The organism is Allobosea sp. FBZP-16, from assembly GCF_002831785.1.
GTDB lineage: Bacteria > Pseudomonadota > Alphaproteobacteria > Rhizobiales > Beijerinckiaceae > Allobosea > Allobosea lupini.
The window spans coordinates 55,581-110,851 of the sequence record NZ_LNCQ01000045.1 but is presented as its reverse complement, the minus strand read 5'-3'; the positions used below and the strand labels follow the sequence as shown (position 1 = coordinate 110,851).

Here is a 55,271-nt window from a genome sequence, read left to right as displayed (position 1 = left end):
CACGGTCTATGCGCTGCTCGATTCGCCGTCCGTCGCCGGAGCCTATCGCTTCCACATCTATCCGGACGGCGACAGCGTGGTCGATGTCGGCGCGGCGCTGTTCCCGCGCAAGCCGATCGAGAAGCTTGGCCTGGCGCCGCTGACCTCGATGTTCTTCACCGGCGAGAACGACCGGCGCTTCCACGACGATTTCCGCAGCGAGCTGCACGATTCGGATGGACTCCTGATCCATTCCAGCACTGGCGAGTGGATCTGGCGCCCCCTGCGCAACGCCCGCGTTCCGGCCACCTCCTCCTTCGTCGAGCGCAACGTCCGCGGCTTCGGCCTGATGCAGCGCGACCGGGTGTTCGAGCATTATCAAGACCTCGACCTCAATTATGAGCTCAGGCCGTCCTACTGGATCGAGCCGCAAGGCGACTGGGGCGAGGGCGTGGTCGAGCTGATCGAACTGCCGACGACCGACGAGACCAACGACAATATCGTCGCGCTCTGGGCGCCGAAGCTGGCGCTGGAGCCGGGGCGCGAATTCCGCTTCGGCTACAAGCTCACCGCGATGCTGGATTCCAGCGATCTGCATCCGGGCGGGCGGGCGATCAACACCTACCAGGCCAAGCCGAAGGCGCTCGGCTCGGGCGAGGCCGTGACCGAGAACACCCGCCGCTTCATCGTCGATTTCGCCGGCGGCGATCTCGGCTATTATCTGAAGCAGCCGGAGAAGGTCGAGATCGTGCCCTCGATCGCCTATGGCCGGATCAACCGGGCCTTCCTGGTGCCGAACCCGAAGACGGAGGGCTTCCGCGCCTTCATCGACATCGTAGTGGAGCCGGGCCAGCTCGCCGAGATGCGCGCCTTCCTGAAGAGCGGCAGCAAGACCCTGACCGAGACCTGGAGCTTCCCCTGGCGCGCGCCCGACGCGAGCTGATCGTCGCGCGGGGCCTGCGCCCGATCACTCGGGTCGTGCCGGGCGACCGGAGGGAGACCCGGGACCCATTCCGGAACGTCTTTCGGCAAGGCTCAGGAACGGATCCGGATCGGCGCCGCTTCGCGGCTTGTCCGGGATGACCTTGCAGGGTGTCGGATCAGAATTTCGGCGCTGTGACCGTGCGCGCCGGCTTGCGCCGCCTTTCGGGCGCGGCCGCGACGACCTCGATCTCGACCTTGAATTCCGGCAGGGTGAAGCCGGAGACGATCATCAGGGTCGAGGCCGGCGGCGGGGTGCCGACATGGGCATCGCGCGACTCCATATAGCCTTTCATATGGGCCCGGTCGGTGACGTAGGCGTTGATGCGGACGATGTCCTTCAGCGTCATCCCGGCCTCGCCCAGGATCGCGGCGATGTTGGAAAAGCAGAGATCGGCCTGCTCCCTGGCTCCTTGGGGGATCGTACCGTCGGCGGCGATGCCGAGCTGGCCGGAGCAGAAGGCGAGCCGCTGGCCGGAAGGCAGTTCGACGCCGTGGCTGTAGCGCGCGAAGGGCGCGCGGATCGAAGAGGGGCTAAGCGGCTTCATCTGATGGTCCGGATGGCGGGAGCATCGTTCTGCCATGCCATAAGCGTGCTGCAAAACCATGTTGAGACTTGACCGATGCGCGTTTTGCAGCCTTGAACCACGCGCACGCCAGATATTTCATGCCGCATTCAGGCAGCATGGGCACAATGCTGCGGACGGGCGACTGGTCGAGATGGTGGGAATGAGCTTCAGGACTTCTGTGCTGCTGCGGGCCGCGAGCCTGCTGCCTCTCGTGCTGCTGACCGCCTGCGCAGGATCGCAGCGTTTCGGTGGCTATGGTTCGGGTTCCGGCCAGGCCGTCGCGCGCGCACCGGTCTATAGCGAGCCGGTCCAGTCGGCGCCGCCGATCCAGTCGGCTCCGATCACCTCCGAGCCCTTGCCGCCACCGGGCGGCTATCCGAGTGGGCCGTCGCCGCAGGCCGGTGGTTATCCCCCTGGCGGTTCCGCGCCGGGCGCGGGCGGCATGCCGCCCCAGAACGATCCGTTCTTCGATCCGCAGGCGGCGCAGCCGGGGCAACAGCCGCCGGTGCAGCAGCAGCGCCCGGTCGAGCCGGCGCCGCCGAGCAACCAGGTCGCCAACGCCAATCCAGGCGCAACGCCGGGCGGCGGCTCGACACGCGGCGGCGCGGTTTCGAGCCGCGACGGCGTCATTGGCAACTGGACGGCACAGGAGGCGACCGGCGGCTCCTGCCGGGTGCAGCTCTCGAGCTCGCCTTCGCTCGACCTCTACCGCGCCAACGCCACGGGCTGCAGCAATCGCGACCTGCAGCAGGTCAACGCCTGGGACTACCGCGACGGCGAGGTCTATCTCTATCAACGGGGGGGAGCGGTGGTGGCGCGCCTGCGCGTCGGCAGCGGCGGTGCCATGAACGGCGCGATCACCAAATCGGGCGCCGGGCTCTCGATGAATCGATAAGCACGGCGCCCGTCGTTCTTGCGAGGCCGTGTCAGTGCCGCGAGGCGCTCCGGCTGAACAAGCCCTGCGGCCAGAACTTGCGCTGCAGCGAGAGCGACAAGGTCGCGAAGCTGCGGGCGTTGTCGAGGGCTTCGTCGAGCAGGGTGAACGGCGTCGGCGCGCCGGTGGCGATCCGACCCTCGACATCGGCGTAGCCGCCGACCATCTCGGCCTCGAACTTGCGCGCGAGATTCCGCATCGCCGCGTTCTCCGGCAGGCAGGTCATGTAGAGCGTGCGGATATTGCGGTTGCGTGCGGCCGTGATCAGACGGCTGAACAGCTCCCCGCCGATGCCGCGCCGGCGCCAGTCGCGTTCGACGCTGAAGGCGGCTTCGCCCGTCTGGACGATAATCTCCTCCAGCCCGCGCAATTCGGCGGCGCCGCGAATCTCGCCGGCCTCGACATAGGCGTATACGAGCCCGCCGACACCGAATGTGGTATCGGCGTAAGCGCGGAGAAAATCATCGTTGACCGCCGTCCCGAACCGCTCGCGCCGCGTGGCGGTGTCGAGACGAAGCAGATGGGCGGTGAAGAGGTCGCGCTCGGCAGGCCAGAGACGCCTGACCTCGCCGTGTCTGGCCTTGGCGCCAGACTTGATCGAACGGTTCAATTGCAACTCCTGTGAAAGCGCGGATGGCGCTGCCCAAAGGAGGCGTGTCTTCCCTAACTCGGATGCCAAGATGAGCTTCTGATCTGGGAATGCAAGAGGCGCAATTGCGGCAATTTACGGCTAGATGCCTGTAAGACTGGCCGGAATGGTCAAGATTGTGCGCTATCGCCACATGGTGGCGATCGAGGCGGCCAATGCCAGCGCAAGCGCGATGTTGAGGGCGCGCCATTGCCAGGCCTGCGTGAGTAGCCGCGCCAGAAGCAGTCCGGCGACGCACCAGAGCATCAGCGACAGCAGCGCGAGCACTCCGAAGACTGTGCCGAGCAGGGCGGCGAGTTCTCCCGCACCGCGGGCGAGCTCTCCGAAGGAGGCGGCGGCGCCGAGCGTCATCGCCCAGCCCTTGGGATTCTGGAGCTGGATCCAGAGCGCGCCGGCAAAGCTCGTTGGCCTGGCGATACTCCTGTCGAGATGCGGCGGGCCGCTGCGGCCGATCCTGATTGCGAGCCATAGCAGATAAGCCGAGCCGGCGAGCTTCATCGCGAATTCGAGCGAGGGCATAGCCAGGAGCAGACCGGCGAGCCCGGCCGCAGCCGCGACTGCCATTCCGGCCAATCCGATAGCGACGCCGACCATAAAGGGCAGGGAGCGACGGAAGCCGAAATGGGCGCCGGAGGCGGTGGCGAGGGTCGTGGTGGCGCCCGGTGTCACCGTCGAGATGGCGGCGAAGGCGATCAGCGGCAGGACCGATTCCGGGGACATGAGGCGGCTCCAAAATGGAGCCGAGGACATAGGTCTCCTGGCGGGATCATGAAAACGAATGTTGAAGGGATTCGGCATTACGATCCATAATGCCCGCCATGCGCAATCTCGACCTCGAACTGATCCGGGCTTTCGTCGCCGTGGCCGACCATGGCAGCATGACCGTGGCTGGCAATGCGCTGCATCTGACGCAGAGCGCCGTCAGCCAGCAGATCATGCGGCTTGAGCGGCGGCTCGGGCAGGCCCTGTTCCTGCGCGAGCGGCGCGGATTGAAGCTGACGGCCTCGGGCGATCGATTGCTCGCCAAGGCGCGCCGGCTGCTCGGTCTCAATGACGAGATCTGGGCTGAGATGACGACAAGCTGCGCCGGTACGGTGCGGCTTGGCGTGCCCTATGACCTCGTCGGCACCGCGCTCGCGCCGATCCTGAAGGGTTTTGCCGAGGCGAGCCCGCTGGTCGAGATCTCGCTGGTCTGCGCGTCCTCGCCGCAATTGCTAGAGGCGCTCGGCAAGGGCGAGGTCGATCTTGCTTTGGTCGAGGAGCCGCTTTCGGCCGCCGGCGGGGAATGCCTCGGAATCGAACGGCTGGTCTGGGTCGGCGCCAGGGCCGGCACCGCTCATCTGAAACAGCCACTGCCCTTGTCGCTGGTGGCCGATAGTTGCGCCTTCCGGCCGGCCGTGACCGAAGCGCTCGACGGGCAGGGGCGGGCGTGGCGCAGCGTGTTCGAGAACGGCAACATCGATGCGACCACGGCGACGGTTCGGACCGACCTTGCCGTAACCGCCTGGCTCGCCTGCACCGTGCCGTCCGATCTCGACATTCTCGGGTCGGCAGAAGGGTTGCCCGAGCTGCCGCCCTTCGCGATCACGCTGCATCTGTCGCGCTCGCAGCCCTCGGAGTCGGCGCGCGAGCTCGCCCGCCATCTGCGCGCCGGCTGGGTGCGCCCGCGCCAGGCCGCATAGCGCGCCGGCCTCGCCGAGGGTTGCGGGGCGGGCCGCCCTGCCGTAACCCGGAAGGCGACGTCTCTCCCTGCTGTCCCGCCTCCAGGCCATGTCCGCCACGCTCCCCGAACGCTATGACACCCTGGTCGCCTCGGGCGCGATCGAGCGCGATCCGGCACAGATCGCCGTCGTCAGGCGGCTGCAGGCGCTGTCCGAAACCCTCGCGAGCCGCAAGCTGGCGAAGAAGAGCAGCGCGCTCGGCTGGCTGTTCGGGCGCAAGCAGCCGGCTGCGGATGCAGTCAAGGGCCTCTACATCTGGGGCTCGGTCGGCCGCGGCAAGACCATGCTGATGGACCTTTTCTACGAGACGGTCCCGGTTGCGGCGCGCCGGCGCGTGCACTTCCACGCCTTCATGGCCGATGTGCATGAGCGCATCCATGCCTATCGCCAGGCGCTCAAGGCCGGCACGGTCAAGGAGCCGGACCCGATCGGGCCGGTGGCGGCGGAGCTGGCTGAGGAGGCGAGCCTGCTCTGCTTCGACGAGTTCACCGTCACCGACATCGCCGATGCGATGATCCTCGGGCGATTGTTCACCAAGCTCTTCGCCGACGGCGTCACCGTGGTCGCGACCTCGAATGTCGAGCCGTCGCGGCTGTATGAGGGTGGTCTCAACCGCGCGCTCTTCCTGCCCTTCATCGACTTGCTCGCCAGCAAGGTCGACGTGATCAAGCTGGAGGCGCGCACCGATTTCCGGCTGGAAAAGCTCGGCGGCGCGCCGACCTATCACGTGCCCGCCGACGACAAGGCGAAGGCTGCGCTCGACAAGGCCTTCAGCCAGCTCACCGGCTTGGCGCAGGGGGCGCCAACGACGATCGCGATCAAGGGCCATGAGCTCAAGCTGCCGCAGGCGGCGGGCGGCGTGGCGCGGGCGAGCTTCAAGGACCTCTGCGCCCAGGCCTATGGCGCCTCCGACTATCTCGCGCTCGCGCAGCACTTCCACACGCTGATCCTCGACGACATCCCGATCATGGACATCGAGCGGCGCAACGAGGCCAAGCGCTTCATCATCCTGATCGACACGCTCTATGAGAGCCATGTGAAGCTCGTCGCCTCGGCGGCGGCAGAGCCGACCGGGCTCTATGTCGCGCAGAACGGCCGCGAGGCCTTCGAGTTCGACCGGACGGTGTCGCGCCTGATCGAGATGCGTTCGGAGGAATACCTCGCCTTGCCGCACGGCCGGGCCGACTCGGCGGCTAGCGGCGACGCGACCGGGCTGGTGGAGACCTGAGCGTGGCTGCGCCGCGCGAACCGAGCGAGATGCGCATTCTCTCGGTCGCCGGCGAGCATCTGCGCCGGCACGGCCTGCGTCGCTTCACCGTGGTCGCGGTGGCGGAAGAGGCGGGCATGACCCATGCCAATGTCTATCGCTACTTCCCCTCGCGCACGGCGCTGATCGATGCTGTCGTCGATGTCTGGCTGAAGGCGGCCGAGCGTTCGCTCGCCGACATCGCCGACGGGCCTGACCCTGCCGAGGACAAGCTCGAGCGCCTGATCCTGGCGCTCGCCAAGGCGAACCGCACCCTGCTGCACGAGGAGCCGCATCTGTTCGCGGCGCTGTCGCAGGCCGTGGCAAAGCGCCATGCGATCAGCCGGCGCAACAGAACGCGCGTGCGCGCCCTGTTCGAGCGCGTCATCGACGACGGCATCGCCACGGGCGCCTTCGAGCCGCGCGACCGCGACCGCGCTATCGCCTTCGTGATCGATGCCACCCACCGCTTCATCCATCCTGCCTCGCTGGAACTGGAGGCGGATGTGCCGCAGGCCTCGGTCGATGCCAGGCTCGCCACGCTGATCCGGGTGGCGCTGCGCACGCTTGCGACCGGTGTCATCTGAAAAAAATGACAGTTTTTGTAAATTGTAACTGCCCCATTGCGAGGCAGCCTGACGGGTCGTCGCGGTTGGTTAGCGCCTAACGGTTTGTTATTCCACGATATTCGCCGCCAGCTATGTCTCAACGACCAATTCGGGCTATTCCAATGTGCCTTCGTGCGCGGGGTTGAGCCCGGAAGCGGCTTGCGTCAAAGAACCGTCGGCTTTTCGGCTTCAACTGCTCTCGCATCCAACAACAAGGATTCGGCAATGGCCCGCAAGAAGATCGCCCTCATCGGCGCCGGACAGATCGGCGGCACGCTCGCGCACCTCGCGGGCCTCAAGGAGCTGGGCGACGTCGTCCTGTTCGATATCGCCGAGGGCATTCCCCAGGGCAAAGGCCTCGATATCGCCGAGTCCGCCCCGGTCGACGGCTTCGACGCCGGCTACAAGGGCACGCAGTCCTATGAGGACATCAAGGGCGCCGACGTGATCATCGTCACCGCCGGCGTGCCGCGCAAGCCCGGCATGAGCCGCGACGACCTGATCGGCATCAACCTCAAGGTGATGAAGTCGGTGGGCGAGGGCATCAAGCAGTATGCTCCCAAGGCCTTCGTGATCTGCATCACCAACCCGCTCGACGCGATGGTCTGGGCGCTGCAGAAGTTCTCGGGCCTGAAGCCCAACATGATCTGCGGCATGGCCGGCGTGCTCGACTCCGCCCGCTTCCGCCACTTCCTCGCCGACGAGTTCAAGGTCTCGGTCAAGGACGTCTCGGCCTTCGTGCTCGGCGGCCATGGCGACGACATGGTGCCGCTGGTCCGTTACTCCGGCGTCGCCGGCATCCCGCTGCCCGACCTCGTCAAGATGAAGTGGACGACGCAGGAGCGTCTCGACGCCATCGTCGAGCGCACCCGCAAGGGCGGCGGCGAGATCGTCAACCTGCTCAAGACCGGCTCGGCCTTCTACGCCCCGGCCGCTTCGGCGATCGCCATGGCCGAGAGCTATCTCAAGGACCAGAAGCGCGTGCTGCCCGCGGCGGCCGCGCTCAAGGGCCAGTACGGCGTCAAAGACATGTTCGTCGGCGTGCCGGTGGTGATCGGCGCCAAGGGTGTCGAGCGGGTCGTCAAGATCCGCCTCAACGGCGCCGAGAAGGAGATGCTGGCCAAGTCGGTCGCCTCGGTCCAGGGTCTGATCGACGCCTGCAAGAGCATCGACGCGTCATTGGCGTGAGACAGACGGATGGCGTGATGGCCGGCGGCAACGTCTTGCGCCATCACGCCGTCGCCTCTCCCTTTACCGGCACAGGACATCAGGCATGAACATCCACGAATATCAGGGCAAGGCGGTTCTCAAGGAGTACGGTGCGCCCGTCTCCGCCGGCTTCCCGGCGCTATCGGTGGCGGAGGCCGTCGAGGCGGCGAAGAAGCTGCCCGGACCGCTCTATGTGGTGAAGAGCCAGATCCATGCCGGCGGGCGCGGCAAGGGCAAGTTCAAGGAGCTGCCGGCCGATGCCAAGGGCGGCGTGCGGCTCGCCAAGTCGATCGAAGAGGTCGAGAGCCACGCCAAGGAAATGCTCGGCAACACGCTGGTGACGGCGCAGACCGGCCCGGCCGGCAAGCAGGTCAACCGCCTCTATATCGAGGATGGCTCGGACATCGCCAAGGAGTTCTACCTTTCAGCGCTGGTCGATCGCGAGACCTCGCGCGTCGCCTTCGTGGTCTCGACCGAGGGCGGCATGGACATCGAGAAGGTGGCCCATGACACGCCCGAGAAGATCCTGACCTTCTCGGTCGATCCGGCGACCGGGATCATGCCGCATCACGGCCGCACCGTCGCCAAGGCTCTGGGCCTCAGCGGCGACCAGGCCAAGCAGGCGGCGAGCGTGCTCGGGCAGATCTATGCCGCCTTCGTCGGCAAGGACATGGCGATGCTCGAGATCAACCCGCTGATCGTGACGACGCAGGGCCAGGTCAAGTGCCTCGACGCCAAGGTCTCGTTCGACTCCAACTCGCTCTACCGCCATCCCGAGCTGATGGAACTGCGTGACGAGACCGAGGAGGACGCGAAGGAGATCGAGGCCTCGAAATACGACCTCGCTTATATCGCCCTCGACGGCACCATCGGCTGCATGGTCAACGGCGCGGGCCTCGCCATGGCGACGCTCGACATCATCCAGCTCTACGGCGAAAGCCCGGCGAACTTCCTCGATGTCGGCGGCGGCGCCTCGGAGGAAAAGGTCACGGCGGCCTTCAAGATCATCACCGCCGACCCGAAGGTGAAGGGCATCCTGGTCAACATCTTCGGCGGCATCATGAAGTGCGACGTCATCGCCCGCGGCGTGATCGCGGCGGTGAAGACGGTCGGGCTCGAAGTCCCGCTGGTCGTCCGTCTTGAAGGCACCAATGTCGAGGAAGGCAAGGCGATCATCCGCGATTCCGGCCTCAACGTCATCCCGGCCGATGACCTCGACGACGCCGCGCAGAAGATCGTTGCTGCGATCAAGAAGGCTTGAGGTAAACCGATGTCCATCCTGATCGACAAGAACACCAAGGTCATCTGCCAGGGCTTCACCGGCAAGAACGGCACCTTCCATTCCGAGCAGGCGATCGCCTATGGCACGCAGATGGTCGGCGGCACCTCCCCGGGTAAGGGCGGCTCGCTCCATCTCGGCCTGCCCGTCTTCGATACCGTCGCCGAGGCGCGCGACAAGACCGGCGCGACGGCTTCAGTGGTCTACGTGCCGCCGCCGGGCGCCGCCGACGCGATCTGCGAGGCGATCGACGCCGAGATCCCGCTGGTGATCTGCATCACCGAGGGCATCCCGGTGCTCGACATGGTCCGGGTAAAGCGCTCGCTCTCGGGCTCCAAGACCCGCCTGATCGGGCCGAACTGCCCGGGCGTCGTCACCGCCGGCGAGAGCAAGATCGGCATCATGCCGGCCAACATCTTCAAGCCCGGCTCGGTCGGCATCGTCTCGCGCTCCGGCACGCTGACCTATGAGGCGGTGTTCCAGACCACCAACGAAGGCCTCGGTCAGACCACTGCGGTCGGCATCGGCGGCGACCCGGTCAAGGGCACCGAGTTCATCGACATGCTCGAGATGTTCCTCGCCGACGAGAAGACGACGTCGATCGTGATGATCGGCGAGATCGGCGGCTCGGCCGAGGAAGAGGCGGCGCAGTTCATCAAGGACGAGGCCAAGCGCGGGCGCAAGAAGCCGATGGTCGGCTTCATCGCCGGCCGCACGGCTCCTCCCGGCCGCCGCATGGGTCATGCCGGCGCGATCATCTCCGGCGGCAAGGGCGGGGCCGAGGACAAGATCGCGGCGATGGAAGCGGCGGGTATCCGGGTCTCGCCGTCGCCGGCGCGCCTTGGAAAGACCTTGGTCGAAGTATTGAAGGGCTGAGGAACGGGGCATTCCGGGACGCGCCGCAGACGCGGCCCCGGAACCCATGAACACAGGTCGCGATAGCAAGGGTGCTGTCGCGGTTATGGATCCCGGGTTGGCCGCGCCGGCCCCGGGATGACGGAGAGGAAGGCAGGACGATCATGGCTCGCCAGGACATCAACGAGGCTCTCGCGCAGACGGGTTTCCTCTATGGCGGCAACGCGGCCTATATCGAGGACCTCTACGCCCGCTATCAGGCCGACCCCAAGTCGGTCGATCCGGAGTGGCAGGGCTTCTTCTCCGCGCTGAACGACGACAAGCAGGCGATCGTCGACAACGCCAAGGGCGCGTCCTGGAAGAAGCCGAACTGGCCGATCCCGGCCGGCGGCGAGCTGGTCTCGGCGCTCGACGGCAACTGGGCCGCGGTCGAGAAGGCTGTCGGCGAGAAGCTCGGCGCCAAGGCCAAGGCTGCCGGCGCGACCCTCTCCGCCGCCGACGTCCAGCAGGCGACGCGCGACTCGGTCCGCGCGATCATGCTGATCCGCGCCTATCGCATGCGCGGCCACCTCCACGCCCAGCTCGATCCGCTGGGGATCGAGAGCCAGAAGGATCCGGAGGAGCTGTCGCCGGCTGCGTTCGGCTTCACCGAGGCCGATCTCGACCGCAAGATCTTCATCGACAACGTGCTCGGCCTGGAGTTCGCCACCATCCGCGAGATGACGGCGATCCTGCAGCGAACCTATTGCCAGACCATCGGCATCGAGTTCATGCACATCTCCGATCCCGAGCAGAAGGCTTGGCTGCAGGAGCGGATCGAGGGGCCGGACAAGGAGATCGCCTTCACCCGCGAGGGCAAGAAGGCGATTCTGAACAAGCTCGTCGAGGCCGAAGGCTTCGAGAAGTTCCTCGACCTCAAGTTCACCGGTACCAAGCGCTTCGGCCTCGATGGCGGCGAGTCGCTGATCCCGGCGCTGGAGCAGATCATCAAGCGCGGCGGCTCGCTCGGCGTGCGCGACATCGTCTTCGGCATGGCCCATCGCGGCCGCCTCAACGTGCTGACCCAGGTCCTGGGCAAGCCGCATCGCGCCCTGTTCCACGAATTCAAGGGCGGCTCCTTCGCGCCCGACGACGTCGAGGGCTCGGGCGACGTCAAGTACCATCTCGGCGCCTCCAGCGATCGCGAGTTCGACGGCAACAATGTCCACGTCTCGCTGACGGCCAACCCCTCGCATCTCGAGATCGTCGACCCCGTGGTGCTCGGCAAGGTCCGCGCCAAGCAGGACCAGTTCGGCGATATCGTCGAGCGCTCCAAGGTGCTGCCGCTGCTGATCCACGGCGATGCCGCCTTCGCCGGCCAGGGCGTCGTGGCCGAATGTCTCGGTCTCTCCGGGCTGAAGGGCCACCGCACCGGCGGCTCGCTGCACTTCATCATCAACAACCAGATCGGCTTCACCACCTATCCGCGCTATTCGCGCTCCTCGCCCTATCCGTCCGACGTGGCGAAGATGGTCGAGGCTCCGGTCTTCCATGTGAACGGCGACGATCCGGAAGCGGTCGTCTTCGCCGCCAAGATCGCGATCGAGTTCCGGCAGAAGTTCCACAAGCCGGTCGTGATCGACATGTTCTGCTATCGCCGCTTCGGCCATAACGAGGGCGACGAGCCGGGTTTCACCCAGCCGCTGATGTACCGCAAGATCCGCGGCCACAAGTCGACGCTGGAGCTCTACAGCACCAAGCTCGAAGCCGAGGGCGTGATCCAGCCGGGCGAGCTCGACCAGATGCGCGCAGCCTGGAAGGAGAAGCTCGAGGTCGAGTTCGACGCCGGCCAGGCCTTCAAGCCGAACAAGGCCGACTGGCTCGACGGCCGCTGGGCCGGCATGAAGGCGATCCGCGCCGACGAGGACGATCCGCGCCGCGGCGCCACCGGCGTGCCGGAAGCGACGCTCAAGGAGATCACGCAGAAGATCACCGAGGTCCCGGAAGGCTTCAACGTCCACAAGACGATCCAGCGCTTCCTCGACAACCGCCGCAAGGCGGTCGAGAGCGGGCAGGGCATCGACTGGGCGACGGCGGAAGCGCTGGCCTTCGGCTCGCTGCTGCTCGACGGCAACCCGGTGCGCCTCTCCGGCCAGGATTGCGAGCGCGGCACCTTCTCGCAGCGCCATTCTGTGCTGATCGACCAGGAGACCGAAGCCCGCCACACCTCGCTGAACCATATCCGCGAGGGCCAGTCGCGCTACGAGGTCATCAACTCGATGCTCTCGGAAGAGGCTGTGCTGGGCTTCGAATACGGCTACACCTTGTCTGAGCCGAACGCGCTGACGATGTGGGAGGCGCAGTTCGGCGACTTCGCCAATGGCGCGCAGGTCGTGTTCGACCAGTTCATCTCCTCGGGTGAGCGCAAGTGGCTGCGCATGTCCGGCCTCGTCTGCCTGCTGCCGCACGGCTATGAGGGCCAGGGTCCGGAACACTCCTCGGCCCGCCTCGAGCGCTTCCTGCAGATGTGCGCCGAGGACAACATGCAGGTGGCGAACTGCTCGACCCCGGCGAGCTATTTCCACATCCTGCGCCGCCAGCTGAAGCGCGACTTCCGCAAGCCGCTGATCCTGATGACGCCGAAGTCGCTGCTGCGCCATAAGCGCTGCGTCTCGGACCTCAGCGAGCTGGCCGAGGGCTCGACCTTCCATCGCGTGCTGCACGACGATGCCGAGCGCGGCAAGTCGACCACCAAGCTGGTCAAGGATTCCAAGATCCGCCGCGTCGTGCTCTGCTCGGGCAAGGTCTATTTCGACCTGCTGGAGGAACGCGAGAAGCGCGGGATCGACGATGTCTACCTGATGCGCGTCGAGCAGCTCTATCCGTTCCCGCTGAAGTCGCTGGCCCACGAGCTGGGGCGCTTCAAGGGCGCCGACGTCGTCTGGTGCCAGGAGGAGCCGAAGAACCAAGGCGCCTGGACCTTCGTCGAGCCCTATCTGGAATGGGTGCTGGGCCATGCCGGCTCGAAGTCGAAGCGGCCGCGCTATGTCGGCCGCCCGGCCTCGGCCGCGACTGCGACCGGCCTGATGTCGAAGCACGTCGCCCAGCTCAACGCCTTCCTGGACGAGGCTTTTGCCGCTTAAACACTGCGTCATCCCGGACAAGCCGCGTCAGCGGCTCCGATCCGGGATCCATGCCTGAACCGTTCCGGAATGGATCCCGGCTCTGCGCTTCGCTCCGCCCGGGATGACATCCACGAGATCCGAATAAGAAGAGGCCTGACATGGCGACCGAAATCCGCGTTCCGACCCTCGGCGAATCCGTCTCCGAGGCCACCATCGGCAAGTGGTTCAAGAAGCCCGGCGACACGGTGAAGGCGGACGAGCCTTTGGTCGAGCTCGAGACCGACAAGGTGACGCTGGAGGTCAACGCTCCGGCCGCTGGCGTGCTCGGCGAGATCGTCGCCAAGGAAGGCGAGACGGTCGGCGTCAGCGCGTTGCTCGGCACCATCGCGGCCGGCGACGGCAAGGCCGCTGCACCGACCAAGGACGAGAAGAAGGCGGACACTGCCGTGGCGCAGGCCGCCGGCAAGGCCGGGGCCGAGACCTCCGCCGATGCGCAGAAGAAGGCCGGCGAAGTCGCCGGCGACACGCAGATCAAGCCGGCGACCAAGGCCGCCGATTCCGGCCCGGCCGTCTCGCGCCTTGCGGCGGAGAGCGGCGTCGATCCCTCCAAGGTCGCAGCGTCCGGCAAGGATGGCCGCGTCACCAAGGGTGATATGCTCGCTGCGATCGCGACCGGCCCGGCCGTCGTCGCTGCCGCGCCTGCCGCTCCGGTTCAGGTCCGGGCGCCGTCGGCTCCGGACGATGCGTCGCGCGAAGAGCGCGTCAAGATGACCAAGCTGCGCCAGACCATCGCGCGCCGCCTCAAGGAAGCCCAGACCAACGCCGCGATGCTGACCACCTTCAACGAGGTGGACATGACCAACGTCATGGCGCTGCGCAACCAGTACAAGGACGTCTTCGAGAAGAAGCACGGCGTGAAGCTCGGCTTCATGGGCTTCTTCGTGAAGGCCGCCGTGCAGGCGCTGAAGGAGATCCCGGCCGTCAACGCCGAGATCGACGGCACCGACATCGTCTACAAGAACTATTACCACATCGGCGTAGCCGTCGGCACCGACAAGGGCCTGGTCGTGCCGGTGGTGCGCGATGCGGACGAGCTCTCCATCGCCGGCGTCGAGAAGAAGATCGGCGAGTTCGGCAAGAAGGCCCGTGACGGCGCCCTCAAGATCGAGGAGATGCAGGGCGGCACCTTCACGATCTCGAATGGCGGCGTCTACGGCTCGCTGATGTCGACGCCGATCCTGAACGCGCCGCAGTCGGCGATCCTGGGCATGCACAAGATCCAGGAGCGCCCGATGGTGGTCGGCGGCAAGATCGAGATCCGCCCGATGATGTATCTCGCGGTCAGCTACGACCACCGCATCATCGACGGCAAGGAAGCGGTGACCTTCCTCGTCCGGATCAAGGAAGGCCTGGAAGACCCGGCGCGCCTCGTCCTCGACCTCTGAGGCGAACCCATGCTCTCGCTGATCGTCGCGAGCGTCGCCCTGCTCTTCGTCCATATCGGAGCGCAGGCGATCGCGGCGACCAGCGAGCTGGGCTCGGCCTGGAATGCCGGGCCGCGCGATGACGATGTGAGGCCGCAAGGCGTCTTCGCCGGGCGGGCCGAGCGGGCGCTGCGCAACTATCTGGAGACCTACCCGGCTTTTGCAGTGCTGGCCGTGGCGTTGGTCGCGAGCGGTCGTATTGATGGCATCGGCTTCATCGGCGGCGCGGTCTGGCTCATCGCCCGCATCGTCTACATCCCGCTCTACCTCGCCGGCATCCCCTATTGGCGTACCCTGGTCTGGTTGGCCGGCGCAGTCGGCCTGGCGTTAATGGCAATCCGGCTGTTGGCCTGAGGAAGGCGGAGCATCGCTTCGGACCCAACGCGCCATTGGCGCAACAGCAATCGTAAAGTCTGAACGGAAGAGAGACCATGTCCTACGATCTCGTCGTCATCGGAACCGGCCCCGGCGGCTATGTCTGCGCCATCCGCGCTGCCCAGCTCGGCCTCAAGGTCGCGGTGGTCGAGAAGCGCAAGACCCACGGCGGCACCTGCCTCAACGTCGGCTGCATCCCCTCCAAGGCGCTGCTGCATGCGTCCGAGATGTTCGAGGAGGCCAGCCATACGTTCCCGAGCCTCGGCATCACCGTCGGCAAGCCCAAGCTCGACCTAAAGCAGATGCTGGTCCACAAGCAGGAGACCATCGACGCCAACGTCAACGGCGTCGCCTTCCTGCTGAAGAAGAACAAGATCGATCCGTTCCACGGCACAGCCTCGATCCCGGCGGCCGGCAAGGTCGTCGTCACCGCCGAGGACGGCAAGACGCAGGAGCTCGCGACTAGGAACATCGTCATCGCCACCGGCTCGGAATCGGCGGCGCTGCCGGGCGTCACCACCGACGAGAAGACGGTGGTGACCTCCACGGGCGCGCTGGAGCTTGCGTCCGTGCCGAAGGAGCTGCTGGTTGTCGGTGCCGGCGTAATCGGCCTGGAGATCGGCTCGGTCTGGGCCCGGCTCGGCGCCAAGGTCACGGTGGTCGAATATCTCGACCGCATCCTGCCCGGCATGGATGACGAGATCGCCAAGCAGTTCCAGCGCATCCTGCAGAAGCAGGGCTTCACCTTTCATCTCGGCTCGAAGGTCACCAAGGTCGACGTGGCCAAGAAGGGTGGCGCCACCGTCACGGTCGAACCGGCCGCCGACGGCGAGGCCAAGACGCTGAATGCCGACATCGTGCTGGTCGCGATCGGCCGGCGCCCGAACACGGATGGTCTGACCCTCGACAAGGCCGGCGTCGCAACCGAGCGCGGCCGCGTCGTCATCGACGACCACTTCAAGACCAATGTCGACGGCATCTACGCTATCGGCGATGTGGTGCGCGGGCCGATGCTGGCGCATAAGGCCGAGGATGAGGGCGTCGCCGTCGCCGAGATCCTTGCCGGCAAGCATGGCCATGTGAACTACGACGCGATTCCGGGCATCGTCTACACCGCCCCCGAGGTCGCCGCGATCGGCAAGACCGAGGAAGAGCTGAAGGCTGCGGGTGTCGCCTACAAGGTCGGCAAATTCCCGTTCACGGCCAATGGCCGGGCGCGCGCGATGCGGCACACCGACGGTTTCGTCAAGTTCCTCGCCGATGCCACGACCGATCGCGTGCTCGGCTGCCACATCATCGGCCCGCATGCCGGCGACCTGATCGCCGAGGTGACGGTGCTGATGGAGTTCGGCGGCTCGGCCGAAGACCTCGCCCGCACCTGCCACGCCCATCCGACGCTGGCCGAGGCGGTCAAGGAAGCGGCGCTCGCCGTCGACAAGCGCCCGATCCACATGTGAGGCGAGGTCGCTGCCCGCGCGACGACGCTTTCAATTGCGGGGCCGGCGCGTCAGTGAGACGTGCCGGCTTTTTTGCAGACGAGGTTCAGGAGCCCGTCGCGGCTGGTATCGTCGCCCGCTGCGAGCGGGCGGCCATCCTCGCCGAAGCGGGCCAGGATCTCGAATCCGGCCGCCTCGAGCTGGCGTTCCTGCGTCGCCAGGTCGATGAAATAGAACAGCCCGCTCCAGCGATGGGCAGGGTCGACATGGATGGCGTAGTCTGCCTCCTCACGCGCGAAGGGCCGCAGGCGCAGATAGTTGATCCAACTCTGCGGATGGACCGAATTCACGATCTCGCGCGGGTGCCAGGAGCGGGCATGCAGCGGCATGCCGCCGGCGCGGCTCCAGGCGCGATTGTGGAAGGAGAAGGCGAAGACGCCACCCGGCGCCAGCACCTCACGGATCGACGCGATGACAGCCAGCCGCTCGGCATGATCGAAGGCGCTGAGAATGGCGAGGGCGCCGAGCACGAAATCGAAGCGGCCGGGGCCGAACTCGCTGATCGCGCGGACATCCATGTCGAGGAAGGTCGCGCCCGGGAAGCGGCGCCTGGCGACGGCCAGCATGGCCTCGGCCTTGTCGATCCCGACATAGTCGGCAACGTCAGGCAGCAGCGCGCCAGTCGTGCGGCCGGAGCCGACGCCGAGATCGAGCAGGCGCTTGCCGGCATAGGCGTGCTGGAAGCGTTCGAGGATCACCGCTTCGGAGGCAAAGAGACTCTGTTCGCCGTACCACTCGGCGATCTCGGCCCGGTCGAACAGATCGGCATTGTGCCGGGCGATGTCGATGGCCGAGCCTTGCATGGCGCGCCTCCACGTCGTTCGAGAGCCCGACCATGCTCCCGCCCGCGGCGCCGCACAAATTCTTGGTTAATCTATAGTTAACGCCGGCGCCCGCGTCCGACCTATCCGCGCCGGGCGCGATAGGCGGTCAGCGTGTTGCGCAGCAGGCAGGCGATGGTCATCGGGCCGACGCCGCCGGGGACCGGCGTGATCGCGCCGGCGACTTCAGCCGCCTGCGCATAATCGACGTCGCCGGCGAGCTTGCCGTCGGGCATGCGGTTGATGCCGACATCGATCACGGTCGCGCCCGGCTTGATCCAGTCGCCCTTGACCATGCGCGGCCGGCCGACTGCGGCGACGACGATATCGGCGCGCTTCACAACGGCCGGCAGGTCACGCGTGCGCGAATGGGCGATGGTGACGGTGCAATCGGCCTGGAGCAGCAATTGCGCCACCGGCCGGCCGACCAGTTCGGAGCGGCCGATGACGACCGCTTCCAGCCCCGATAGCGCGGGCAGCGCCTGCTTCAGCAACAGCATGCAGCCGAGCGGCGTGCAGGGCACGAGGCCGTTCTTGCCGCCGGCGAGCAGGCCGGCATTGATCGGGTGGAGGCCATCGACATCCTTGGCCGGGTCGATCGCATCGATGATGCGGCCGGTGTCGATATGCTTGGGCAGCGGCAGCTGGACGAGGATGCCGTCGACGCCGTCATCGGCGTTGAGCTCGGCGATCTTGGCGAGCAGCGTCGCTTCCGTGGTCTCGGCCGAGAGGCGATGGGCGACGGAGTTCATCCCGATCTCGGCCGCGAGCTTCTCCTTGGAGGCGACATAGACCTTGCTGGCCGGGTCTTCGCCGACGAGCACGACATGCAGGCCGGGCACGGGCTTGCCGGCTGCCTTGAGCGCCGCAACCTCGCGACCGATTTCGGCCCTGAGTTCCGCCGCCGCTGCCTTGCCGTCGATGATGCGTGCCGCCATGACCAGCTCCTTGGTGAGGCATCGGATCGAAAAGCGGATTCCAGTTTCCGGTTTGATGCCCTGCGCCGCTCTCTTGCTGCATTGCGACAGAACGGACAAGGGCCGCTTTGCGTTGAATCTCCGGCGGGTGGGGATGCCGCTCGCGCCGCTTGATCGGGACGCGGCGAGCCAGCATGGTCGGCAGCTGATTCAGAAGGCGGCGTGCAGGCCGGAGACGATCGACGTGACCACCGGCTTTGCAGCAATCCCGGCTTCCGGCAGCTATGTGCTGCGCAATGTCAGGACGCCTGCCTGCCTGGTCGAGGCCGGCAGCCTGGCTGGTGACCGCGACGGCGTCGCGCTGCTCGACATCGCCGTCGAGGACGGTGTCATCGCTTCCCTTCTGCCGGCCGGCACGCCCGCGCTCGAAGCCCAGCCGGCAGTCGATCTCGACGGCGGTATTGCGCTGCCGCGGCTGGTCGATGTCCACACCCATCTCGACAAGGGCCATATCTGGCCGCGCCGGCCCAATCCGGATGGCAGCTTCATGGGCGCGCTGAGCGCGGTCGCGGCCGATCGCGAGGCGAACTGGTCGGCCCGCGACGTGCGGGTGCGCATGGAATTCGGCCTGCGCTGCGCCTATGCCCATGGCACGGCGGCGATCCGCACCCATCTCGACTCGCTCGGCAAGCAGATCGGCATTTCCTGGCCGGTCTATGCCGAGTTGCGCGCGGAATGGGCCGGTCGGATCGCCCTGCAAGCCTCGCCCTTGTTCGGGATCGATGCCGTCGCCGATCCCGCCCATATGCGGGCGATCGTGAAGGCCGTGACCGATCATGGCGACAGGCTGCTCGGCGCCGTCACCTATATGGTGCCTGAACTCGACGCCGCCCTCGACACGCTGTTCCTGACGGCGATCGAACACGGCTTCGATCTCGACTTCCATGTCGATGAGACCAACGATCCGGCGGCGCGTTCGCTCGAGCACATCGCCGATGCGGCGCTGCGCCATCGCTTCACCGGCAAGATCCTGGCCGGGCATTGCTGCTCGCTCTCGCTGCAGCAGCCGCACGACGAGGCGCGCATTATCGGGAAGGTGCGCGAGGCGGGGATCGCCGTGGTCTCGCTGCCGATGTGCAACATGTATCTGCAGGATCGCCAGCGCGGACGCACGCCACGCTGGCGCGGCGTCACCGCGCTGCACGAGCTGAAGGCCGCTGGCGTGCTGGTGATGGTCGCCTCCGACAACACCCGCGACCCGTTCTACGCCTATGGCGACCTCGATCTCGTCGAGACGCTGCGCGAGGGCACCCGCATCCTTCAGCTCGACCATTCCGACCGTGACTGGGCAAGGGCGGTCGCTGCGACGCCGGCCGAGGTCATGGGACTGGCCAGCGCCGGCCGGCTGGCTGTCGGTGGCCCTGCCGACCTGATCCTGACCCGCGCCCGCGACTGGACCGAATTCTTCGCCAGGCCGCAGGCCGACCGGACTATTCTGGTCAACGGCCGCGCCATCGACCGTGCCTTGCCCGATTATCGCGAACTCGATTCCCTGATGAGCCGCCCCGCATGACCGCACGCTACGACATCGACGCCCTGAAGCGCCGCCTCGCCGGCATCCGCACCGAGGACAACCCGGCGCTGGTCAAGCAGAAGAGCCGCGACTTCTTCTGGTATTCGCCGACGCTGAAGCGCCAGCTCGACCATGTCGTCGCCGACATCATCGTTTCGCCGGTGAGCGAAGCTCAGGTGTTGGAGACACTCTCGGCGGCGCATGCGCTCGGCATCCCGGTGACGCCGCGTGGCACCGGCACCGGCAATTACGGCCAGGCGATGCCACTCTCAGGGGGGATCGTGCTCGACCTTTCCGGCTTCAACAAGGTGACCAGCATCGAGGCCGGGCGCTATGTCGCCGAGCCCGGCGCCGTGCTGGCGAAGATCGACCAGGAGACGCGCGCCCATTCGCGCCAGGAGATCAGGCTGCACCCCTCGACCTATCACACCGCCTCGATCGGCGGCTTCATCGCCGGCGGCTCCGGCGGCGTCGGCTCGATCAAATGGGGCGGCCTGCGCGACTGGGGCAATATCATCTCGCTGCGCGTCGCGACGATGGAGGGCACGCCGCGCATCCTCGAGCTCCAGGGCGAAGACCTGCACAAGGTCGCCCATGCCTATGGCACCAACGGCATCATCACCCAGGTCGAGATGCCGCTCGGCCCGGCCTATGCCTGGGTCGACGTCATTCTCGGCTTCGGCGAATTGCGCGCTGCGGCCGAGTTCGCCAATGCGCTGGGCGAGCAGGACGGGCTGGCGTTGAAGAACCTCGCGGTCGTCGCCGCGCCCGCTCCGCACGATTATTTCCTGCGCCACAGGAAGTTCCTGCCGCGCGACAGCCATTGCGTCATGGTCATGGTCGCCGATTTCGCCGTCGAATCGATGCTGGCCTTCGCCCGCCGCTTCGGCGGCTCGCAAATGCTGATGCGCTCCGACACGCTGACGGCGGAGGAGGCGAAGGGATTGCCGCCGACCTTCGAGCTCGGCTGGAACCACACCACCTTGCGGGCGCTGCGTGTCGATCCCTCGATCACCTATCTGCAGGTGCTCTATCCCTTCCCGAACCAGGTCGATCTCGTCGACAAGATCCATGCCCGCTTCGGCGACGAGGTCACCTGCCATCTCGAATTCGTCCGCTTCGACGGCAAGATCACCTGCTTCGGCCTGCCATTGGTGCGCTTCACCAGCGAGGAGCGTCTGGAGGAGATCATGGCGATCCATGAGGAGATGGGCGCGCCGATCTTCAATCCGCACCGCTACACGCTGGAGGAGGGCGGAATGAAGCAGACCGACGAGGTCCAGCTCGCCTTCAAGCGCGAGGCCGATCCGCAGGGGCTGCTCAATCCCGGCAAGATGATCGCCTGGGAGGACCCGGACTACGACTACCGCTCGGGCAAGACCTTCTTGTTCAAGGCGCTCGGCGAAGCCGGCGTCGGCGCCTGAGCCGATCGATGCGCGCGCTCGTCCTCTATGCCCACCCCGATCCCGCAAGCTTCGGGGCGGCGGTGCATGAGACTGTTGTCTCCGGCCTGCGCCGCGCCGGGCATGAGGTCGACGATTGCGACCTCTATGCCGAGGGGTTCGATCCCGTGCTGAGCTGCGAGGAGCGCGTCGGCTATCATGATCTCGGCACTAACCAGAACAATGTAGCCGGCTATGTCGAGCGGCTGTTGCGGGTCGACGCACTGTATCTGTGCTTCCCGGTCTGGAACTACGGCTATCCCGCGATCTTGAAGGGCTATTTCGATCGCGTCTTTCTGCCGGGCGTCTCGTTCAAGCTGGTCGATGGCTCGATTCGCCCGAATCTCTGGAACATTCGCCGGCTGACGACGGTGACAAGTTATGGCGGCTCGCGGTGGCGCACATTTCTGATGGGCGACCCACCGCGCCGGCAGATCAAGCGCGGCTTGCGGGCGGTATGCCACCCGGCGGCGCGGGTCTCCTATCTCGCGCATTACGACATGAATCGGTCGACGCCGCAGAGCCGCGCGGCTTTTCTCGCCAGGGTCGAGCAGGAAATCGCGCGGATTTAAGAGCCTGTCTGACAATTGTCATCGGCCTGTCATGAAGGCGGGCGATTGCACAGCCGGCGAAAAGTATCCGCAACCTTTTCCAAGGGCCGGCTCATGACCAAGTCCCTCGAAAAAAGCGTCGGCCGTGCCTTGCTGGTGACGGCCCGGCTCCACAGGGCAAGGATGGGCGAGCGTCTCAACGCGCTCGGGCTCTTCCCGGGCCAGGAACAGGCGCTGAAATCCCTGCAGGGCGCACCGATGACGATGGGCGAGCTTGCGACGCTGTTGCGGGTCAAGCCGCCGACCGTGTCCAAGACGATCGGCCGGCTTTCGCTGCAGGGGCTGGTGACGCGCGAGGGCGGTGGGCGCGATGGCCGTCTGGTGCAGGTGGCGCTGACCGAGAACGGCCAGAAGACCGCGGCGGCACTCGATGCGGTCTGGAATCAGGTCGAGGAAGAGCTGCTCGAAAAGCTCGACGCCAAGGAGCGCAAGCAGTTGCGCAAATTGCTGCGCAAGGCGTCGAAGGGCCTGTCCAAGGCCGGTGCCGATGTCGAGGATGCCGAGGACGAGGCTGAGGACGCCGCCTGACGCCGGGCGCGTCGGCGGCATGACTCGCATGCGCTGGCGGGCTGGTTTCAAGCCTTAAATCGGTTCATTGATGTCTCGTCATTCCTCCAGAGCATGACGAGACGCTCAGCCTTTGTCGGCCGCTCCCGCTCCGCTTCCGGATACGCGCCGGACACGCTTGACCGCCATCGCCCTGATGAGCGGGGCGATCGTCTGCTTTTCCCTGCTCGATACATGCGCCAAATGGCTTGGCGGGACGATGCAGCCGATGCAGGTGGTCCTGGCGCGCTATGTGATCAGCGTCGCCCTGGTCTCGCTCCTGCTCAATCCCTGGAGCCATCCGGGCATCACTCGGACGAGGCGTCCCTGGCTGCAGGGCTTCCGCTCGCTGCTGCTGCTCGGCTCGACCGCGCTCAACTTCGTCGCCCTGCAATATCTGCAGCTGGCCGAGACGGTCTCGATCATGTTCGCAACGCCACTGCTGGTGGCGCTGCTGGCCGGGCCGCTGCTCGGGGAATGGGCCGGGCCGCGCCGGCTGATCGCGATCGGCGTCGGCTTCCTCGGTGTCCTCGTGGTGACGCGGCCGGGACTGGGGGGCTTGCATCCGGCGGCCCTGCTCAGCGTCTGCGGCTGCCTCTGCTACGCCTTCTACAGCCTGTCGACGCGGATGCTGGCCGCGAGCGACTCGCCGCAGACGACGATGTTCTACTCCGGCATCGGCGGGGTGGTGATCATGTTGCCGCTGCTGCCGCTGTACTGGTCCTGGCCAGCGAACTGGCAAAGCTGGCTGTTGATGTGCGGGACCGGCTTCTTCGGTGCAGTCGGCCATTGGCTGCTGATCCTGGCGCATCAGCGGGCGCCGGCGACGATCCTGGCGCCGTTCATCTATTCCCAGATCATCTGGATGATCCTGCTCGGCTGGTTCGTCTTCGGCCAGATTCCCGACCGCTTCACCTTCATCGGCGCGACGATCGTCATCGCGTCGGGGCTCTACCTGCTCTACCGCGAGCGCATCCGGCACGTGCCCGAAGGCTCGGCCCGCCTGGACTGATGCCGGCACGCATCTTGAAGCCTCCACCCGTGGATGGAGGCCATGATGACGGTTTGGCACCGCAACTGGCTACCGGCGACCGCGTTCGGCACAGATGTGCTCCGGGCGCGTCCCGCCATGGCACAGCCGGACTCAGCCGAGCGAAACCTTGCTCTGCGCAGAGACGAAGTCCGAGAGCATCGGCACATAGTCCTCGCCCTTGCCGCTGGCGACGGCTGCCGCATAGACGTTCTTGACGGCACCGCCCACCGGGTTGGGAACGCCGGCGGCATTGGCGAGGCTCTCCAGATAGCGGACATCCTTCAGCGCGTTGGAGAGCGTGAACTTGTGTGCATCCCGATCGCGCTCCAGCACATATTGCATGAAGGTCCGGTAGAAGCCGCACTCCATCCGGCCGCCGGTGATGACGCTGTCAAAGGTCTGCGGGGTGATGCCGACCTTCTGGGCCAGCGTCAGAGCCTCCGCATAGATGGCGCCGTAACCGAGGGAGAGGAAGTTGTTGAGCAGCTTCATCTTGTGGCCGTCGCCGACCGGGCCGAGATGGACGATCTTCTGGGCCCAGGCTTCGCAGACCGGGCGGATGCGCTCGAAAACCGCACTGTCGGCTCCAATCATCGTGGAGAGTTGACCGAGCTTCGCCTGGGCGGGTGTTCCGCCCAGCGGAGCGTCACAGAGGTGCAGGCCGATGGCAGCGAGCCGTTCAGCCAGAGCGACCGTCGAGACGGGATCGGAGGTCGAACAGTCGACGATGACCGTTCCGGGCTGGGCGCCGGCAGCGATGCCGTCAGGCCCGTTGACGACCTGCTCCACCTGCGGCGAGCCGGTGACGCAAAGGAAGATGATGCTCGCCTTGCCGGCGAGCTCCTTCGGCGTGGCTGCCTCGGCGGCGCCGGCCGCCTTCAATTCCTCGACGGGCTTGCGATTGCGATGGCCCATGACGGTCAGGCGAAAGCCTTTGGCGAGAATGCAACTCGCCATGCCCTGACCCATGTAACCGACACCGATGAAGCCGATCGATTCTTTAGTCGTGCTCATCTTCAGTTTCTCCCAATTCTATGAGATGGAACAATGCAATGCGGAACGATTTGGCCAAGAACTGGTTGAATGCATCGGCTTACCGGCTTCAGGAGAAGCGTTCGATGGCGAATGACGGACACTCGCGCGACCCTTCGGGGGCGGGGAAGGCGGGTGTAAAGCCCGGTGGCCGGGGTCGCGTTACCTTGCAGATCATCGCCGATCGGCTGGAGGTCTCGACCGCGACAGTTTCTCTTGCTCTGCGCGAAAGTCCGCTGGTCGCCGACGGCACCCGCCTTCGGGTGCAGCAGATCGCGCGCGAGATGGGATATAGCTACAACCGCAGCGCGGCCTCGCTGCGGACCGACCGGACCAATATCCTGGGCGTCGGCTTCCACGACATCACCAATCCCTATTTCGCCGAGCTGCTCGCGGCGATCGAGGAGACGGCAGCGGCGCATGGCCGCTCGATCCTGCTCGGCACCTATGCCGAGAACCTCCAGCGGCAGGACCGCGTCCTGACCACGCTCAAGGAATATCGCCCCGACGGCATGATCATCTGCCCGGCCGGCGGCACCACGGCGGAGACGCTGCAGCATCTGATGGCGGCGCAAGTGCCACTGGTCCAGCTCTCGCGCGAGATTCCCGGCATCGGGCTGGACTTCGTCGGCTCGGACGACCGGCACGGCACGGTGCTGGCCGTCGAGCATCTCATCGGCCTCGGCCACACCCGCATCGCCTTTCTCGGCGAAAGCCCGCTGATCTCGACCGGGCGCAACCGCTATCGCGGCTATTGCGAGACCCTGGCCAAGCATGGGCTGCCGCTCGACCCCACGATCGTCTACTCGGCCTATGGCACGCGCGAGAATGGGCTGAAGGGCGTCCAGAAGGTGCTCGACGCCGCGAACCCGCCGACGGCCGCGATCTGCTTCAACGATCTTACCGCCTTCGGCGCCATGCTCGGCCTGCGCCATCGCGGCTTGGAAGCTGGTGCGGACTTCTCGATCATCGGCTGCGACGATGTTCAGGAAGCCTCGCAATGGTATCCCGCCTTGACCACGGTCAAGAACTTCCAGGACGAGATGGGCCGCAAGACCGCGGAGATGCTGCTCCGCCGCATCGCCGATCCAGCGGCACCGCCGCAGCGCGCCGTGCTGACCCCGGAGCTGGTGGTGCGCGGGACCACGGCGCCGCCGAAGGCGGCGCGCTGAAGCTGGCGTATCTTCGAGTTTCTCAGAAACGCGGACATACGCCAGGTCTTTGGTTTGACGCATTTTCGTTACGCGAACCGGTGCCCAGTTCGCTTGAAAATGCCTTAGCTCACGCATCGTTGTCCGGCTTGCGGTTCAGCGCCCGATAGGCGCGCACCACATGCGAGTCGTCGCGCCCGCCATGGCCAAGGCCGGAGGCGGCGAGGAACATCTGGTGCGCGGCTGCTGCCAGCGGCAAGGCTGCCTTGGCGGCGCGGCCGGCGTCGAGGACGATGCCGAGGTCCTTGACGAAGATGTCGACGGCGCTGGCGACCGGCGGCTCGTCTTCGAGCATGCGTGGGCCGCGGTCTTTCAGCATCCAGGACGAGGCGGCCGAGCCGCCCATGATCTCGAACAGCAGGGCGCCGTCGATGCCGGCCTTCTGCGCCAGCGACAGCGCCTCCGCCGCGACCGCGATATGAACGCCGCAGAGCAACTGGTTGACGGTTTTCACCGTCGCGCCCTGGCCCGGCTTCCGCCCGACATGGAAGACCTTGTCGCCCATCGCGTCGAGCACGGGCTTGGCCTTGGCGAAGCTGTCGGCGGGGGCGCCGACCATGATGGTCAGCGTGCCGCCCTGCGCGCCCTTGACGCCGCCCGAGACCGGCGCATCGACGAAATGCCGGCCGGTCTTGGTCACGGCCTCGGCGATGGTCTCGACCTCGCCGGGCGGGCAGGTCGCCATCAGGATGACGGTGGCGCCCGGAGCCAGCGCATCGAGCGCGCCGGCGTCGAACAGGACCGAGCGGGCCTGTGCAGCGTTGACCACCATCAGGACGAGCGCCTCGGCTCCTTCAGCCGCGGCGGCAGCACTGTCGGCGGCCTGGCCGCCGGCTGCGACGAGCGCGGTCCGGGCGCTCTCCCGCATGTCGAAGCCGGTGACGCGGAACTGGCGCTTGACGAGATTCTCGGCCATCGGCGCGCCCATGGCGCCGAGCCCGACGAAGGCGATTGAGGTCACGACGATTTGCCTTGGTTGGAAGGCGGGCGGCCTAGCCGCCCGCCGGAAGCTACTCCTTCACCGCACCCGTCATCGAGGCGACGTAGTAGTCGACGAAGAACGAATAAAGGATCGCGACGGGGATCGAGCCGAGCAGCGCGCCGGCCATCAGCGAGCCCCAATGATAGACGTCGCCCTCGACGAGCTGGGTCAGCACCGCGACCGGCACGGTCTTCTTCTCGGCCGACTGGATGAAGGCGAGCGCGTAGATGAATTCGTTCCAGGACAGGGTGAAGGCGAAGATGCCGGCCGAGATCAGTCCCGGAAGCGCCAGCGGCAGGGTGATCTTCCAGAGTGTCTGCAGTCTCGTCGCGCCGTCGATCATGGCGCATTCCTCGAGCTCGTAGGGGATCGACTTGAAGTAGCCGATCAGGAGCCAGGTGCAGAACGGGATCAGGAAGGTCGGATATGTCAGGATCAGCGCGAGCTGCGAGTCGTACAGGCCGAACTGGAAGATCAGCGTCGCCAGCGGGATGAACAGGATCGAGGGCGGCACCAGATAGGCCAGGTAGATGGCAAGGCCGACATAGTTCGAGCCCTTGAACTTCAGGCGCTGGATGGCATAGGCGGCGAGCACGCTGGCGAAGAGCGAGAGCGCGGTCGCGACCGTCGCCACCGTCATCGTCGTCAGCAGCCATTGCGGGTAGTCGGTCTGGAAGAGCAGCTTGTTGATATTGTCCAGCGTCGGCGACTTTACCCAGAACGGGTTGTTGTTCTTGTAGTCGAGCAATTCGCCGTTCGGTTTGATCGCCGTGATCGCCATCCAGTAGAACGGGAACAGCAGCACGATCACGAAGATCGAGAGCGGCAGATAGAGCGTGATGAAGCGACGCGGTCCCGAGGACCAGTCGATCACGCCCGTCCGCTCCTTGTCGACAAGCTGCGGGCGCGCGGCAGGGGAGGCCTGGTCAGTCATTGTCTTCTCCCTGCTGCCATTTGCGGCGGGCAAGCGCGTAGTAGCTGAACAGCGTCGCCATCACGAGGAAGGGGATCATCGCCACCGCGATCGCCGCGCCCTCGCCCAGCTGGCCGCCGGGGATGCCGCGCTGGAAGGCGAGGGTGGCCATCAGATGGGTCGAGTTGATCGGCCCGCCGCGGGTGATGGCGTAGACCAGCTGGAAGTCGGTGAAGGTGAACAGCACCGAGAAGGTCAGCACGATCGCCAGGATCGGCATCAGCATCGGCAGGGTGACATGCCGGAAGCGCTGCCAGGCATTGGCGCCGTCGAGCATCGCCGCCTCGTAAAGCGCCGGCGAGATCGTCTGCAGGCCGGCGAGCAGCGAGATCGCGACGAAGGGGATGCCGCGCCAGACATTGGCGGCAATCAGCGACCAGCGGGCCGGCCAGGGCGAGCCGAGGAAGTCGATATAGGTGTCGCGCCAGCCGAGCACGTCGACCAGCACATAGGAGATGATCGAGAACTGCGGATCGTAGATCCACCAGAAGGCGATGGCCGAGAGCACGGTCGGCACGATCCACGGCACCAGGATCAGCGCGCGCAGCAGCGACTTGAACGGCAGGTTGTTGTTGAGCAGCAGTGCCAGCCAGAGGCCGAGCCCGAATTTCCCGACGGTGGCGACGCCGGTATAGAGCAGCGTGTTCCAGACCGAGGTGATGAAGACCGGGTCGTGCCAGAGCGACTCGAAGTTCTCGAAGCCGATGAAGACGCCGCTGCGGCCGATGCGCGTATCGGTGAAGGCGAGCCAGACCCCGAGGCCGAGCGGATAGCTCAGGAAGACCAATAGCAGGCCGAGCGCCGGTAGCAGGCAGATGAAGATCAGGAATGGCTTGTAGTCGAACAGCCTGACCAGCCAGCTTTGCTCGGGCTGGGTGGCCGGCCGGGCTTCGGCCGCAATCGTCATGGCGCTTTATCCCGTGATGGAGCCGCGCCGCCGGCTATCCAGCGGCGCGGTGTCGACGGATCAGGTGCGATAGTAGCGCTTGGCGCGGCGCTCGGCTTCGGCGGCCGCCTGCTCGGGCGTCGCCTGGCCGGCGCAGACGGACGCGACCATCTGGACCATGACGTATTCGGCGTTGACGGTGCCGGCAGCCTCGGTGATCGCGCCCTTGTAGCCGCTCCACAGAGCCCGCTCCCAGGTGTCGCGATAGACCAGGATCTTGGGATCGCTCTCCCAGACCTTGCTTTGCGCATAGCCCTTCAGCGGCTGGGTCCAGTAGCCGAAGCAGCCGGTCAGCCACTTGTCGTACTGCTCCTTCTCCATCATGAAGCGCAGATATTCCTTGGCCGCGTTCGGGAACTTGGTGTGCTTGAACACCATGGCGTTGATTACCAGCGCCGTCTCGGTCGGCCGGCCGACACCGGCGCCGATCGGCATCGGCGCATGGTTGAGATCCTTGCCGATCTCCGCGGTCTTCTCGTCCTTCGAGTTCTTGATCGAGAAGTAGAGCGAGACGCCGTTCTGGGTCAGGCCGATTTCGCCGGCCGTCAGCGCCTTGTTGTTGCTGATGTCGAGCCAGGAGAGCGTGCCGGGGATGAAGGTCTCGTAGAGCGCCTTGGCGTATTTCAGCGCCTCGATCGTCTCCTTGCTGTTGATCGCGACCTTGTTGTTCTCGTCGACCATGTAGCCGCCATGCGACCAGACCAGCCAGTTGCAGAAGGAGTTGCCGTCACCGACGGCGTTGCCGAGCGCAAAGCCGGCGGGATGACCCTTGGCCTTGAGCTTGCGGCAGAGGTCGAGGAAGCCGGCATGGTCGGTCGGGAACTTGTCGAAGCCCGCCTCCTTGACCCAGGATTCGCGATAGACCGCCGGGCCGCCGGAGCCGCCCATCGGGATCGAGATCCAGGTATTGGTCTTGTCCTTCTTGCCGTACTTCTCGGCGACCGGGTACCAGCCGCCGTATTTCTTGCCGAGATCCTCGGCGACAGCAGTCAGGTCGATCAGCTTGTCGGCGAAGATGTGCGGGTCGTCGGCCCAGCCGACGACGACGTCGGGGCCGGCGCCGGTATTGGCGGTGACGGCGGTCTGCGGGCGCAGGTCCTCCCAGCTCGCATAGTCGACACGGACCTGGACGCCGGTCGCCTTGGTGAATGCTTCGGTGTTCTCGTTGAAGATCGTCTGGTCGGGATCGACGAATTTGGTCGGGCGCAGCACGCGCAGCGTCGCGCCCTTCTCGATATTGGCTGTCTGGGCGATCGACGGCGCGGCAAGGGTAGCGCCGGCTGCGAGCCCTGCGCCGCCGATCAGTACGTCACGTCTGGAAATGCTCATTGCTTCACTCCTCCGGGTTGCCGCGAGGCCCTGCATGGGAGCCTCGTCGCGTTTTTGTGGGCCATCGCCGCCGCCGGGGTGTTCCCCGTGCGGCGGCCATGAAAATCAGATCCGCTTGCCGGTCGCGGCGTCGAACAGATGGGTGACCGAGGTGTCGGGCCGGATCTTGATCGTCTCGCCGGGCTTGGCGGTGATGCGTTCGCGGAAGACGCAGGTCAGGTCCTGCCCGCCGCAGCGGACGACGACCTGCGTCTCCGAGCCCATCGGCTCGATGACCACGACCTCGGCCGGCAGGCCGGCGGGGTCGAGAATGAGATGCTCTGGACGGATGCCGAGCACCGCGGCCCGGTCGTTCGAATCCGCCGGATGCTTGCCGACCGGCCAGATCACGCCGCCCTGGGTCTCGAAGCCGTTGGCGCGGATCGTGCCCTTCAGCAGGTTCATCGACGGCGAGCCGATGAAGGCGGCGACGAAGAGATTCGCCGGGTTGTCATAGAGGTCGAGCGGGGCGCCCATCTGCTCGACGATGCCGTCATGCATCACGACGATCTTGTCGGCCATGGTCATGGCCTCGATCTGGTCGTGGGTGACGTAGACCGTTGTGGTCTTGAGGCGCTGGTGCAGTTCCTTGATCTCGGTGCGCATCTGCACGCGCAGCTTGGCGTCGAGGTTCGACAGCGGTTCGTCGAAGAGAAAGACCTGCGGATCGCGCACGATGGCGCGGCCCATGGCGACGCGCTGGCGCTGGCCGCCGGAGAGCTGGCGCGGATAGCGGTCGAGCAGCTTGTCGAGCCCGAGAATGCCGGCGGCCTTGTTGACGCGCTCGTCGATCTCGGCCTTCGGCGCCTTCCGCAGCTTCATCGAGAAGGCCATGTTGTCGGCCACCGTCATATGCGGATAGAGCGCATAGTTCTGGAACACCATGGCGATGTCGCGCTCCTTCGGCGGCACGTCGTTGACGACGCGCGGTCCGATCCGGATCTCGCCGCCCGAGATGTTCTCGAGGCCGGCGATCATGCGCAGCAAGGTCGATTTTCCGCAGCCCGAGGGGCCGACGAGGATGACGAACTCGCCATCGTTGATGTCGATGTCGACGCCGTGAATGACCTGCGTCGAACCATAGGCCTTGCGCACGTCGGCAATCTGGACGGATGCCATCTTGGTTGTTTCTCCCGCTCTTCAGGTTGCCCCGGGGTGCCTGACACAATCCCCGCCGGCGGCGTTGCAGAACATCGGCTTCTGACGGCCGATCGAGACGAGGCCACCCAACCCAGGCGAGCCGCCTGTTGCGTCAACCTCGTTCCCGGATAAAGTCATACGATAGAAACAGGCGTGTCAAGCGCTGGACCGGCCGCGGAGCGAGCTCTCGCAGGCTGGCGATCACGGAGGAAAGCGCGGTTCGATGCAGCTTCATGTCAAAGTGCGCGCGACGAGGCTCAATCCCGACCGGCTGTTCAGCCAGGTTGCGCACAGGCTCGCGGTCGCAATCATCACCGGCGCCTCGCCCGCGGGAGCGCTGCTGCCGAACGAGGACGATCTGAAGGGCGAGATCTCGGTCTCGCGCACCGCTTATCGCGAGGCCGTGAAGTTTCTGTCCGGCAAGGGGCTGGTCGAGGCCAGGCCGAAGAGCGGCACGCGGGTGGCGCCACGCGAGACCTGGAATCTGCTCGACCCCGATGTGCTCGCCTGGCACTTCAAGGCCGATCCCAACGAGAAATTCATCCGCGACCTGTTCGAGCTTCGGCTCTTCGTCGAGCCCAGCGCAGCCCGGCTGGCGGCGCAGCGGCGCAGCGATGCCGATCTGCGCCGGATCGAGGCGGCCTTTCGCGGCATGGCCGAAAACCCGCCCTATGCCGAGCCGACCGTCAATGCCGATCTTGCCTTCCACGAGGCGATCTTCGCCGCGACCCGCAATCCACCGCTGCAGTGCCTCGCGCCTGCGGTTTGCGCGACGATCCAGTGGTCGCTCTTTCTCAAGGCTCCGGACGACCAGTTCTTCTTCACCGCTTCCCTGGTCGATCACGAACGCGTTCTTGACGCGATCGTACAACGCGACGGCGACTTGGCGGCAGCGCGGATGAGTGGGCTGGTGATCGACAGCCTGAACAGCACCTTGCGTCTGCTCGCCGGTCGAGCTGATGCAGATGCAGGCAAAACCGCGTGATTAAATCATACTATATCGGGTTGAATCGACAGCGGAGCCGCGATGGCATAACCGGCTCTGCGAGCAGCCCTGTCTGCGGCTGTGGGAATTCCCCGGCGACATGCGGGTCGCTAGGTTGATCTAATCGTTTTAAGAATTTGAAATCAAGTCACGCAGGCGTTCCAGGAAAGCAGGGCCATGACCGCGCAGAGCAAGATCGAGATCATCATGACCGGGCCGCTGATGGCCTATGCCGCCGACCAGCTGAAGGCACGCTTCATCGTGCACGAGCTCTGGAAGGAGCAGGACCGCGCGGCGGCTCTGGCAGCCGTCAAGGACCGGGTGCGCGGCGTCGCCGGCGGCGGCGCGCATGTACGGATCGACGACGCGCTGTTCGATGCGCTGCCGAAGCTGGAAGTCGTCTCGAATTTTGGCGTCGGCTACGACAATGTCGATGCCGTCGCCGCCGGCAAGCGCGGGATCATCGTCACCAACACGCCGGATGTGCTGACCGACGAGGTCGCCGATCTTGCCATCGGCCTGCTGCTCTCCACCGTGCGCCAGCTGCCGCAGGTCGACCGCTATCTGCGCGCCGGCAAGTGGCTCTCGGGCGCCTATCCGCTCACCACCTCGCTGCGCAAGCGCAAGATCGGCATCGTCGGCCTCGGCCGGATCGGCAAGGCGGTGGCGCGCCGGCTCGAAGCCTTCGACGTGCCGATCGCCTATCACGGCCGCTCGCGCCAGGCCGACGTCGCCTACCGCTACTACCCCTCGCTGGTCGAAATGGCTCAGGATGTCGACACGCTGGTCTCGGTCGCGCCGGGCGGCGAGTCGACCTACCACATCATCAATGCCGAGGTGCTGAAGGCGCTCGGCCCGAACGGCATCGTCGTCAATGTCGGCCGCGGCACGGTGATCGACGAGCAGGCGCTGATCGAGGCGCTGAAGGCCAAGACCATCCTCTCCGCCGGCCTCGACGTGTTCGAGGACGAGCCGCGCGTCCCGGCCGAGCTGATCGCAATGGATCATATCGTGCTCTTGCCGCATGTCGGCTCGGCATCCGTGCATACGCGCGAACAGATGGGTCAGCTTCTGGTCGACAATCTGGTTTCATGGTTCGATGGCAAGGGTCCTTTGACACCGGTTGCCGAGACGCCATGGACAAAAGCCTGATCACGACTGGAATGCACTGGATGCGGCCGAGCGTAGCGATCGCCGCTTTGGCACTGCTCGCCGTCTCGCCGGCGGTGGCGCAGACGCAGGCGTTGCCACGCGGCGCCGAGAAGGCGCCCGAGGCGCTGAAGCCGTTCATCGGCGCCTGGGACCTCGACAAGCTCGGTGCGGCGCGCGAGTGCACGGTGACGTTCGGCACCGAGGCGGCCGGGCAGGGGCGCCAGGTCAGATTCCCGGCGACGTGTCGGCGGGCCCTGCCGATCCTCACCGGGGTCGTCGCCTGGGATGTGGTCGATGGCGCTCCAAGGCTGCTCGACGGCCATGGCAAGCCGGTGATCGTCTTCAGCGGCAGGGCCGATCCGGGGCGGCGCGGCAAGGGCAGCGACGGGGCGGACTACGGGCTCGATCCGACGGGCCATGTGCGGGCGCAACAGCGCCCGGCGCCAGGAGGGGCCGAGCTTGCGGCAACAGCGGCGGCACGCCCAACCGTGGTCGATCCGGCCAGCGCGCCCGCTGCGACGACGGTGCCCGGGCGCTATACCGTGATGCGGCAGGTCGGCCGCGATGTCTGCAAGCTCGTGCTCTCGACCTCGCCCTCCGCCAATGCGGGAGCCTACACGACAAGCTTCGACGGGCTTTGTCCGGACACTGGGCTGACGATATTCTCGCCGGTCGCCTGGCGCTACGAGGCCGGCCGGCTCGAGCTGATCGCCCGCAAGGGCCACAAGATCGAGCTGGTCTTCGAAGGCGGGCAATGGCGCAAGGACCCGGCCGTCGGCGCACCGCTGATGCTGAAGAAGCTGCCCTGAGAGAGGTTCGCCTCATTCCGTCATGGTCGGGCTTGTCCCGACCATCCACGTCTTCCTGCATTGCGGTGTTCAAGACGTGGATGCTCGCCACAAGGGCGAGCATGACTGTGGAGTCCGGTCGTTACGCGACGAAGGTGCCGCCGAGCTCGTCGTCGATATGGGCGCGGATGATCTCCTCGAAGCTCGATTCCGCCTTGAAGCCGAGCGCCGGCGCGCGCTTCGCGTCGAAATTGCGCGGCCAGCCGGCGACGATGGCGTCGATCACCGGATCGGGCACGCGCTTGATGCGCTTGACGACGCTCTCGCCGGCGACCTTGCGCAGCGCCTCGATCTGCTCGGCGACGGTAGCGGAGTAGCCCGGCATGGTCAGCGCGCGGCGCGGGCCGATCGCGTTCGTGTCCATCGTCGCGGCGTGGACGAGGAAGCCGACCGCCGAGCGAGGCGAGGCATGCCAGTGGCGGACCTGGTCGGAAACCGGCAGCACCGCCTCCTGGCCGTTGAGCGGCTCGCGGATGATGTTGGAGAAGAAGCCGGAGGCGGCCTTGTTCGGCGCGCCGGGCCTGACGCAGATCGTCGGCAGGCGGATGCCCACGCCGTCGAAGAAGCCGCGGCGGGAATAGTCGCTGAGCAGGAGCTCGCCGATCGCCTTCTGCGTGCCGTAGCTGGTCAGCGGCGTGGTGAAGAACTCGTCCTCGATCTTGTCATGGAAGGGCGCGCCGAAGACGGCGATCGAGGAAGTGAAGATCACGCGCGGCTTGTAGCCGTCGCCGACAAGGCGGATGGCGTCGAAGAGATAGCGCGTGCCGTCGAGATTGATGCGGTAGCCCTTGTCGAAATCGGCCTCGGCTTCGCCCGAGACGATCGCGGCGAGATGCACGATCAGCTCGGGGCGCGAGGCGATCAGCTTCTCGGCTTCGCCGGGCTGCGAGAGATCGGAGGTCAGCGATTCGAAGGCGAAGGGTGCGTTCGCCGGCGCCGAGGCGGGGAAAACGTCCTGCGCGGTCACCTTGTCGATCGCCTTGCCGCCGAGGCCGCCGTCTCGCGCCAGGCGCTCGATGAACTTGCGGCCGACCATGCCGGCGCCGCCAATGACGAGGATATGCATGTCTTTGTCCGATCTTTCGCTTCTTGCATTTAGTTGGGTAGGCGGCCGCCGAGATCGTCCTCGATATGGACGCGGATGATCTCGTCGAAATCCTGCTCGGCCGTGAAGCCGAGCGACAATGCGCGCTTCGCATCGAAGCGCGTCGGCCAGCCCTTGACGATGTCGGCGGCCGCCTTGTCAGGCGCGCGCCGGATCAGCTTCACCGCCCTGTCGCCGGCGATGCGGCGCAGCGCCTCGATCTGCTCGCCGACGGTGACGCAGACGCCCGGCATGCTGAGGTTGATACGCGGGCCGAGCTGTTCGCGGCTGAGCGAGGCGCCGTGCAGCAGGAAGCCGACGGCCGAGCGCGGCGAGGCATGGGTGAAGATAACGTCGTCCGCGACCGGCAGCAGCGCCTCCTGGCCTTGCAGCGGCTCGCGGATGATGCCGGAGAAGAAGCCGCCGGCCGAGGCGTTGGGCTTGCCCGGGCGGATCACGATCGAGGGGAAGCGAATGCCGACGCCGTCGACGAAGCCGCGGCGCGAATAGTCGGCGAGCAGGAGCTCGCCGATCGCCTTCTGCGCGCCGTAGCTGGTCAGCGGCGTGACATGGAACTCGTCGGAGATCGCCGGGGGGAAGGGGGCCCCGAAGATGCCGCTGGACGAGGAGAAGACGAGCTTGGGCACATACGGGCCGTTCTTCGCGCTCTCCTGACGGATCGCCTCCAGCAGATTGCGCATGCCGTCAAGATTGATGCGGTAGCCCTTGTCGAAATCGCGCTCCGCCTCGCCGGAGATGATCGCGGCGAGGTGGAAGACGATGTCGGGCCGCAAGGCCGCGAGCTCGACCGCGACTGCCGCCGAACTCGAATCCTCGGTGCGGGCCTCGATCGGCCCGTCGAAGCCGGCCGGGCGCGGTGGCGTCACCACGTCGGTCAGCGTCAGCCGGGTCAGCGGCGTGCCGGCACAGGCGCCCTCGCGGGCGATGCGCGCGGCGAGCCTCTGGCCGATCATGCCGGCGGCGCCGCTGATCAGGACGTGCATGGCGCTTCTCCTGCGCTGATCAGAGCGCGAAGCCGCCATCGGCGAGGTGGATCTGGCCGGTGGTGTAGCTGGACTCATCGGAGGCGAGATACACGGCGAGCCAGGCGATCTCCTCGGCGGTGCCGAGCCGGCCCATGGGCTGGCGATCGATGAAGGCCTGGCGGGCGGCTGCTTCAGTCGTCTTGGTCACCTTGGCGAGGTCGACGATGCGCTGGTCGAGCGAGGGCGACTGGATCGTACCGGGGCAGATCGCGTTGGCGCGAACGCCCTTCTTGATGAAGTCGGCTGCGACCGCCTTGGTCAGGCCGATCACCGCCGCCTTGGTCGCGCCGTAGACATAGCGGTTCGGGATGCCGCGCACCGAGCCGGCGCCCGAAGCGATATTGACGATCGAACCCTTGCCGGCGGCGAGCATGCCGGGGACAAAGGCCTTGATCGTGCGGTGCATCGACTTGACGTTGAGGTCGAAGGAGAACTCCCAGGCCTTGTCGTCGCAGTCGAGCACGGTGCCGTGATGGACGAAGCCGGCGGCGTTGACGAGGATGTCGATGGTGCCGACCTTTTCGGCGAAGGCCTCGACCGCCTTGGTCGAGAGCACGTCGAGCTTGCGCTTCTTCGCCTTCGGGATGCCGTCTAGCAAGGCGACGTCCTTGTCGGTGGCCCAGACGGTCGCACCCTCGGCCACGAAGGCCTCGGCGATGGCGCGCCCGATGCCCTGGCCGGCAGCGGTGACGACCGCGACCTTACCCTTCAAACGTCCTGCCATGTCGTTTCTTCCCTTGGTTTCCCGGTTATCGAAGGCTTTTTCGCATATGGATCAGCCGGCGATCCGGCAGATCCTCGAAATGGGTGGTCTGGTAGCCGAGGCGCTCGTACCAGCCGATGCGGTCGGTGAGCTTCTCGTGGGTGTAGAGGTGGACGGCGTCATGGCCGAGCGCCCTGGCCCGCTCCTCGGTGAAGTCCATCAGTTGCGAGCCGATCTTCCTGCCGGTGGCGGCCGGCGAGACGGCGATGCTCCAGAGCGTGAACTTCGCCGGTTCGTCCTCGAGCACGAGGACACCGTCCAGCGTCCCCTCGCTCTCGGCGAGCCAGATTTCGTCCTCGGCCAGCACCTGATGGTAGTCGGCAAGGCGGGGCAGCGAGGGCACGCCGATGATGCTCTCGTTCGGCAGATAGGCGGCCTGCGTCAGCGCGACGATCGCCGGAATGTCGTCGATCGTGGCGCGACGAAGGGCCATCTCAGGCGGCTCCGGCCGTCTTCATGCAATCGGCCAGGGAGGTCTTCTGCTGGCCCTGGGCGTCGAAGTTCTCCGGCGCGAGCCAGTTCCTGAAGGCCTGCCCGACCTTGGGCCACTCGCCGTCGAGGATCGAGAACCAGGCGGTGTCGCGGTTTTCGCCCTTGACCACCTGATGCTGGCGGAAAAGGCCTTCATACTGGAAGCCGAAGCGCTGCGCGGCGCGCTTGGAAGGTTCGTTGCGGTTGTTGCACTTCCACTCATAGCGGCGATAGCCGAGCGAGAAGCCATAGTCGCCGACGAGATAGACCGCTTCCGTCGCCATGCGGGTGCGCTGCATTGAGGGCGAATAAGTGATCCAGCCGACCTCGAAGACGCCGTGCTCGGGCCGGATCTCCATCATCCAGAGATGGCCCTTGGCCTTGCCGTCGGCCTCGTCGATCACGGCGAAGGGGATGATGCCGGCCTTGTCCACCATCGACGTCAGCAGTTCGCGATAGGCGTCGCGGCTCGGCGGAAGCGTCGCGGGCAGCCAGTCCCAGACCGATTCATGGCCGTCCATGGCCTGCCAGATGTCGTCGAGATGGCGGGCCGGGTCGAGCGGCTCCAGCCGGCTATAGTGGCCCTGCAGCACCTTGGCCGGCGGAAAGGGGCGAGGCGTCCAGTTCAGCGTCGTCATGCCTTGATCGTCCTGCGCCAGGCGGTGAAGTCGTGGGTGATATGCCAGTCCGGGCCGAGCTCGGCAGCGATGGCGGCGGCGAGCTCCGTGCCTTCCTCCTCCCAGGCAATGCGCTCGGCCTCGTCGGCGAAATCGGAGGCGGCCTCGTTCGCCTCGTCATAGATCGCGTCGAAGGTATCCATCCAGCTCTCCAGCCGGTCGGCGAGGGCATCGGACAGGCCGACATCCTCGGCGTCGACCGGCTTGCACTTGCCCTTGGCGTCGACCTGCCAGAGCCCGCTTTTGCCGAGCCATTCCGGGGCAAGGAGAAGCTGCCCGCTCACGAGCGCGCCTTGAGATCGTCGCGGAAGAACGGGTTGAGCGGGGCCGAGGCGCCATTGCCGGCGAAGCCCTTGAAGCTGCCTTCGTCCTTGATCAGGCGCGTCGCCTCGATAAAGGCGGCCCAGGCGGCGCGCGCCAGAGCCGCCCCGATCGAGATGCGGCGCGTGCCGGTGGCGGCGATATCGGAGACGCTGAGGCCGACATCGCCATAGACCAGCGTGTTGACGGGCTTGCCGCCGGCGGCCGTGACGATGGCGCTGATGTCGGCGACCGTCTTCGGGCCGGGGGTGTAGAGCACATCGGCGCCGGCCTCGGCGTAGGCCTCGATGCGCCGCACCGACTCGTTCAGCGCGTCGGGGTGGCCTGTGAGGAAGCATTCGGCGCGGGCCGTCAGCACGACGCCGGTGCTGGTCTCGTCGACGGCGCGGCGGGCGGCCCGGATGCGCTCGACGGCGAGCTCGAAGGGATAGAGCGGCTCATCGGCGCGGCCGGTGGCGTCCTCGATCGAGAGGCCGGCAACGCCGGTCGCGATGCAGAGCTTGACATTGGCCGCGACGCCGTCGGGCGTGTCGGCATAGCCATTCTCGAAATCGGCATTGATCGGCAGATCGGGCACCGCCTTCACCAGTTCGGCGAGATGGGCCAGCATCATGTCGCGCGGCACGTCCTGGTCGGCACGTCCTTGCGTGAAGGCGAAGCCGGCGCTGGTCGAAGCAAGAGCCTTGAAGCCCTGGCCACGCAGCCAGCGAGCCGAGCCCTCGTCCCAAGGGTTCGGCATGACGAAGCAGCCGGATGCGTGAAGTTGGCGAAACGCGTCGACTTGCGGGGTGTAAGCCATTTTAAATCGTTTCAAATAAGCTCAGGGGCGTCATACTGTCGTCCCTGAGCCGATTTGTCAGCCCCGCTTGCGCGCATCGGCCGGCGAGCCGGGATGCGCGTTAGGAATGGCCGGCGGCAGGAGGTCCGCCGCCGCCCCTGTGCCGTGTCAGTGGTTGTCGCGCGGAATGCCGAACTTCTTGTGGATCTTCTGGTACTTGACCGCCGGCTTCAGCACCATGCCCTCGGAGAGTTCGTCGACGATCTTGCGCTGGATCTCCTGCCAGGGCGTCTGGCTCTTCGGATACTTGTAGCCGCCGGCCGCCTTGAGCTCGGCGCGGCGCTTCTCCAGCTCCTCGTCCGAGATCAGGATGTTGGCGGTGCGCTTCTTCAGGTCGATGCGGACCTTGTCGCCGGTCTTGAGCAGCGCCAGCCCGCCGCCGGTCGCCGCTTCCGGCGAGGCGTTGAGGATCGAGGGCGAGCCCGAGGTGCCGGACTGGCGGCCGTCGCCGACGCAGGCGAGGGCGGTGACACCTTTCTTGATCAGGTAATCCGGCGGCCGCATGTTCACCACCTCGGCCGCGCCGGGATAGCCGACCGGGCCGACGCCGCGGATGAAGAGAACCGTATGCTCGTCGATCGCCAGCGCCGGATCGTCGATGCGGTGATGGTAATCCTCCGGCCCGTCGAAGACGACGGCCTTGCCCTCGAAGGCCATCGGATCCTTCGGGTTCTCGAGATAGCGCTTGCGGAACTCCGGCGTGATCACCGAGGTCTTCATGATCGCCGAGTCGAACAGGTTGCCGGAGAGGTTGAGGAAGCCGGCCTCCTTCTTCATCGGCTCGTCGTAGCTCTTGATGACGTTGCGATTGATCGCGAAGAAGCCCTTGCAGTTCTCCTCATGGGTGCGGCCGTTGGCGGTGATCGCCGGCTTGAGTTTGCCCTTCTCGAGCAGCTCGGCGATGACGGCGGGCAGGCCGCCGGCCCGGTAATAGTCCTCGCCGAGATACTCGCCCGCGGGCTGCATGTTGACCAGGAGCGGCGTGTCGTAGCCGATCTTGGTCCAGTCCTCGTTGTCGAGCTTGACGCCGATATGCTTGGCGATGGCGTTGACGTGGATCGGGGCATTGGTCGAGCCGCCGATCGCCGAATTGATGACGATGGTGTTCTCGAAGGCTTCGCGTGTCAGGATCTTCGAGGGGATCAGGTTCTCCCAGACCATCTCGACGATGCGGCGGCCGGTGAGATAGGCCATCTCGTAACGGTCGCGATAGGGTGCCGGGATTGCGGCGGCGCCGGGTAGGGTCATGCCCATCGCCTCGGCGAGCGCATTCATGGTCGAGGCCGTGCCCATGGTGTTGCAATGACCCGCGGATGGCGCGGACGAGGCAACAAGATCGACGAAGCCGCGATAGTCGATCTCGCCGGCCGCCATCATCTGGCGCGCCTTCCAGACGATCGTGCCCGAGCCGGTGCGCTCGCCGCGGAAGTCGCCGTTCAGCATCGGCCCGCCGGGCAGGGCGATCGCCGGGATGTCGACCGTCGCGGCGGCCATGATCTGGGCCGGCGTGGTCTTGTCGCAGCCGGTGGTCAGAACGACGCCGTCGAGCGGGTAGCCGTAGAGGATCTCGACCAGGCTGAGATACTGCAGGTTGCGGTCGAGCGAGGCGGTCGGCCGCTTGCAGGTTTCCTGGATCGGATGGATCGGGAACTCGAATGGAATGCCGCCCATCTCGCGGATGCCGTCGCGGACGCGGGAGGCGAGCTCGAGATGATGGCGGTTGCAGGGGGCGATGTCGGAGCCGGTCTGGGCGATGCCGATGATCGGGCGGCCGGACTGCAACTCCTCGCGCGACAGACCGAAATTCATGGTGCGCTCGATATAGAGCGCGGTCATGTCGGCATTGGCGGGATTGTCGAACCAGGCTTTCGAGCGCAACTGCTCCGGCTTGATCTTGCGGACCGGCTTCTTCCCAGGCGTCTTGCTCGTCGGCGTCTTGGCCATCCCGTCATTCCCTCTCGCAGCCAGGCGGCCTTCGCGCCGCTTCGGCATCGTCTTTAAATCGATTTGACCGGCAGGTCATGCCGATCGGAGGCGAAGTGGCAAGAACCCTTGCCGCAGTTGCTGTATGCTGCATACAACGACTTGAAGCGCCGTGCCAATCGCTTGGTTGGCGCCCTCGCCAGCAAAGGTCGCTGCGGCGCAGTTTGCAAGTGTTCCAAATGCGCCCCTGCCTCCCAGGCAGCGCAGCCGCGCGCCGTGAGAGCGGCAAATCGCCGACCCGAATTCACATGCCACGCCGCATCGATGTGGGTCGGGCCGTATCTGCAGACCGACGGCCGGCTTTCAATAGCCCGTCAGTTCGTCGCTGGTCGGAGGCTTTTTCGGGGTCTTGCCAAGAATCCGCGTCATGATGGTCGTCAGCGTGGCAACGTCATTGTCGAAGCCGCCATGACTGGTCGAGCGGGTCAGGCCGAGCTTATCGTTCGCGCTCGACGAATAGTCGATCCGGATCTTGTTTGAGGGTCCCAATTCGTCGCGGAAGCGCTGCATGCCGGCCAATGGCATATTGGCTTTCTCCTCATACGCGCGGGAGACGAGATAGAGGAGCGAACGACCGTAGCCGAACGGCCCACCCCAGCCGACGACATCGTTCCGCTCGCGTTCGTCATCGAGATTGTAGAGGTAGATCCTGTCCGTCAGCGCCGGTCCGCCGGGCTTGGCGAGATAGCGTGCATAAGTCTCCTGGAAAAACTCGGTGGTGCAGGCCGGCGCCATCAGGTGGATCGAACCGAGCTCGAGCTGCGACAGGCCGAAGCGGGACATCGCGGCCAGCAGTTCGCCCAGCATGATCGAGCCGGCGCTGTGGCCGACCAGGTGCAGCACTGGCCGCTTGCCGGCCTTGTCGAGACCCTGGAGCAGCGGCTTCAGCCCGTAGAAGCCGCCATCGTAGCTCGTGCTCTTGGCGAAGGACATGGTGGCATCCTGCTTCATGTTGCGCCAGGCTCGCAGACCGAGAGGGCGCAGCAGCGTCTCGAGGGCGAGGTCGCCAAGAAAGCCGGCGACGCGTCCATCCTGCGCCTCGGACATCTTGCCGAAGACCTCGCCGATCGCCTCGGTGTTCCACATCAGATGGAAGTTATAGATCCCGTTGCGGCTGAAGACCGCGTTTCGCTTCCACGTGGCGATCCGGTTGGCTTCGTCGCTGGTGCTGTTCAGGCCGCCATGGGCGTAGATGACGAGATGCTGGTAACCCTGCCCCTCGTTCGATGTGGGATCGACGAGGCGCTTGACGGTCTCGGTCATTTCAGCCGGCGTCGGCGAATAGTAGCGGCCGCCGGTGACGTAGGCGCCGTCGTCGATATTGATGAAATGGCCGACGATATCCGTCCGGACCGGGGACGCGGCGGCCTCCTTGAGCAGGCCGGCATTGGCGAGCGTGCGTCGCGGCAAGGCGCTGAAGGCGGTCGGAGCGTGGACGCCGAGCTGAAGCACCCAGGCATCCATCACGGTCGCGGCCCAGTCCTCGTACGACCAGTGGGCAATGCCGTCATCGCCCCAGGAACTGCCCCAGGAGTTCAGCACCCAGAAGCCGGTCGCGTCATAGCCGACGATGGCGAAGGCGTGGCCACCGGCGGACACGCCGCTCGGCACGATCTGATTCTTTTCCGGCTTGGCCCAGCCTGAGTGAATCTGCGCGGAGGCGACGATGACGCCGATCTCGTCGAGGGCGGCGTGATAGTCGGCGAGATCCGGCATCAATCTGTAGTAGGCGCCGATCCGGTTCTGGCGCGCCTCCTTGCCGATTTCATAGGTCAGGATCCACGGATCGGTAGCATCGTCGTCGACCAGTCCCTGGGTGCAGACGCCGTTGCGGTAGAAGCCGCTGATCGCGCCGCGAATGCTCGACCCCTCGTAGCGGGTACCGGTCCACTCGTCGTTGAGTTTGGCCATTTCGTACAGCATGCGGGCGCTGACGCTGATCGCCGGCGCGTCGAGACCGGCACGATGCAGCAGCATGTCCACGGCATGGGCGAGCGCATAGCCCGTGCAGCTGTTGCTGCTGCCCTGATCGCGGATCTTGAAGGGGATCGACGGATACCGGCTCGGTCTCAAAGCCCGCAGATGAGGCTGGTAGATGCGGTCGCGGATATCCGGCAGGTCCGGCAGGACATCCAGCCTGCGCCCCGAGAGTTTCTTGGGACTAGCGCTGAAACTACGATTGGCGATCCGGATTACGGGGGCGTCGACGTCGGCGACCGTATCGGACGGCATCTCGATCGGGGCCGGGGCAGGTTCCGCACCGATCTTGGCCGCTGCTTCCGCCGGGGTCACCGGCTCGATCGGCTTTTGAGCCTCGCTGGCGCGTTCCGCCGGCGGCTTTCCGGATGTCGTCGCTTTTGCCATGTTTCGCCCCCCAAACGGTCGCGGTCGAGGCAAGCGCTGGCGAAGCCGCGGATCCGGCCGTCCTTATGAACGTCAGGATTGCATTGCGGCTCTCTGATGTCGAGATGCGCTGCAGGGCCTTGCGTGTCGTGATGGCGGTCGGCGCGGTCCTCTTGCCAGCTCGGTGCTTTGCACGGAAGAGAGTGGGAAAGGCGCAACCGCTGGCGCCGCACGTGAAGAGGAAACTGCCATGACGCTGCATGTCGTCCCGTCCTTTGGCCGGATCGGCGAGGAGAACGCTTTCGCCGTGCTCGCTCGCGCCACCGAATTGCAGCGCCAGGGCAAGGACATCATCAATCTCGGCATCGGCCAGCCGGATTTCCCGACGCCGGAGCATATCGTCGAGGCGGCGGTCAAGGCGCTGCGCGACGGTCATCACGGCTACACGCCGGCCAATGGCATCCTGCCGTTGCGCGAGGCCGTCGCCGCCGACCTGCATAAGCGCTTTTCGGTCGATGTCTCGCCTGAGGAGGTGATGATCGTGCCGGGCGGCAAGGTCACCATGTTCATGGCGATCCTGATGTTCGGCGAGCCCGGCGCCGAGATCCTCTATCCCGATCCAGGCTTCCCGATCTATCGCTCGATGATCGAGTATACCGGCGCGACGCCGGTGCCCGTGCCGATCCGCGAGGAGAACGGCTTTGCCTTCTCCGCGGAGGAGACTCTGTCGCTGATCACGCCGAAGACGCGGCTGCTGATCGTCAACTCGCCCGCCAACCCGACCGGTGGCGTCACGCCCAAGGCCGAGGTCGACAAGCTCGTCGCCGGCCTCGCCCGCTTCCCCGATGTCGCCGTGATGTCGGACGAGATCTACGACCAGATGCTCTATGACGGGGAGAAGCATGTCTGCCTGCTGAGCTATCCCGAGATCCGCGACCGGCTGATCCTGCTCAATGGCTGGTCGAAGACCTATGCCATGACCGGCTGGCGCATGGGCTTCTCGGTCTGGCCGAAGCCGCTCTACGACAACGCCCGCAAGCTCGCGGTGAACTCGCATTCCTGCGTCAACGCCCCGGCGCAATGGGCGGGGCTCGCCGCACTGACCGGCCCGCAGGATGCGGTCGCGATGATGCTGGCGGAGTTCGACCGACGTCGGAAGGCGGTGGTCGCCGGGCTCAACGCGCTGCCGGGCGTCTCCTGCATCGTGCCGAAGGGTGCCTTCTACGCCTTTCCGAACGTGTCGCAGACCGGCTGGAAGGCTAAGAAGCTGGCCTCGGCCCTGCTCGAGGACGCTGGCGTCGCCACGATCGGCGGGCCGGATTTCGGCGTGCATGGCGAAGGCTACATCCGCCTCTCCTATGCCAACTCGCTGGAGAACATCGAACGTGCGCTCGGGCGGATGGGCGAGTTCCTGAAGAACGCGAAGGCTGCCTGAAGATGATCACCTGCCATCTGCGCTACATCGTCGACCCCTACCAGCTCCCGGCCTTCGAAGCCTATGGCAAGGCCTGGATCCGCCTGGTCGAGCGCTTCGGCGGCAAGCACCACGGATATTTCATGCCGTCGGAAGGGACCTCGAACGTCGCGCTGGCAATGTTCAGCTTCCCGTCCTTCGCCGAGTACGAGGCCTATCGCGAGGCCTCGTTCAAGGACGCCGAGTGCCTCGCGGTGGTCGCCGAGAACGAGAAGCACCGCTTCATCGTCAGCTATGAGCGCAGCTTCTTCCGGCCGGTGTTCGAGGACGACCAGGGCGTCAAGCGCGCGCCCTGATCAGCCGGACGACTTGACGCGACCCGGCACCAGCCGGACCTTGCGCGGCGCTGCCAGCCAGATCGCTGCCGCCGAGATGAAGCAGCAGGCGATGACCAGCAGGAAAGCGAGGCGGTAGCTGCCGGTGGCGTCGTGGATCGTGCCGGCAAGCCAGGGTCCGGCGGCGCCGCCACCGAGCAGCGCCACCGTGACCGTCCCGAAGATCGCGCCAAAATGCGGCCCCTCGAAAATCTCGAAGACGATCGGCCCCAGCACCGAGGTGATCGCATAACCCAGGAAGCCCTGCGTGATCACCATCACATAGAGCAACACGGGCGAGGGGGTGTGCTCCAGCGCGATCAGCGCGGCATAGCAGATGGCAAAGCCGAGGCAGCCGATCATCCAGATCCATTCCCGGCCGATCCGGTCCGACAGGGCGCCGAGCGCGATCTGGCCGGGGATGGCGACGGCGCTGACCAGCCCCAGCGCCCAAGCCGCCATGAGCGGAGAAAAACCGACCTCGATCAGGTACTTGGTCTGGTGGACCTGGACGGCATACCAGGCGACGAGCGCGCAGAAATAGCCGATCATGATCCACCAGAGGCGGGCCGTGCGCAGTGCCCGCGCCAGCGTCCAGTCGACCGCGACCCAGGCCGGATCGACAACCGCCGCCTTGCGTTGCGCGGCGACGGTGCCCGCCGGGGCAGTCTCGCCGTCCGGCTGCAGGCCGAGATCCTGCGGCCGGCGCCGAACCAGCAGGTTGAGCGGGCCGAGGAGGAACAGGACGAGCAGCCCCATGATCCAGCAGGCCGCGCGCCAGCCGTCCCGGCTGATGATCGATTGCAGCCAGGGCAGGAGCAGCAGCGCGCCGAAGCCGACGCCGGAAAAGGCGATGCTGATGGCGAAGGCCCGGCGCCGCACGAACCAGTTGGGCAGGAACAGCGACTGCGCCGAGAAGCTCATCAGGTTGGCGCCGCAGCCGACGAGGACGCCAAGCGTCAGATAGAGGTGCCAGGCCGCGCCGATCGCAGGCGCGATCAACATGCCCGCTGCCAGCATCGCCACGCCGGTCTCGATGACCACGCGCGGGCCATGCTTGTCCATCATGCGGCCGACGAAGGTGCTGGTCACGGCCGACAGCAGGAAGCCGAAGGAGAACGCGCCCGAGGCGAGGCCACGATCCCAGCCGAATTCGCCGATCAGCGGCGGCAGCAGCAGCGAGAAGGCCGTGCGAGCGTTGACCGCCACCGCCATGGTGACGAAGGCGATGCCGATGACGAGCCAGCCATAGTAGAACGGCAGGCGCGCCGACCAATGCGGATTTGGTGACTGCATGCCGCATTGGACGGCTCGGCGCGCCGGGCGGTCAATCCATGCCCGGCGCACTGCAGACCTGCGTTACCGGTCAGGCCTTCGCGGCGCTCGCGGCTGCATCGATGTTCGCGACCAGCTCGGCATCGAGGCCGAGCGAGCCGGCGAGGCCGGCGAGGAAGTCCTTCTCGGCCGGGGTATCCGGATTGATGGCGATCCGGGCAGCAGTATAGATCTGCGCCGCGAGCTCGGGCGTCTCGGCGCCCTCGACCAGCGTATCCACGCTCGCCGGGTTCGCCAGCTCGTTGGCGAGCCACTGATTGGCTTCGGCATCGAGCCCGGCCTCGCGCAGCCCGCCGATGATGGCATTGCGCTCGACATCGTCGATATGGCCGTCGGCAGCGGAGGCTGCGATCATGGCGCGGATGAAGACCAGCGCGTGCTCGTTCTTGGCAGCTTCAGGCTCGAAGCCGGAACCGGCCGGTGCGGGAAGCGCGGCCTGCTGATCTGCGCCGAGCAGCGGCTTGCCGGCCTGATAGTTCTGATAGGCCTTGTAGGCGAGGCCCCCGACCAGAGCGAGGCCGCCGAGCTTGGCGGCGGAGCCGGCGATCGAGCGGCCTGCCGAGGTGCCGAAGATCAGCGCGCCGAGGCCGCCGAGCACGGCGCCGGCGGCGAGCTGGTTGCCGCCAAGCATGCCCTTGGCCTGCTCGATCAACTGCTCGGGTGTCTTGCCGCCGGAGAACTGACCGACGATGTCGGTCGCACCTTGCTGCAGGCCGGTATTGCGGGCGGCGTCCTGCACGCCCTGGCTGGCCTGCCCGAAGATCTGGCCGGCCATGCCGGCGAGGCCGCCGGCGCCGCCGGCTTGCTGGACCTGCTGGGCGAGGTTGCCGAGCACGCCGCCCAACCCGCCGGCCTGGCCGCCCTGGGCGCCAGCCTGGCTGCCCGCATTGACGAGGGCGTCGAGGAGGGACTTGGCGTTGAACATGGAGAGAGCTCCCTGATAGGTCTGCCGTCGCCGCAATCTAGGTATGCAGTGGCCGGGACGCTAGGGCCGCCATGCGATTGCGACGAGAGCATGACGCACGCGATCACCAGGCGGAAAAACGCGCCGGGGCCTTGCCAATCCCGGCAAAATCCTTATACAGCCGGCCATCGCATCAGGCGCGCATGTCGTTTGCTCGATGAGAGCCGGCCTCCGGTTCGCGTCGCCTTCAGTTTTTTGACCGGTTTCGCCGCGAGGCGGGCCGATGGGAGTACCGGTTATGAAGATCCGCAATTCGCTGAAGTCGCTGCGCGCGCGCCACCGCGACAACCAGCTCGTGCGTCGCAAGGGCCGCGTCTACATCATCAACAAGGTCCAGAAGCGCTTCAAGGCGCGCCAGGGCTGAGGTTCCGTGCGGCCGTCGGGCTGCGCTGGAAGCTTCCTTGTCGAGATTGAGCGGGCTGCACAGTGTGCGGCCCGCTTTTTTGGCGTGTGCATGGCCATGTTCTCCAGCGATCTCGCTGGGCCGTGAATTGACGCCGCGCTTCGCCGGGCTCACCTTGAGGGCATGAGACTCTCTCGTCTTGCCCGCCTTGCGCTGCTTCCGGGGCTGCTGCTCGCAGCCGCCCCCGGGGTTCTTGCGCAGGACAAACCGTTGCGTGACGGCGCCGTGCCGAACGCCGATCGCGACGACAAGCCCAACCTGCCGGAAGCGCCACCGCCGCGCAGCCCCGTCACGCTCGACCGGTTGTTCGAGCGGCTTGCCGGCGCCAAGACGCCGGAGGAGGCGAAGGGAATCGCCAACCTGATCCAGCGGCGCTGGGCGCGGTCGGGGTCGGATACGGCCGATCTCCTGATGACCAGAGCGCAGGATGCGCTGAAGGCGCGCGAATTGCCGCTGGCGATCGAATTGCTCGACCGGGTCGTCACCCTGGAGCCCGACTGGGCCGAGGGTTGGAATCAGCGGGCCAATGCGCTGTTTCTCGCGGGTGATCCGATTCGCTCGCTGCTCGACATCGCCGAGACGCTGAAGCGTGAGCCGCGCCATTACGGCGCGATGATGGGCCTCGGCACGATCCTGCGCCAGCAGGGCGACGACAAGCGCGCCATGGTCGCCTATCGGCGGGCGCTCGCCATCTATCCGCAGCTCGACGCGGTGAAGGACGCCGTCGAATCGCTCAAGCTCGAGGTCGACGGCCGCGACGCGTGACTCGCTTTTTCCGCAGAACCGAATCCGTTCGCTGCGCGTAAACCGTCGATGCTGCGCTTTGCCCTGATCGCTCTCGTTCTCGTCGCCGGCGGGCTTGCCCTGTTCAGCGAGATGACGCGCGCCGAGGTGGAGCAGCGCTACCCGCCGCGGGGTGCATTCGTCGCTGTCGAAGGTGGACGGCTGCATTATCGCGAGCGGGGGCCCGACGGACAATCGCGCGGCACGGTGGTGCTGGTGCATGGCGCTTCGTCCAACCATGCCGACCTGCTGGCGACGCTCGGGCCTGAGCTGTCGCATTATCGCGTTGTCGCCATCGACCGGCCGGGCCATGGCTGGAGCGAGCGGCTGGCCGGGCGGGCGATGGCCGACCCGGGACGGCAGGCGCAGGCGCTGATGCAGGGGCTCGACCAGATCGTTCCCGAGCGCTTCGCGCTGGTGGCGCATTCGCTCGGCGGCGCAGCCTCGGCTCGGATTGCCCTCGACCGGCCGGAGCGGCTGAGTGGACTTATCCTGCTCGGTGCGGTCACCCACCCATGGCCGGGCGGCATCGCCTGGTATCATCACCTCACCACAGCGCCGCTGCTCGGGCCGGTGTTCAGCCGCGTCGTCGCCGTACCGGTGGCGCGCTATCTGCTCAGCGGCGGCGCGCGCTCGGTGTTCGAACCGGCACCGGAAACGCCTGATTACATCGAGACCGGCGAGATCCGCCTGCTGATGCGCCCGGCCGTGTTCGAGGCGAACTCCCAGGACATCGCCGCGACCTTCGATTTCGTCAGCGCGCAGGCGCCGCGCTATCGCGAGCTGAAGGTTCCGGTGGTGGCGATCACCGGCGACAGCGATGCCATCGTCTCGCCGACAATCCACTCCGCGGCGATCGCGCGACAGGCCCCGCAAGGTCGGTTCGTCCTGTTGCCCGGTGTCGGTCACATGCCGCATCATGCCGCGCCGGAAATCGTCGTCGATGCGATCGACCAGATTGTCGGGGCGACATCGGGGCTGGCATTGAACGCCGATTGACGCGATCGTTGCGTCATATTGCCATTTGGCAGCATTTTATCTATCTTATGCCAAATGGAGATTGTCCGATGAGCCAGCTCTCGCCGGTTCCAACGTCGCCCGATGCCTTCTCGCCTGCTGCGATCACAGAGGCCGAGGCTGCGGCGATGTTCCGTGCTTCGGTGAACCTGTTCCGGCTCTGGGGGCTGACCGACGACGAGGCCGCCGTGCTGCTCGACCAGCCCGTGCGCAGCTATCGGCGCTGGAAGGCGGGTGAGATCGGCCGGATCGACCGCGACGGGCGGGCGCGGCTCTCCAATCTGATGGGCATCCACAAGGCGCTGCGCCTGATCTTCCGCGAGCCGCAGCGCGGCTATGCCTGGATCAAGGCGGGCAACGCGGCCTTCGCCGGCAAGTCGGCATTGGAGGTCATGCTCGGCGGCGAGCTCACCGACCTGATGCGGGTGCGGCGCTATCTCGACGCGGAGCGCGGACTCTGGTGAGCACGGACGACGTTCCGGTCGCGCCGGTCGCCTGGCCGGCGGCGGTCCGTATCATCCGCAGTGCCTTCCCGCCGATCGACCTGTTCGAGGATATCGCCGACCCCGGCGACTGGCCGTTGCTGATCCTGGCAGAGATGAAGACCAATCCGCGGCTGATGGAGACGATCGGCAATCTCGACCTGGTGCCGCCGGCCCGCCGCGTCTCCGGGGCGGGCGCGAGCTGGCTGATGGCGCCGTTCACCCATATCAGCCGCGACCGCCCGAGCCGGTTCAGCGATGGCAGCTTCGGCGTGCTCTATGTCGCCGAAAGCTTCGAGACGGCGCTGTTCGAGACGATCCACCACCATGGCCGCTTCATGGCACGGACGAAGGAGCCGCCCGGCTGGACCTCGCAGTTCCGGGAACTGGTACTGTCGATCGAGGCCGCCCTCCACGATCTGCGCGGCGAGCGGGCTGGGGAGAGCGCGCTGCTGCGGCCTGACGATTATTCGGAAAGCCAGGCGCTGGGTTCGAGGCTGCGCGCCGCCGGCTCGGATGGCGTGGCCTATCCGAGCGTGCGCCGGCCGGGTGGAGAGTGCGCCGGGCTGTTCTGGCCCGATCTCGCCGGCAATCCCGTCCAGGGCCGGCATCTTGCCTATCACTGGAACGGCGAGCGGGTCGATCTCTTCCGCGAAGCCGGGACCGGCAAGGTGTTCCGGATCGGCTAGACAGACAAGGACTACCGCATTGCGCATCATGTGCCTGAATGGCTGGGGCGGGACACTGCACGAGGAGGCGCGCGCGTATCTGGCGCGGGAGGCGCCTGATGTCCTCTGCCTGCAGGAGGTCGTCCATACGCCGGCAGCAAACAAGGACTGGCTGGACTATCGCGACGGCGATCATGTGCTGCCGCAGCGCGCCAACTTCTTCCAGGACATATCGGCGGCACTGCCGGAGCATGTCGCGATTTTCTGCCCGGCGGCGCAGGGCATCTTGTGGGATGGCGATGAGACCGTGCCATCGCAATGGGGGCTCGCGACCTTCGTGCACCGCCGCTTTCCGATCGTCGGGCAGATGCAGGGCTTTGTGCACAAGGGCTTTTCCCCGGACGGCTATGGCGAGCATCCGCGCTCGCGTAGCGCCCATGTCGTCCGGCTCCACGATTTCGATCTGGGCAAGTCGATCACCATCGCGCACATGCATGGATTGAGAGATCTCCGCGGCAAGATCGACACGCCGGAGCGCCTCGCGCAGGCGCAGCGCCTGGTCCGCCTGGTCCAGGCCGTGGCGGAGCCGGGTGGCCGGCTCGTCGTCTGCGGCGATTTCAATGTCGAGCCCGACAGCCAGACCTTCGGGATTCTGGCCAGTCTCGGGCTGAAGGATCTCGTCGTCGGCCGCGGCCATTCCGATACCCGGACATCCCACTACAAGAAGCCGGGTCGCTATGCCGACTACATGCTGGTGAACGAGGCGGTCGAGGTTATCGCCTTCACGGTCGTCGAGCAGCCAGAGGTTTCGGACCACAGGCCGCTGCTGATCGAGGTCTAGCGGCCATCGAGGCTGCCTCTCGATCGCGCGAGTGGCAGCCTCGTGCATTGGAACCGTCAGGCCGCCAGGCGGGCGCGGGTGCGGACGATCATGAGCGCTGCTTCCGCTGCTTCGCGGCCCTTGGTCACGAAATGCGCCCTGAAGATCTCGGCGTGATGCGGCGCCTCCCGGTAATGATGCGGGGTCAGCGAGACCGAGAGCACCGGCACGCCGGTATCGAGCCCGGCCCGCATCAAGCCGTCGACGACGGCCTGCGCGACGAAGTCATGGCGATAGATGCCGCCGTCCACGACCAGCGCCGCGGCGGCGACTGCGGCGTAGCGGCCGGTCGCGGCGAGGTCGCGTGCGAGCAGCGGCATCTCGAATGCGCCCGGCACGTCGAAGACATCGACCTGAGCGGGAGGGATGACCTTGAGGAAGCCCTTGAGGGCCTGGTCGACGACATCGGCGTGCCAGGCGGCTTTGATGAAGGCAAAACGGGCGAGTGTCACAGTGATCTCCTTTCGCGACAGACACGTCACCCAAGGCGATCACGGCCGCGCGCCGCGCCGGTGGAGCGCGGACGACGGCACGTTCTCTTTCTTCCGGACTGTGACCGTCGGCTCAGGCATCGCACCTGATCTGCTGACCCTTCCTCGCGAAAGGCGCTCGCGGGCTCACGGCCGGGGCCGCATACCGCCGGTGGGGAATTTCGACCCGCCCTGAGAACACCTCGACGATACCCGACTTGCGCAGCGCGGCAAGGAACAGCCGCCATGCGCTGGAAGCGGAAGCGCTTCTGCATGGCTGCGGCTCCGGCTTGCCGGGCGATCAAGCTCCGCACCGAATTGACCCTGTCCCCGGTCGGCTATGTCGAGCAGAGGCGTTCGGGCCCTCTGCCGAACCCTTCAGAGCATGTGCAGGATTGACGGCGAGCGCTTAGGATCGCGGCATATGGAATCGTGCGAGGTGGTGATCGGGAGGCGGCGCCGGGGCGGCAGGACGGCGAGCAGGTTCCAGCCTAAGGTGCTGCTCCAGCGGAGCGCCTGATTGTCGCGGGCAGATGCGCCTGGCCGGCGATGGCGGCCGCTCTCACAGGCTGGTGCGGGCTGACCTTCCTGCAGCGTATGCACTCGCCGCCCGAGGAACATCCACATGCGGATCACCATCTTCGTTCCCTCCAACGTTCACTCGCTGGAACTCGCTGGCCTGATGGACGTGTTCGCCGAAGCCAATGCGCGCGCAGCCGAGGCGTTCTACGAGGTCGGCATCGTCGCCGAAGAGGACGGGCCGATCCGGTGCGGCTCGGGACTCAGGGTCCTGCCGGACTCAGATTACCTCAGGAGCCCGAAGGATCCCGACACGCTTCTCATGGCCGGCAGCGTCGGCGTTCCCAGTGCCCCGGGCAGGGACGTCATCGACTGGCTGGCCCGGACGGCTCCGCAGACACGGCGCTACGGCTCGGTCTGCACGGGGGCGTTCCTGCTTGGTGACGCCGGGCTCCTCGGCGGCCGCCACGTGGCGACGCACTGGCAATATGCGCCGCTCCTGGCCGAGCGATTTCCGGACGCGAAGGTGGACGGTGATCGCGTCTTCGTCCGAGATGGCGCGATGGTCACCTCCGCCGGGTCGAGCGCGGCGATCGATCTCGGCCTTTCGCTGGTCGAGGAGGATCTGGGCCGCGACGTGGCGCTTTATGTCGCCCGTCGCCTGGTCGTGTTCCTGAAGCGGCCGGGGGACCAGTCTCAGTTCAGCATGCATCTGGCGGCCCAAGCCATCGACCGCAGCCGCCTCAACAAGGTCCAGCAGTATATCCTGAGCCATCCGGATGCCGACCTTTCCGTCAACACTCTGGCGAGTATCGCGGCGATGAGTCCGCGCAACTTCACGCGGGTCTTCACGCAGGAGGTGGGAATCGCGCCGTCCGAATATGTCGATCTCACGCGGATCGATGTCGCGCGCTTTCTGCTGGAATCCAGCCGCCTGCCAATCGAGTCAGTCGCGGCGAAAAGCGGATTCGGCTCCGCGCGGGCGATGCGCCGCGCCTTTCTCGCTCATATCGGAGCGATGCCCTCAGACTACCGCGAACGATTCCGGACGTCCGGAAACGGGTCGAGACCCACTATGGCCGAAATCGGCTGACGGTTGTCCCGAAACGACCGCGCCCCCGGATTGCCCGGCGACAGGCAACCGCGCCATTGCTCGGGTCATGAAAGACTTCAAGGAAGCGGAGCTCCCGAAGTTCATCAAGCTCGTGCCGAAGCCGCTCGGCAATTGCGTGAACTCCGGCTCGGACTCCCTGCTCCGCTCGATCCTGCCGACGCTGGTCGAGGACTTCTCCGATGGTGTGGCTATCGGCCGGATTTCTGCAGGAAGCGGGCCGCTGATCTACGTGAACACGGCCTTTGAACGGCTGACGGGCTATGCGCGGCACGAGACGCTCGGGAAAGATTGTCGCTACCTGCAAGGCAATGAGCGGGAGCAGCCGGAAGTCGCCCGTATAGCAGCGGCCATCAGGGCGGCCGAACCGGTCGATGTCACCTTGCGCAACTACCGGAAGGACGGGTCGGCCTTTTGGAACAGCCTCAGCCTCCGACCATTCACGATCGGCGACGAACTGCTCTATCTCGCCATTCTTCGCGACGTGTCGGCGACGCGCCAGACAGAGATCGCCCTCGATCGCGCCGCTAATCTCGACGTTGCAACAGGATGTCTCAACCGACAGGCTTTCATCGTCGCTGCGGAAAGGCGTTTCGCGACACGCGCCGGCCCGGTCATGATCGTAAAGCTCGACGTGATCGGCTTCCACGACATCAACGCCGGGTACGGCTTCGATGTCGGGGACGCGCTGCTGATGGAAACGGGTCGCCGACTGCGCGAGACCGGCGCTGCTCTCGTCGCCCGCATCGGGGCAAATGAGTTCGCCCTGGCCTTCGAACCGGCGCATGAAGCCAGCGGGCCGCCGATCGTCGCCGAGGTGTGCGCCGCGCTCGCCCCGGACTTCGTCGTTCCCGGAGCAAATGTTTCGCTGCGCTTTGCCGTTGGCTATGCGCTCGGTCAGCCCAATGGCAACGCGATCTCCCTCATCCGAAATGCCGGGGCGGCGCTGCATGCAGCGAAATCGGCTCCGCTGAGCGGCCCCCGCCAGTTTCAGAGCGAAGATGAGGATGAAGCGCGCAACCGGGTCCAGCTGACCCGCGAGTTAAGGGCTGCTCTCGCAAACGACCAGTTCTTCCATCATTTCCAGCCCCAGATCGACTTGGTGACGGGCGAGTGGGTCGGCGCTGAGGCGCTGATGCGATGGAACCACCCCCTGTTCGGCGTCCTGCCGCCGGGGCGATTCATCGCGGCGGCAGAGCGGATCGGCCTCCTCCTCGATCTCGGCGAGCGCGGTCTTGCCGCCGTCGCCGCCTTTG

55 protein-coding genes and 1 riboswitch (2 of these 56 cut by a window edge) are annotated in these 55,271 nt (G+C 66.3%); of the genes, 32 read left to right on the top strand and 23 right to left on the bottom strand.

The features are described 5' to 3' along the window. Positions 1-922, top strand: the 3' portion of a protein-coding gene (locus CXY91_RS22815) for an OpgD/OpgG family glucan biosynthesis protein (protein WP_100963606.1). The gene continues 656 nt to the left of window position 1, outside the view; the window shows 922 of its 1,578 coding nt (coding positions 657-1,578); its start codon lies beyond the left edge, outside the window; the stop codon is at positions 920-922. 157 nt (positions 923-1,079) lie between these two features. On the opposite strand, the gene CXY91_RS22810 is transcribed toward CXY91_RS22815, so the two are convergent. Next, positions 1,080-1,508 (bottom strand): RidA family protein, encoded by a 429-nt coding sequence (locus CXY91_RS22810; RefSeq protein WP_100963604.1) that lies wholly within the window; start codon positions 1,506-1,508, stop codon positions 1,080-1,082. Between the two features lie 181 nt (positions 1,509-1,689). Here CXY91_RS22810 and CXY91_RS31035 point away from each other — a divergent pair, with 181 nt between their 5' ends. Continuing rightward, positions 1,690-2,424 carry an AprI/Inh family metalloprotease inhibitor gene (locus CXY91_RS31035; protein ID WP_248307607.1) on the top strand — a complete coding sequence of 245 codons (735 nt, stop codon included), beginning with the start codon at positions 1,690-1,692 and terminating at the stop codon, positions 2,422-2,424. Between the two features lie 31 nt (positions 2,425-2,455). Here the strand turns inward: CXY91_RS31035 and CXY91_RS22800 are convergent, their stop codons facing one another. Both CXY91_RS22800 and CXY91_RS22795 read right to left on the bottom strand, forming a co-directional pair. Continuing rightward, positions 2,456-3,073 (bottom strand): GNAT family N-acetyltransferase, encoded by a 618-nt coding sequence (locus tag CXY91_RS22800; protein WP_158673553.1) that lies wholly within the window; start codon positions 3,071-3,073, stop codon positions 2,456-2,458. Positions 3,074-3,235: 162 nt separating this feature from the next. Continuing rightward, positions 3,236-3,832 carry a LysE family translocator gene (locus CXY91_RS22795; RefSeq protein WP_100963599.1) on the bottom strand — a complete coding sequence of 199 codons (597 nt, stop codon included), beginning with the start codon at positions 3,830-3,832 and terminating at the stop codon, positions 3,236-3,238. An 89-nt stretch (positions 3,833-3,921) separates the two neighbouring features. Here CXY91_RS22795 and CXY91_RS22790 point away from each other — a divergent pair, with 89 nt between their 5' ends. From CXY91_RS22790 to lpdA, 10 genes are all read left to right on the top strand, one after another. Further along, complete coding sequence (locus tag CXY91_RS22790) at positions 3,922-4,794, top strand: LysR family transcriptional regulator (RefSeq protein WP_199777539.1); 873 nt, start codon at positions 3,922-3,924, stop codon at positions 4,792-4,794. An 88-nt stretch (positions 4,795-4,882) separates the two neighbouring features. Beyond that, entirely contained in the window at positions 4,883-6,061 is a 1,179-nt protein-coding gene (gene zapE, locus CXY91_RS22785) for a cell division protein ZapE (RefSeq protein WP_100963597.1), read from the top strand. A 2-nt stretch (positions 6,062-6,063) separates the two neighbouring features. After that, complete coding sequence (locus CXY91_RS22780; protein ID WP_244543875.1) at positions 6,064-6,666, top strand: TetR/AcrR family transcriptional regulator; 603 nt, start codon at positions 6,064-6,066, stop codon at positions 6,664-6,666. A 246-nt stretch (positions 6,667-6,912) separates the two neighbouring features. Continuing rightward, positions 6,913-7,875 carry a malate dehydrogenase gene (mdh, locus tag CXY91_RS22775; protein WP_091836521.1) on the top strand — a complete coding sequence of 321 codons (963 nt, stop codon included), beginning with the start codon at positions 6,913-6,915 and terminating at the stop codon, positions 7,873-7,875. Positions 7,876-7,960: 85 nt separating this feature from the next. Next, on the top strand, positions 7,961-9,157 hold the full coding sequence (gene sucC, locus CXY91_RS22770; RefSeq protein WP_100963594.1) for an ADP-forming succinate--CoA ligase subunit beta: 1,197 nt from the start codon (positions 7,961-7,963) through the stop codon (positions 9,155-9,157). 9 nt (positions 9,158-9,166) lie between these two features. Further along, complete coding sequence (gene sucD, locus CXY91_RS22765; RefSeq protein ID WP_091836516.1) at positions 9,167-10,051, top strand: succinate--CoA ligase subunit alpha; 885 nt, start codon at positions 9,167-9,169, stop codon at positions 10,049-10,051. A gap of 143 nt (positions 10,052-10,194) precedes the next feature. Then, positions 10,195-13,152, top strand: a complete 2,958-nt coding sequence (locus tag CXY91_RS22760; protein WP_100963592.1) for a 2-oxoglutarate dehydrogenase E1 component — start codon at positions 10,195-10,197, stop codon at positions 13,150-13,152. 140 nt (positions 13,153-13,292) lie between these two features. Then, positions 13,293-14,579, top strand: coding sequence for a 2-oxoglutarate dehydrogenase complex dihydrolipoyllysine-residue succinyltransferase (odhB, locus tag CXY91_RS22755; protein WP_100963590.1), 1,287 nt, complete (start codon positions 13,293-13,295; stop codon positions 14,577-14,579). Between the two features lie 9 nt (positions 14,580-14,588). Then, positions 14,589-14,972 (top strand): MAPEG family protein, encoded by a 384-nt coding sequence (locus CXY91_RS22750; protein ID WP_091836508.1) that lies wholly within the window; start codon positions 14,589-14,591, stop codon positions 14,970-14,972. A gap of 77 nt (positions 14,973-15,049) precedes the next feature. Next, positions 15,050-16,450, top strand: a complete 1,401-nt coding sequence (lpdA, locus tag CXY91_RS22745) for a dihydrolipoyl dehydrogenase (protein WP_100963588.1) — start codon at positions 15,050-15,052, stop codon at positions 16,448-16,450. 50 nt (positions 16,451-16,500) lie between these two features. Here lpdA and CXY91_RS22740 read toward each other — a convergent pair whose 3' ends face one another. Both CXY91_RS22740 and folD read right to left on the bottom strand, forming a co-directional pair. Further along, positions 16,501-17,292 carry a class I SAM-dependent methyltransferase gene (locus CXY91_RS22740; RefSeq protein ID WP_100963586.1) on the bottom strand — a complete coding sequence of 264 codons (792 nt, stop codon included), beginning with the start codon at positions 17,290-17,292 and terminating at the stop codon, positions 16,501-16,503. A 101-nt stretch (positions 17,293-17,393) separates the two neighbouring features. Further along, on the bottom strand, positions 17,394-18,248 hold the full coding sequence (gene folD, locus CXY91_RS22735; RefSeq protein WP_100963584.1) for a bifunctional methylenetetrahydrofolate dehydrogenase/methenyltetrahydrofolate cyclohydrolase FolD: 855 nt from the start codon (positions 18,246-18,248) through the stop codon (positions 17,394-17,396). A 223-nt stretch (positions 18,249-18,471) separates the two neighbouring features. Between folD and CXY91_RS22730 the strand changes: the two genes are divergently transcribed. From CXY91_RS22730 to CXY91_RS22710, 5 genes are all read left to right on the top strand, one after another. Next, positions 18,472-19,800: a cytosine deaminase gene (locus CXY91_RS22730; protein ID WP_100963809.1), complete on the top strand. Its 1,329-nt coding sequence runs from the start codon at positions 18,472-18,474 to the stop codon at positions 19,798-19,800. Next, positions 19,797-21,224: an FAD-binding oxidoreductase gene (locus CXY91_RS22725; RefSeq protein ID WP_100963582.1), complete on the top strand. Its 1,428-nt coding sequence runs from the start codon at positions 19,797-19,799 to the stop codon at positions 21,222-21,224. Before CXY91_RS22730 ends, CXY91_RS22725 begins: the two co-directional genes overlap by 4 nt. Positions 21,225-21,232: 8 nt before the next feature. Beyond that, positions 21,233-21,814, top strand: a complete 582-nt coding sequence (locus CXY91_RS22720; RefSeq protein WP_100963580.1) for an NAD(P)H-dependent oxidoreductase — start codon at positions 21,233-21,235, stop codon at positions 21,812-21,814. A 93-nt stretch (positions 21,815-21,907) separates the two neighbouring features. Continuing rightward, positions 21,908-22,381 carry a MarR family winged helix-turn-helix transcriptional regulator gene (locus CXY91_RS22715; protein WP_091836494.1) on the top strand — a complete coding sequence of 158 codons (474 nt, stop codon included), beginning with the start codon at positions 21,908-21,910 and terminating at the stop codon, positions 22,379-22,381. Positions 22,382-22,538: 157 nt separating this feature from the next. Further along, positions 22,539-23,411 (top strand): DMT family transporter, encoded by an 873-nt coding sequence (locus CXY91_RS22710; RefSeq protein ID WP_248307606.1) that lies wholly within the window; start codon positions 22,539-22,541, stop codon positions 23,409-23,411. A gap of 132 nt (positions 23,412-23,543) precedes the next feature. Here the strand turns inward: CXY91_RS22710 and CXY91_RS22705 are convergent, their stop codons facing one another. After that, positions 23,544-24,446 (bottom strand): NAD(P)-dependent oxidoreductase, encoded by a 903-nt coding sequence (locus CXY91_RS22705; protein ID WP_100963578.1) that lies wholly within the window; start codon positions 24,444-24,446, stop codon positions 23,544-23,546. 104 nt (positions 24,447-24,550) lie between these two features. On the opposite strand from CXY91_RS22705, the gene CXY91_RS22700 reads away from it, so the two are divergent. Then, positions 24,551-25,636 (top strand): LacI family DNA-binding transcriptional regulator, encoded by a 1,086-nt coding sequence (locus CXY91_RS22700; protein WP_100963805.1) that lies wholly within the window; start codon positions 24,551-24,553, stop codon positions 25,634-25,636. A 109-nt stretch (positions 25,637-25,745) separates the two neighbouring features. Here the strand turns inward: CXY91_RS22700 and CXY91_RS22695 are convergent, their stop codons facing one another. From CXY91_RS22695 to CXY91_RS22675, 5 genes are all read right to left on the bottom strand, one after another. Beyond that, complete coding sequence (locus tag CXY91_RS22695) at positions 25,746-26,642, bottom strand: NAD(P)-dependent oxidoreductase (protein ID WP_100963576.1); 897 nt, start codon at positions 26,640-26,642, stop codon at positions 25,746-25,748. Positions 26,643-26,685: 43 nt separating this feature from the next. Beyond that, positions 26,686-27,591, bottom strand: a complete 906-nt coding sequence (locus CXY91_RS22690) for a carbohydrate ABC transporter permease (RefSeq protein ID WP_091836488.1) — start codon at positions 27,589-27,591, stop codon at positions 26,686-26,688. Continuing rightward, entirely contained in the window at positions 27,584-28,537 is a 954-nt protein-coding gene (locus CXY91_RS22685) for a carbohydrate ABC transporter permease (protein WP_100963574.1), read from the bottom strand. The genes CXY91_RS22690 and CXY91_RS22685 overlap by 8 nt, the downstream gene beginning before the upstream one ends. A gap of 60 nt (positions 28,538-28,597) precedes the next feature. After that, positions 28,598-29,905 (bottom strand): ABC transporter substrate-binding protein, encoded by a 1,308-nt coding sequence (locus CXY91_RS22680; RefSeq protein WP_091836484.1) that lies wholly within the window; start codon positions 29,903-29,905, stop codon positions 28,598-28,600. Between the two features lie 105 nt (positions 29,906-30,010). After that, the gene (locus tag CXY91_RS22675; RefSeq protein WP_100963572.1) at positions 30,011-31,063 is read right to left on the bottom strand and encodes an ABC transporter ATP-binding protein; all 1,053 of its coding nucleotides are present in this window, start codon (positions 31,061-31,063) and stop codon (positions 30,011-30,013) included. Positions 31,064-31,307: 244 nt separating this feature from the next. Here CXY91_RS22675 and CXY91_RS22670 point away from each other — a divergent pair, with 244 nt between their 5' ends. The 3 genes from CXY91_RS22670 (at position 31,308) to CXY91_RS22660 (ending at position 34,030) form a co-directional block, all read left to right on the top strand. Further along, complete coding sequence (locus tag CXY91_RS22670) at positions 31,308-32,069, top strand: FadR/GntR family transcriptional regulator (RefSeq protein ID WP_100963570.1); 762 nt, start codon at positions 31,308-31,310, stop codon at positions 32,067-32,069. 177 nt (positions 32,070-32,246) lie between these two features. Next, positions 32,247-33,221, top strand: coding sequence for a 2-hydroxyacid dehydrogenase (locus tag CXY91_RS22665; protein WP_100963568.1), 975 nt, complete (start codon positions 32,247-32,249; stop codon positions 33,219-33,221). Beyond that, a complete protein-coding gene (locus tag CXY91_RS22660) occupies positions 33,206-34,030 on the top strand; it encodes an AprI/Inh family metalloprotease inhibitor (RefSeq protein ID WP_158673552.1) in 825 nt (274 codons plus the stop codon). Before CXY91_RS22665 ends, CXY91_RS22660 begins: the two co-directional genes overlap by 16 nt. Before the next feature lie 121 nt (positions 34,031-34,151). On the opposite strand, the gene denD (CXY91_RS22655) is transcribed toward CXY91_RS22660, so the two are convergent. The 9 genes from denD (CXY91_RS22655) to CXY91_RS22615 form a co-directional block, all read right to left on the bottom strand. Further along, positions 34,152-35,135 (bottom strand): D-erythronate dehydrogenase, encoded by a 984-nt coding sequence (gene denD, locus CXY91_RS22655; RefSeq protein WP_100963564.1) that lies wholly within the window; start codon positions 35,133-35,135, stop codon positions 34,152-34,154. A gap of 29 nt (positions 35,136-35,164) precedes the next feature. Continuing rightward, entirely contained in the window at positions 35,165-36,157 is a 993-nt protein-coding gene (gene denD / locus CXY91_RS22650; protein WP_100963562.1) for a D-erythronate dehydrogenase, read from the bottom strand. 19 nt (positions 36,158-36,176) lie between these two features. Continuing rightward, positions 36,177-36,923: an SDR family oxidoreductase gene (locus CXY91_RS22645; RefSeq protein ID WP_091836469.1), complete on the bottom strand. Its 747-nt coding sequence runs from the start codon at positions 36,921-36,923 to the stop codon at positions 36,177-36,179. A 25-nt stretch (positions 36,924-36,948) separates the two neighbouring features. Then, positions 36,949-37,395 carry a GNAT family N-acetyltransferase gene (locus CXY91_RS22640; RefSeq protein ID WP_100963560.1) on the bottom strand — a complete coding sequence of 149 codons (447 nt, stop codon included), beginning with the start codon at positions 37,393-37,395 and terminating at the stop codon, positions 36,949-36,951. Position 37,396: 1 nt separating this feature from the next. Further along, positions 37,397-38,071, bottom strand: coding sequence for a GNAT family N-acetyltransferase (locus tag CXY91_RS22635; RefSeq protein WP_100963558.1), 675 nt, complete (start codon positions 38,069-38,071; stop codon positions 37,397-37,399). After that, positions 38,068-38,394, bottom strand: a complete 327-nt coding sequence (locus CXY91_RS22630; RefSeq protein ID WP_100963556.1) for a hypothetical protein — start codon at positions 38,392-38,394, stop codon at positions 38,068-38,070. The genes CXY91_RS22635 and CXY91_RS22630 overlap by 4 nt, the downstream gene beginning before the upstream one ends. Continuing rightward, positions 38,391-39,230, bottom strand: coding sequence for an isocitrate lyase/PEP mutase family protein (locus CXY91_RS22625; protein ID WP_100963554.1), 840 nt, complete (start codon positions 39,228-39,230; stop codon positions 38,391-38,393). The genes CXY91_RS22630 and CXY91_RS22625 overlap by 4 nt, the downstream gene beginning before the upstream one ends. Positions 39,231-39,377: 147 nt before the next feature. Next, a complete protein-coding gene (locus tag CXY91_RS22620) occupies positions 39,378-41,213 on the bottom strand; it encodes an IlvD/Edd family dehydratase (protein ID WP_100963552.1) in 1,836 nt (611 codons plus the stop codon). A gap of 342 nt (positions 41,214-41,555) precedes the next feature. Next, complete coding sequence (locus CXY91_RS22615; RefSeq protein WP_248307604.1) at positions 41,556-43,616, bottom strand: C1 family peptidase; 2,061 nt, start codon at positions 43,614-43,616, stop codon at positions 41,556-41,558. Positions 43,617-43,845: 229 nt separating this feature from the next. Here CXY91_RS22615 and CXY91_RS22610 point away from each other — a divergent pair, with 229 nt between their 5' ends. Next, on the top strand, positions 43,846-45,030 hold the full coding sequence (locus CXY91_RS22610) for a pyridoxal phosphate-dependent aminotransferase (protein ID WP_100963549.1): 1,185 nt from the start codon (positions 43,846-43,848) through the stop codon (positions 45,028-45,030). Between the two features lie 2 nt (positions 45,031-45,032). After that, on the top strand, positions 45,033-45,365 hold the full coding sequence (locus CXY91_RS22605; RefSeq protein ID WP_100963547.1) for an NIPSNAP family protein: 333 nt from the start codon (positions 45,033-45,035) through the stop codon (positions 45,363-45,365). On the opposite strand, the gene CXY91_RS22600 is transcribed toward CXY91_RS22605, so the two are convergent. Together CXY91_RS22600 and CXY91_RS22595 are read right to left on the bottom strand one after the other, a co-directional pair. After that, positions 45,366-46,679: an MFS transporter gene (locus tag CXY91_RS22600; RefSeq protein ID WP_100963545.1), complete on the bottom strand. Its 1,314-nt coding sequence runs from the start codon at positions 46,677-46,679 to the stop codon at positions 45,366-45,368. Between the two features lie 70 nt (positions 46,680-46,749). Further along, on the bottom strand, positions 46,750-47,643 hold the full coding sequence (locus tag CXY91_RS22595) for a tellurite resistance TerB family protein (protein ID WP_091836447.1): 894 nt from the start codon (positions 47,641-47,643) through the stop codon (positions 46,750-46,752). A 277-nt stretch (positions 47,644-47,920) separates the two neighbouring features. Between CXY91_RS22595 and ykgO the strand changes: the two genes are divergently transcribed. From ykgO to CXY91_RS22565, 6 genes are all read left to right on the top strand, one after another. Beyond that, a complete protein-coding gene (gene ykgO / locus CXY91_RS22590; RefSeq protein WP_038363015.1) occupies positions 47,921-48,046 on the top strand; it encodes a type B 50S ribosomal protein L36 in 126 nt (41 codons plus the stop codon). 162 nt (positions 48,047-48,208) lie between these two features. Further along, complete coding sequence (locus CXY91_RS22585; protein ID WP_100963543.1) at positions 48,209-48,850, top strand: tetratricopeptide repeat protein; 642 nt, start codon at positions 48,209-48,211, stop codon at positions 48,848-48,850. A 48-nt stretch (positions 48,851-48,898) separates the two neighbouring features. Next, positions 48,899-49,867 (top strand): alpha/beta fold hydrolase, encoded by a 969-nt coding sequence (locus tag CXY91_RS22580; protein WP_100963541.1) that lies wholly within the window; start codon positions 48,899-48,901, stop codon positions 49,865-49,867. Positions 49,868-49,935: 68 nt separating this feature from the next. Next, positions 49,936-50,349: an MbcA/ParS/Xre antitoxin family protein gene (locus tag CXY91_RS22575; RefSeq protein ID WP_100963539.1), complete on the top strand. Its 414-nt coding sequence runs from the start codon at positions 49,936-49,938 to the stop codon at positions 50,347-50,349. After that, positions 50,346-51,056, top strand: coding sequence for an RES family NAD+ phosphorylase (locus tag CXY91_RS22570; RefSeq protein ID WP_248307603.1), 711 nt, complete (start codon positions 50,346-50,348; stop codon positions 51,054-51,056). Before CXY91_RS22575 ends, CXY91_RS22570 begins: the two co-directional genes overlap by 4 nt. 19 nt (positions 51,057-51,075) lie before the next feature. Continuing rightward, positions 51,076-51,876 (top strand): endonuclease/exonuclease/phosphatase family protein, encoded by an 801-nt coding sequence (locus CXY91_RS22565; protein WP_100963535.1) that lies wholly within the window; start codon positions 51,076-51,078, stop codon positions 51,874-51,876. Between the two features lie 56 nt (positions 51,877-51,932). On the opposite strand, the gene CXY91_RS22560 is transcribed toward CXY91_RS22565, so the two are convergent. Next, positions 51,933-52,367, bottom strand: a complete 435-nt coding sequence (locus tag CXY91_RS22560; protein ID WP_100963533.1) for a 6,7-dimethyl-8-ribityllumazine synthase — start codon at positions 52,365-52,367, stop codon at positions 51,933-51,935. Positions 52,368-52,444: 77 nt separating this feature from the next. Further along, a riboswitch (FMN riboswitch) is annotated at positions 52,445-52,589 on the bottom strand. A 42-nt stretch (positions 52,590-52,631) separates the two neighbouring features. Here CXY91_RS22560 and CXY91_RS30355 point away from each other — a divergent pair. From CXY91_RS30355 to CXY91_RS22550, 3 genes are all read left to right on the top strand, one after another. Beyond that, positions 52,632-52,784, top strand: coding sequence for a hypothetical protein (locus CXY91_RS30355; protein ID WP_158673551.1), 153 nt, complete (start codon positions 52,632-52,634; stop codon positions 52,782-52,784). Positions 52,785-53,010: 226 nt separating this feature from the next. Beyond that, entirely contained in the window at positions 53,011-53,997 is a 987-nt protein-coding gene (locus CXY91_RS22555; protein WP_100963531.1) for a GlxA family transcriptional regulator, read from the top strand. Between the two features lie 67 nt (positions 53,998-54,064). Then, positions 54,065-55,271: the 5' portion of a putative bifunctional diguanylate cyclase/phosphodiesterase gene (locus tag CXY91_RS22550; RefSeq protein WP_100963529.1), read on the top strand. It continues 635 nt past the right edge of the window; 1,207 of the gene's 1,842 nt are visible here — the first part of the coding sequence; its start codon is at positions 54,065-54,067; its stop codon lies beyond the right edge, outside the window.

What these genes read in the sequence shown, in the direction of transcription:
- CXY91_RS22645 (WP_091836469.1), bottom strand. Translation starts at nt 36,923, where the DNA reads ATGGCAGGACGTTTGAAGGGTAAGGTCGCGGTCGTCACCGCTGCCGGC.
- CXY91_RS22750 (WP_091836508.1), top strand. Translation starts at nt 14,589, where the DNA reads ATGCTCTCGCTGATCGTCGCGAGCGTCGCCCTGCTCTTCGTCCATATC.
- CXY91_RS30355 (WP_158673551.1), top strand. Translation starts at nt 52,632, where the DNA reads ATGCGCTGGAAGCGGAAGCGCTTCTGCATGGCTGCGGCTCCGGCTTGC.
- CXY91_RS22685 (WP_100963574.1), bottom strand. Translation starts at nt 28,537, where the DNA reads ATGACGATTGCGGCCGAAGCCCGGCCGGCCACCCAGCCCGAGCAAAGC.
- CXY91_RS22720 (WP_100963580.1), top strand. Translation starts at nt 21,233, where the DNA reads ATGCGCGCGCTCGTCCTCTATGCCCACCCCGATCCCGCAAGCTTCGGG.
- CXY91_RS22705 (WP_100963578.1), bottom strand. Translation starts at nt 24,446, where the DNA reads ATGAGCACGACTAAAGAATCGATCGGCTTCATCGGTGTCGGTTACATG.
- CXY91_RS22610 (WP_100963549.1), top strand. Translation starts at nt 43,846, where the DNA reads ATGACGCTGCATGTCGTCCCGTCCTTTGGCCGGATCGGCGAGGAGAAC.
- CXY91_RS22575 (WP_100963539.1), top strand. Translation starts at nt 49,936, where the DNA reads ATGAGCCAGCTCTCGCCGGTTCCAACGTCGCCCGATGCCTTCTCGCCT.
- CXY91_RS22605 (WP_100963547.1), top strand. Translation starts at nt 45,033, where the DNA reads ATGATCACCTGCCATCTGCGCTACATCGTCGACCCCTACCAGCTCCCG.
- CXY91_RS22810 (WP_100963604.1), bottom strand. Translation starts at nt 1,508, where the DNA reads ATGAAGCCGCTTAGCCCCTCTTCGATCCGCGCGCCCTTCGCGCGCTAC.
- CXY91_RS22580 (WP_100963541.1), top strand. Translation starts at nt 48,899, where the DNA reads ATGCTGCGCTTTGCCCTGATCGCTCTCGTTCTCGTCGCCGGCGGGCTT.
- CXY91_RS22660 (WP_158673552.1), top strand. Translation starts at nt 33,206, where the DNA reads ATGGACAAAAGCCTGATCACGACTGGAATGCACTGGATGCGGCCGAGC.
- CXY91_RS22740 (WP_100963586.1), bottom strand. Translation starts at nt 17,292, where the DNA reads ATGCAAGGCTCGGCCATCGACATCGCCCGGCACAATGCCGATCTGTTC.
- sucC (WP_100963594.1), top strand. Translation starts at nt 7,961, where the DNA reads ATGAACATCCACGAATATCAGGGCAAGGCGGTTCTCAAGGAGTACGGT.
- CXY91_RS22675 (WP_100963572.1), bottom strand. Translation starts at nt 31,063, where the DNA reads ATGGCATCCGTCCAGATTGCCGACGTGCGCAAGGCCTATGGTTCGACG.
- CXY91_RS22595 (WP_091836447.1), bottom strand. Translation starts at nt 47,643, where the DNA reads ATGTTCAACGCCAAGTCCCTCCTCGACGCCCTCGTCAATGCGGGCAGC.
- lpdA (WP_100963588.1), top strand. Translation starts at nt 15,050, where the DNA reads ATGTCCTACGATCTCGTCGTCATCGGAACCGGCCCCGGCGGCTATGTC.
- CXY91_RS31035 (WP_248307607.1), top strand. Translation starts at nt 1,690, where the DNA reads ATGAGCTTCAGGACTTCTGTGCTGCTGCGGGCCGCGAGCCTGCTGCCT.
- CXY91_RS22700 (WP_100963805.1), top strand. Translation starts at nt 24,551, where the DNA reads ATGGCGAATGACGGACACTCGCGCGACCCTTCGGGGGCGGGGAAGGCG.
- CXY91_RS22615 (WP_248307604.1), bottom strand. Translation starts at nt 43,616, where the DNA reads ATGGCAAAAGCGACGACATCCGGAAAGCCGCCGGCGGAACGCGCCAGC.
- mdh (WP_091836521.1), top strand. Translation starts at nt 6,913, where the DNA reads ATGGCCCGCAAGAAGATCGCCCTCATCGGCGCCGGACAGATCGGCGGC.
- CXY91_RS22665 (WP_100963568.1), top strand. Translation starts at nt 32,247, where the DNA reads ATGACCGCGCAGAGCAAGATCGAGATCATCATGACCGGGCCGCTGATG.
- denD (WP_100963564.1), bottom strand. Translation starts at nt 35,135, where the DNA reads ATGCATATCCTCGTCATTGGCGGCGCCGGCATGGTCGGCCGCAAGTTC.
- CXY91_RS22760 (WP_100963592.1), top strand. Translation starts at nt 10,195, where the DNA reads ATGGCTCGCCAGGACATCAACGAGGCTCTCGCGCAGACGGGTTTCCTC.
- ykgO (WP_038363015.1), top strand. Translation starts at nt 47,921, where the DNA reads ATGAAGATCCGCAATTCGCTGAAGTCGCTGCGCGCGCGCCACCGCGAC.
- CXY91_RS22680 (WP_091836484.1), bottom strand. Translation starts at nt 29,905, where the DNA reads ATGAGCATTTCCAGACGTGACGTACTGATCGGCGGCGCAGGGCTCGCA.
- CXY91_RS22640 (WP_100963560.1), bottom strand. Translation starts at nt 37,395, where the DNA reads ATGGCCCTTCGTCGCGCCACGATCGACGACATTCCGGCGATCGTCGCG.
- zapE (WP_100963597.1), top strand. Translation starts at nt 4,883, where the DNA reads ATGTCCGCCACGCTCCCCGAACGCTATGACACCCTGGTCGCCTCGGGC.
- folD (WP_100963584.1), bottom strand. Translation starts at nt 18,248, where the DNA reads ATGGCGGCACGCATCATCGACGGCAAGGCAGCGGCGGCGGAACTCAGG.
- CXY91_RS22795 (WP_100963599.1), bottom strand. Translation starts at nt 3,832, where the DNA reads ATGTCCCCGGAATCGGTCCTGCCGCTGATCGCCTTCGCCGCCATCTCG.
- odhB (WP_100963590.1), top strand. Translation starts at nt 13,293, where the DNA reads ATGGCGACCGAAATCCGCGTTCCGACCCTCGGCGAATCCGTCTCCGAG.
- CXY91_RS22555 (WP_100963531.1), top strand. Translation starts at nt 53,011, where the DNA reads ATGCGGATCACCATCTTCGTTCCCTCCAACGTTCACTCGCTGGAACTC.
- CXY91_RS22635 (WP_100963558.1), bottom strand. Translation starts at nt 38,071, where the DNA reads ATGACGACGCTGAACTGGACGCCTCGCCCCTTTCCGCCGGCCAAGGTG.
- CXY91_RS22670 (WP_100963570.1), top strand. Translation starts at nt 31,308, where the DNA reads ATGCAGCTTCATGTCAAAGTGCGCGCGACGAGGCTCAATCCCGACCGG.
- CXY91_RS22690 (WP_091836488.1), bottom strand. Translation starts at nt 27,591, where the DNA reads ATGACTGACCAGGCCTCCCCTGCCGCGCGCCCGCAGCTTGTCGACAAG.
- CXY91_RS22625 (WP_100963554.1), bottom strand. Translation starts at nt 39,230, where the DNA reads ATGGCTTACACCCCGCAAGTCGACGCGTTTCGCCAACTTCACGCATCC.
- CXY91_RS22585 (WP_100963543.1), top strand. Translation starts at nt 48,209, where the DNA reads ATGAGACTCTCTCGTCTTGCCCGCCTTGCGCTGCTTCCGGGGCTGCTG.
- CXY91_RS22620 (WP_100963552.1), bottom strand. Translation starts at nt 41,213, where the DNA reads ATGGCCAAGACGCCGACGAGCAAGACGCCTGGGAAGAAGCCGGTCCGC.
- denD (WP_100963562.1), bottom strand. Translation starts at nt 36,157, where the DNA reads ATGCACGTCCTGATCAGCGGCGCCGCCGGCATGATCGGCCAGAGGCTC.
- CXY91_RS22715 (WP_091836494.1), top strand. Translation starts at nt 21,908, where the DNA reads ATGACCAAGTCCCTCGAAAAAAGCGTCGGCCGTGCCTTGCTGGTGACG.
- CXY91_RS22725 (WP_100963582.1), top strand. Translation starts at nt 19,797, where the DNA reads ATGACCGCACGCTACGACATCGACGCCCTGAAGCGCCGCCTCGCCGGC.
- CXY91_RS22790 (WP_199777539.1), top strand. Translation starts at nt 3,922, where the DNA reads ATGCCCGCCATGCGCAATCTCGACCTCGAACTGATCCGGGCTTTCGTC.
- CXY91_RS22600 (WP_100963545.1), bottom strand. Translation starts at nt 46,679, where the DNA reads ATGCAGTCACCAAATCCGCATTGGTCGGCGCGCCTGCCGTTCTACTAT.
- sucD (WP_091836516.1), top strand. Translation starts at nt 9,167, where the DNA reads ATGTCCATCCTGATCGACAAGAACACCAAGGTCATCTGCCAGGGCTTC.